Here is a 57,671-nt window from a genome sequence, read left to right on the forward strand (position 1 = left end):
TGAATAGTGAATTTTGCTTTGCAAGTCAATTTTGCTACGCAAGTGAATTTCAGAGTCATTAAAAATTGACCATTGACTCGCAGAAATTGACGATTGACATTTAAAGGGTGAATAGTGAATTTTGCTTTGCAAGTCAATTTTGCTACGCAAGTGAATTTCAGAGTCATTAAAAATTGACCATTGACCCGCAGGAATTGACCATTGACATTATATATTTTAAAATGAATATACTATTTAAAAAAGATACTTGGCAGGAGATTTATTATTCCCTCAGGAATAATAAGCTTCGGACATTCCTTACCATGATCGGTGTGGGATGGGGTATGTTTTTGTATGTGAGCCTTCTCGGAGCGGCAAAAGGGATGGAAAACGGTTTTGATAAGTTGTTTTCCGGTTTTGCGACCAATTCAATTTTTCTTTGGGCCCAGAATACATCCATTCCCTATGAAGGTTTCCCTAAAGGGCGCCAGGTGCACCTCCATCTTTCGGATATCGATATGCTGAAGAGAAAAATTTCCGATATCGATTATATTTCGCCTCAGAATTCCAGGGGAAGTTTCACCGGAACACCGGGAGAATCGATGTCTAAAAATGGTAAAAGCGGAACCTATTCTTTAACCGGAGACTATCCAGTAGGCAATAAAATATCCGAAAAAAAGCTCATTTATGGTCGCTATATCAATGATGCGGACGTATCCGGAAATAAAAATGTAGCCGTAATCGGAGAAGAGGTTTACAAAAACTTTTTTGATTCTAAAAAGAACGAAAATCCTCTGGGGAAATCAATCAATATCAAAGGGATTTTCTTTAATGTAGTAGGGGTTTTCAGAGTGAAAAAAGGAGGCGGATTTGAAAATGACCAGACGGTTTTTATTCCTCTTTCTACTTATACCAAAATGTATAATGCCGCAGATCAGATCGATATGTTTGCCATTGTCAGCAAACCGAATGTCAATGTCAATGCTGTGGAAGAAAGGGTAAAGCTCGAGCTGAAAACTAAAAATAAAGTGTCTCCTGAAGATACCAATGCTTTCGGAAGTTTTAACCTTGGAAAAGAGTTTAAAAAACTTACCGGGTTTCTGACAGGGATGCAGCTTCTTACCATTATCGTGGGAACGCTTACCATCCTGGCAGGGGTGATTGCCATTTCCAATATCCTTCTGATTACCGTAAAAGAAAGAACAAAGGAAATCGGGATCAGAAGAGCTCTCGGAGCCAAACCATCTGAAGTAAGAAACCAGATCCTTCTTGAAAGTGTAGTCATTACCCTGTCGTCGGGGCTTCTGGGTTTTATGTTCGGTATTTTTGTTCTGATGATTTTAAATATAGCCACCCAAGGGCAGGACAGCTTCCCGTTTTATAATCCTACGGTGAATTACGGAAACGTATTTGCCGCGATGGGCGTAATGGTGTTTTTAGGATTGATTATCGGAATGATTCCTGCACAGAGAGCCGTTAAAATAAGACCTATTGAAGCGTTAAGAACGGAATAAATCTATAAAATGAAGGATGGTATTGCAGTCAATATGAAGATGATTTATTCAAAATAATTTAAATAATAAAAATAAACTATTATACATATGAAAAAGAAATTCACTTGGAAAAAAGCCATTTATATCGTCTTAGGGCTTTTATTTGTAGTGGCATTGTTCTCGGGGATCGGGTATCTCGTAAAATCCAATTCGAAAGAGAGCGAGACTTTCCTTACGCGTAAGCCTACCAAACAGAATATGGATGACAAGGTGATGGCAACAGGAAAAATCATTCCCAAGGAGGAAATTGAAATTAAACCCAATATAGCGGGAATTATCGATAAAATTCTGGTTGATGAAGGGGATAAGGTGCAGGCCGGACAGCTGATCGCAACGGTAAGAATCGTTCCGAATCTTGCTGAAGTAAATAATGCGCAGCAGAATGTGAATAATCAGCAGCTTCAGATCAGTAATGCCAAACTGAATGTTGATAATATGCGCAAGCAATTTGAAATGCAGGAGCGGCTTTACAAACAGGGCGTTGCTTCAAAGCAGGAATATTTAAATGCCCAGCAGCAGTTATACACAACCCAGCAGGCATTACGAAATGCCCAGCAGCAGCTGGTGACAGCCCAAAAGTCTTTGCTGATCGCTAAAACAGGAGCTACGCCGGAATTACAAGGTTTGGCTACGACTCAAATCCGGTCAAAAGCTTCAGGGACGGTTCTTGAAGTTCCTGTGAAAGTAGGAAGCCAGGTGATTGAGGCCAACTCTTTCAATGCGGGAACGACCATCTGTTCGATCGCCGATCTTAATTCATTGATTTTCCAGGGTGAGATCGATGAGGCTCAGGCCGGTAAGCTGAAACAGGGAATGGATATGAATATCGTGATCGGAGCCCTTCAGAACAAAACGTTTCCGGGAAGGCTGACGATGATTGCTCCAAAAGGGAAAGACAACAACGGAACCATTAAATTCCCGGTAGAAGGGGATGTCTTCAACCCAAATAATGAATATATCAGAGCCGGATTTTCGGCCAACGGTGAGATTGTATTAAGTTCTAAGAAAAATGCGCTTTTGCTTGATGAATCTCTGATCCAGTACGAAAAGAAAAACGGAAAAGATGTTCCTTTTGTTGAAGTAAAACAAAAAGACGGAAAATTCAAAAAAGCTTATGTTTCGCTGGGTGCAAGTGACGGGATCAATGTTGAGATTCTTTCAGGCATCGATCAAAATGCGGATGTAAAAGTCTGGAATCCTTCTGATAAAGACAAAGAAGAACTTAAAGAAAAATCAAAAAAATAGTAAACTGACACTATAAATTTTTTAGATGTGATAATCCCGGAATTTTTTTCGGGATTTTTCAGTTTATATAAGAAGCCAGATTAAGTGGATTGTTATAAATTTAAATAAAATGTAATAGAATTAAACTTTTGAATGTCTTGTTATAATATCGGAACGACCATGAAAAAAAGCGGAATTATCCTTTTCTTATTTATTTTGGCCAAATTTGTTTTTCAGTATTTAGCAATCGATCCTGTGTACGAACTTCACCGTGATGAATATCTGCATCTTGATCAGGCTAATCATCTGGCATGGGGCTATTTATCGGTTCCGCCGCTTACTTCGTGGATCGCATTGATCATCAAAATGCTGGGAAACGGTATTTTTTGGGTTAAATTTTTTCCTGCTTTATCCGGTGCATTGACGATTGCTGTGGTCTGGAAAATGGTTGAAGAGCTGGGAGGAAACTTATATGCCCGGATTCTGGCTTCTACCGGAATTCTCCTTTCCATTCTATTACGTCTCAATACGCTTTTTCAGCCCAATTCACATGAAGTGTTGCTTTGGACGTTAGTAAATTATGCTTTAATTAAATATTTGAATTCTGAAAGAGTAAAATGGCTGTATGCAGGCGCTGTATTTTTTGGAATTGGCTTCTTAAATAAATATAATATTGTGTTTTCGGTATTGGGAATTATTCCTGCCCTGCTTCTGACGGGCCAAAGGAAAATTTATCTCCAGAAACACCTGTATTTTGCGGCATTGGTGTCTTTGGTGATTATTCTGCCAAATTTGGTTTGGCAATATCATCATCATTTTCCGGTGATCCATCATATGAAAGAGCTTTCCGAAAGACAGCTGGTCAACGTCAGCCGGCTCGGGTTTTTAAAGTCACAGCTTCTGTTTTTCTTAGGTTCCGTCCTGGTCATTATTTCTGGGTTTTATGCATTGCTTGCTTACAAACGATTTGAAAAATTCAGGTTCTTCCTGTGGGCTTATGTTTTTACGATGAGTTTATTCTTATTTTTTAAGGCTAAAGATTATTATGCGATTGGTATTTATCCCACCTATATTGCTTTCGGCGCCGTATTTATTTCAGATTTTCTTAGTGAAACGAAGGCCGGAAAAGTGCTGAAGATTGTTCTTGTGGCCATAGCGGTGTTGTCTTTTATCCCGTTGTACACGGTGGCTTTGCCAAACAAAAGTCCACGCTATGTTTTGTCCCATCAGCATAAGTACCGCAATTGGGGAATGCTGCGGTGGGAAGACGGCAAAGATCATTCGCTGCCGCAGGATTTTTCGGATATGCTGGGTTGGAAAGAGCTTGCTACCAAAACAGATCGGCTGTACGCCGAGCTTTCTAAAACCGGTCGTACCCTTGTGCTTTGTGACAACTACGGGCAGGCAGGCGCGATCAATTATTATTCGGTAAAAGGTGTAAAGGCAGTTTCTTTTAATGCAGATTACATCAATTGGTTTGATCTCAGTAGAAAATATACCCACCTGATCAGGATAAAAGACTCTCCGGAAGATGAGCTGGACGAAACGTCTCCTTTCTTCAGGTATTCAAAAATCTCAGATTCTGTCATCAGTCCTTTTGCCAGAGAGAAAGGAACTGTTATTTTCCGTTTTGAAGGAGCTAAAATCGATATCAGAAAAAGAATCCAGAAAGAGATCGATGAGATTAAAGCCGGAAATTAAAGAAGTTAACTGTCGGCTAGGCATAAATTTTAAAATATTAATGCAACTTTATTGCATTAACGAAGATCTTTTTTAACTTTGCCGGATGAACGGTTCATTACTTGTATTCAATTCAGGCAAACAATGATTTTATGGAAAACAATAACTTCGATGTCATCATCATAGGAGGAAGCTACGCAGGACTATCGGCAGGAATGTCTCTTGGAAGGTCTTTAAGAAATGTTTTAATCATAGACAGCGGAAACCCCTGCAACCGGCAGACTCCTCATTCGCACAATTTTCTTACCCAGGACGGTAAAACACCTAAAGAAATTTCAGATCTCGCTAAAGATCAGGTACGGAACTATAAAACCGTACATTTTTATAACGGATCGGTCACCAAAGTCTCGAAGCAGCCGGAAGCTTTTATGGTGCAGATAGAAGGCGGTGAAATATATCATGCAAAAAAAATAATACTTGCTTCAGGTGTAAAGGATATGATGCCGGATATTAAAGGATTTTCCGAGTGCTGGGGGATTTCTGTAATTCACTGTCCGTACTGCCACGGATATGAAGTGAAGGGTAAAACGACGGGGATTCTCTCCAATGGAGATCTCGCTTTTGAATTTTCAAAGCTGGTTTTTAATTTATCAAAAAATCTTACACTGTTGACCAATGGAGAATCTACGCTAAATGTTGAGCAGACTGAAAAATTCAAACGAAACAAAATCGAAATCTCTGAGCAGGAAATACAGGAAATTATTCATGAAAACGGGCATATCCTAAAAGTTGTTTTTAAAGACGGGCAGGAAAAATACCTGGATGCTTTGTATGCTAAAATACCCTTTGAGCAGAATATCAATACGGAAGATCTGCAGCTTGAGCTTACGGAACATGGTTTTATTAAAATCGATCACTTTCATAAGACAAGTACAGAAGGTGTGTTTGCCTGCGGAGATAATACTACAATGATGAGATCCGTTGCCAATGCAGTGGCACAGGGTAATTTTACCGGTGCTTTGGTCAATAAAGAGCTTTCGGATGAAGGATTCTGATTTCTTTTATAGATATATTTTTCGTTTCAATTTTTGGAGGATCTTCATATTTAATGTTAATGAGAAAAACGAAAGAGTATTTCTTTAATTTTTATTAAATAGCAAGTGTGTGAATGTTTTAGCATTTTTAACCACAAAAAATCACATCAGTTGATACCCTGATCTCGATGAAAATTTCGTACTTTTGGGGTGAAAAATTTCAAAAACTAAAAGTAAAATGGATATTATTTTCGACCTGATTGAAAAAGAAAGACAGAGACAAACCCACGGGATTGAGATGATTGCATCAGAAAATTTTGTTTCGGAGAATGTGATGAAAGCGGTGGGAAGCGTGCTTACCAACAAATATGCAGAAGGATATCCCGGAAAAAGATATTATGGAGGATGCGAAGTCGTAGATGAGGTTGAAACTTTGGCTATTGAAAGAGCAAAGCAGCTTTTCGGTATTGATTATGTAAACGTTCAGCCGCATTCAGGCTCTCAGGCCAATGCAGCCATTTATCTTGCCGTTTTGAAGCCGGGTGATAAAATCATGGGAATGGACCTTTCAATGGGAGGACACCTTACGCATGGTTCCGCGGTTAATTTTTCAGGAATTCAGTATGATGTTGTTTCTTACGGCGTTCAGCAGGAGACCGGTCTTATCGATTATGACCAGATGAGAGAGGTCGCTTTGAGAGAAAAGCCTAAAATGATGATTGCCGGTTTCTCAGCCTATTCAAGAGATCTGGATTATGCAAAATTCAGAGAAGTCGCCGATGAGATCGGTGCTACGCTTTGGGCAGATATTGCTCACCCTGCCGGTTTGGTAGCTAAAGGATTATTGAATTCTCCGTTTGAACATTGTCACGTAGTAACTACCACGACCCACAAAACATTAAGAGGCCCAAGAGGAGGAATGATCATGATGGGGAAAGATTTTGAAAATACTTATGGCCACAAAACCCCTAAGGGAGAAATCAAAATGATGAGCCAGGTTCTGGACGGAGCTGTTTTCCCGGGTATTCAGGGTGGTCCACTGGAACATGTGATCGCAGGAAAAGCAGTAGCTTTCGGAGAAGCTCTGGATTCCAAATTTGAAACCTATGCAAAACAGGTAAGATCGAATGCCCAGGCATTGTCAAAAGCCATGATCGACAGGGGATTTGATATTGTAAGTGGCGGAACAGATAATCACCTGATGCTTGTAGACCTTAGAAATAAAGGCGTAAACGGTAAAGAAACTGAAAAGGCGTTGGTGCTTGCTGATATTACCTGCAATAAAAATATGGTTCCGTTTGATGATAAATCGCCATTTACCACATCCGGGATCAGATTGGGTACTGCGGCTATCACCACCAGAGGTTTGAAGGAAAACGATATGGATACCATTGCAGGATTTATTTCTGAAGTGGTGGATAACATTAAAGATGACCAGGCAATTGCTTCGGTACGAAAAAGAGTCAATGAATTAATGGAAGGGAAAGCCTTATTTAATTACTAAAATCTTATAAAAATAAAATATAAAGAATGGGCACTGCTCATTCTTTTTTATATCCTATGGAAAAGAAATCTTTCACCTTTGACGAGATCAGGCAGAAACTGGTAAACTACTGTGTGTACCAGGATCGTTGTCACTCGGAGGTGGAACAGAAAATGAAGGAGTTTCTGTTGATCGATGAAGCGAAAGAAGAAATCATGCTTTATCTTTTGCGTGAGAACTATTTAAATGAAGAAAGATTTACGCGCAGCTATATCCGGGGGAAATTTTATATTAAACATTGGGGGAAAACAAAAATTAAAATTTATCTCAAACAAAAGCAGGTTCCTGAAAAACTGATCAACATATGCTTCGATGAAATCGACGACGCTGATTATGATAAAACCATCCGGAAAATTTATGATGATTATTATGTGAAGCAAAAAGGGCTAAAGGAATATCAACGTAAATCAAAAACGATAAAATATTTAATGAGCAGAGGTTTCGAGTACGAAAAAATAAATGATATTGTGGAATAACAGTTTACCCGGAAGAAAATAAAATTTGAGTTTGCCACACTGATAAAAAAAAACTGATTTGATTCACAGTGCATTTAACGATTTGTTGAAAAGTCAGAGCATTTCCGGTGGGCATGTGGTATATTTTTTGCCATGTCTGGTTTCAGTTAGCCGGGTTTGATTTATCTCCAGGCGGGGAAATCAATCCTAATATTATCTCTTAATTAAATTTATTTTTAAATATTTATAATAGATGAAATTTTATTTTAAATTTGCATCAGCACTTTCGAATAAGAAGGTGGATTTATACTTTTTTACACACATGAATACCATTACAGACAATGTACAACTCTTTTAGAAAGAAACTGTTCGGAGGAGATAATGTTGTCAATCTCTCGGATGTAAGATATCTGCCAAGGTGGATAATTCTTGTTATAGATATTATCATATTGGTTGTATCTCTGTTTTTATCTACCTACATTATAGAAAAAATTACACAGGCTGAGTTTATTTACAATAAAGACAGGCTCATTGTATTTGCAGGCATTCTGCTTTCAAATATCATGTTTATGTATATTTTTAAAACATATGCGGGTATTATAAGGCATTCTACCTTTATTGATCTGTTCAAACTGCTGATATCGTGCTTTTGTACGTTATTTACCGTAGGGTCAGTAAATATTATCTGCTTGTGGGTTACAGGGATTAAATTTATTATCAATCCGTTTCTGATCCTCTATTTTATTATCTCTTTTATGGGACTTTTCCTTTTCAGGCTTTACGTAAAAGAATTTTTTCATATAGTGAGGGAATACAGGAGAAGTACGCTTAAAAAGAGAATCCTTGTATTGGGAATAGATGAACAATCAATTGCTATTGCGAGAGCTATTCTTGATAATCCCAATCTTCCTTACCATGTAGTGGGATTTCTTACGCAGCGTACAGATTCCCGAAAAGCTTATCTTTTGGGCAAGCCTATTTTTGGCAAAGAAAAAATAGAACAGAGTACAAAAGAGGAACTTCTTATTGATGGGGTTATCATTATAAAAGAAATGATGTCTAAAGACGAAATGAACTCATGGGTCAATTTGTTTTTGGAAAAGGACCTTAATATATTGAAGGCACCATCGGTACAAAAGCTTAGGGACAGTGATTTTGGAGGATCTATCCGTAATCTTCAGATCGAGGATCTTCTGAACAGGAAACCCATTAAGATTCAGAATGAGGAAATTAATAGAAGACATTATAATAAAAACATACTGGTAACCGGAGGTGCAGGATCAATCGGGAGCGAAATTGTACGACAGGTCGCACAGTTCAATCCTTCTCTGATTGTTGTACTGGATCAGGCGGAGACTCCATTATATGACATAGAACTCGAAATGAAGGAAAAATTCCCTCATATTAGATTTAAATTTGTCCTGGCAGATGTTTCCAACAAACACAGGATAGAGCCTTTATTTCAAACCTATAATTTCTCTATGGTATATCACGCGGCGGCCTATAAACATGTTCCGTTGGTGGAAGAAAACCCGCATGAAGGCATCCTGGTGAATGTATTGGGGTCAAAGATTGTGGCAACCCTTTCCAGCAAATATAAAGTAAACAGGTTTGTGATGGTATCCACTGATAAGGCGGTAAACCCAACCAATGTAATGGGGGCATCAAAAAGAACAGCGGAGTTATTCGTGCAGTCATTACAAAATGTTGAGGGTAACATTACTAAATTTATTACCACAAGGTTTGGCAATGTATTAGGTTCTAATGGATCTGTAATTCCTCATTTCAAAAGACAGATCGAAGCAGGAGGTCCTGTTACGATTACTCACCCTGATATCGTACGATATTTCATGACCATTCCTGAAGCTTGCGAGCTCGTATTGCAGGCAGGAACGATGGGGCAGGGTGGAGAGATCTTTGTTTTCGATATGGGAGAGCCGGTGAAAATACTTGATCTAGCCAGAAGAATGATTAAATTATCAGGTTTTGAACCTAATATCGATATCAAAATTATTTATACGGGCTTAAGACCCGGAGAGAAGCTTTATGAAGAGCTTCTGAGCGATGACGCCAAAACTTTACCTACCCATAATGAAAAAATCATGGTTTCCAAAGATCCTACGATGGAATTCCTGGAAATCGAATTGCTTGTAAATTCTATTACTAAAGCTTCCCTTAGAAGAGACAAAGTGGAAGTAGTGAAACTTCTGAAGGTAATTGTTCCGGAATTCAGAAGCAATAATTCAATATATGAAGTATTGGATAAATAGAAAAAGATTTAAATGTATATATTTGTACAATTTTAAAAAACGATGAAAGGTAAAATATTGGTAATACTATCAGCATTTGTAATGGTTTCATGTAAAACTAATCCCAATGCTAAAAATGATCTTAATTATTTGCAGAATATTGAAAAAGTAGCTATTGAATCATCTTCCAGAAATTCTTCTAACACCCTTCAGAGTGGCGATCAGCTTGTGATTCTGATTACCGCTAAGGATATGGATGTGGTAAAACCATTCAACCAAAATTATTCTTCATCAGAACTTGTACAAACCAATGCGATGGCTGGAGGCAACACTCCTAACCAAGGGATGTCAACCATCTCAGGACCAACCTATATCGTTGATGCAAACGGTAATATTGATTTTCCTATTTTAGGAATTATAAGCACAAAAGATAAAACCTTAGTAGATTTGAAAGAAGAGCTAAGGAAGAGGATGGAAGCATATGTGATCAATCCTACTGTTAATATTCGGCTGGCCAATTTTAAAGTAACCGTTTTAGGGGAGGTAAACAGACAGGGAGATTATACCATTTCGAACGGACAGGGAACAATCTGGAATGCACTGGGTATGGCGGGAGATCTTACCATGTACGGCAAAAGAGATGATATTCTTGTTGTCAGAACTGAGAATGGGCAGGTTGTTCATGGAAAAGTAAATCTACAGGATGCCAATCTTATCAATTCACCTTATTACTATCTGAAACAGGGAGATGCAATTATTGTACCTTCTAATAATACGAAGGATTTACAGGCGAAACAAAATCCGAATACAGCACTTTATCTCACGGCTGCATCTATTACTGTTACGGCAATTGCAGTGATTGTAAGTCTCATTAAAAAATAGAAGTACATATCCGGCAGCAAAGCAAAAATATTAAGGACGGTTTTCATGAATGAAGACTTTCTGTGTTAATGAAAATAAAACTTGAAAAGAACCGGATCAAAAAAATAATCATTCAATAGAAACTAATACATAATTATTCACCTTAAATCTAAATTAAAGTACAGTGATAATGCATACTATTGTCGGCGAAATCGATTTAATATGGTATCTGTTACTTTTAAGATAATATAATATTTTTCAATGAGTAATTCAACACAAGACGAATCAGTTAAAGAAATAAATTTAAGCGAAACTATTAAGCCATATCTTAAAAATTGGGTTTGGTTTATCATTATTCCCATTATTTCTCTGGCACTTACGTATATTTACTTAAAATTTGTTACTCCTGTTTATAATGTAAAAGCTTCTGTTTTAATTAAAGATGCCAAAAACACTCCATCTGGTGGAGAATTTTCTGTTCTTCAGGATCTGTCCGGGTTTGGTGGTATGGGAACAAACAGTATTCAGAATGAGATTGAGATTTTCAAATCTAAAAAGCTTTTTCAGGATGTCGTTAAGACTCTTCACCTGCAAACATCGGTTTTTGCAAAACATGGTGTTGTAAACCAAGAGCTTTACGCAGATACTTCTCCTTTTGAGATCAAAGTAATTAATGAAAAACCATTTGCAAAACAGCCCAAACAACCTGTTCATCTGAAATTTTCACAAAATACGATTACTTTAAGTTCGGAAGAATTTTCAAAAGATATTTTGACTTCTTACGGAAGAACAATCAGTCTTCCTTACGCCAATATCATCATTATTAAAAATCCTCATTTCAACAGTTTAAAAGCTGGAAAAATTGAAGACTTCAGCTTTACATATTCCACTAAAGAAGGAGTAGTAAATACACTTCAAAAAATACTGAATGTAAGCTTACTGAATAAAGATGCGACTGTTATAGGTCTTTCCTTAAATTATCAAAATGTAGATAAGGCCAAAGATATTCTTAATTCTCTTGTGAAAATTTATAATAACGAGGCTATTAAAGACAAAAATTCCGAGTCTGAGATTACCCGTGATTTTATTGATGAAAGAATAAATATTATTGCCAACGATTTGGGCGAAGTTGAAAACAGAAAGGAACGTTTTAAAAGTTCAAATCATATTACCGACCTCAGCACAGAAGCGAAAATAGGACTTGAAAGTTCTGCAGAGGCACGTGGAAAACAGATCGAAGTAGATTCTCAGCTTGATCTTACCAATGCTTTAATCGGATTTATGGCTAAACAGGGCAACGGTCAGGTACTTCCTACAAATGTGGGATTGCAGAGTTCTGAGGCTACAAATATGATTACAGCATACAATCAACTGGTAATTGACCGCAATAGATTACTTGAAAACGCGACACCCCAGAACCCGCTGGTCATTGACCTCAATAACCAGATCTCTGCTATGCGTACCTCAGTGATTGAAAGTTTGAATAAAAGTCGAAGTGGGTTGCAATTTGCTAAAAATCAATATCTTGCGGAACAGGATAAAGTGTCTTCAAGAATTATGAAAATTCCTAGTCAGGAAAAATTGTTCAGAGATATTGAAAGACAGCAGCAGATCAAAGAGAGTCTTTACCTTCTATTGCTTCAGAAAAGAGAAGAGACAGCAATTTCTTTAGCCGTAACGGCAGATAAGGCAAGAATTGTAGATTATGCTTATGCTTCCGAAAAGCCTGTAGCTCCTAAGAAAACGATGCACATGCTTGGTGCAATGATTTTCGGATTGTTGTTACCTTTTGCTATTATTTACTTTAAAGAACTGCTGAATAATAAGATCAAGACAAAACATGATCTGGAAAATCTTGCAGCTGATAAGCCGATTATCGGTGAAATTCCAAGACTTTCAAAGGGCCAGCCGGAACTTATACAGATTAATGATCTTTCACCAATGGCCGAAGCCTTCAGAATATTGATCACAAATATGAATTTTATGCTTCCGAAAAAGCAGGCTAAAGTTGTATTTGTAACATCTACGATAAAAGGAGAAGGAAAGACTTTTGTATCAGTTAATCTGGCACTTACCATGGCGACACCAAACAAAAAGGTGGTCATTATTGGTTCTGATATCAGAAATCCTCAGCTGCAACGATATAACCCGGCAAGAAAGGGTCTTACGGGGCTTACTGAGTTCTTGTATGATAAGAATTTACAATTACAGGATATCATCCACGTATCAACATTTAATCCGTATTTAGATGTTATCTACTCAGGAAGCATACCTCCCAATCCTACCGAATTGCTTACGAATGGCCGCTATGCAGAACTTCTGGAACAGCTGAAAACCAAGTATGATTATATTATTCTTGATACTGCACCGTTAATGCTTGTAACGGACAGCTTCCTGATTGCCGAAATGGCAGATGCCACATTATATGTTACACGTTCTCAGTACACCGAAAAAGCTCTAATTGATTTTGCAAATAATAATGTAGAAAGCGGTAAACTCAAGAATGTAGGATTTGTACTGAATGATGTGGATAAAGATTATTTCGGATACGGCAACAAATACGGATACGGATATGGGGCAGAGGAGAAAAGTTTTTTTGATAAAATAAAAGACAAGTTCTCAAGATAATCACAGATGGATTTGTAAAAATAATTCTAAAATAATAGAATAGCTAAGTTTTAAGACAATACTCTGTACAAAACCAATTAGACCACCTTGAGCAACAAGATTAAAAGTATTATAGCCTTACCGCACATCAGGAGATTTATCAAAAGCGCCTCATGGTCTCTGGTTGGGACAGTTTCCGGAAAGCTGCTGATGCTGGTTGGCTTTGTCATCGTGGCCAGGATTATTGGCAAGGAAGAGTATGGGAAGATTGGCGTACTGCGTTCTACAATTACTATGTTTATGGTTTTTTCAAGTGCTGGAATGGGGCTTACGGCTGCACGTTATGTAGCATATTATAGAAATAGTGACCGGGAAAAAGCATATCAAATTCACAATGCTTCGAATCAAATTGCTCTTATTTTCGGACTGCTAATATCTGTAATTGTCTTTTTATTTAATCGTCAGATCTCACAACTTTCTTTCGGCACCTATGACCTGTCATTTTCATTGAAACTTGCTGTCATAGCGCTTTTGTTCACTACTATTTCAAGTGCTCAAAGCGGCACTCTTACAGGTTTTGAAGATTTTAAAAGACTGGGAATAAATAACTTTATTTACGGTATTATTCAGTTTGTGCTTTTATTAGTTGGTGCTCATTTCTGGAAGTCTGAAGGTGTTATAGTCGCACTTGGTATTTCAGCACTTTTTTTTGTTGTTCTTAATCAAATTTCGATAAATAAGAACTTTAAATCGACATTTAGAAACAAACGTTTTTTTACACCCGAAATAAGATTAATCTTCACTAAGTTTTCAATTCCGGCAATGTTATCAACCTTTGTGGCTATGCCTGTCATCTGGTTAGGAAAAGCATTGCTGGTGCGCACAAATGGTTTTGGAGAAATGGCTATATTTGATGTTTCGGAGCAATGGTATCTCATGGTTTTGTTTATTCCGAACTCTATAGGAAACATCATATTACCGATGCTTTCAAACGCTTTGTCTGAAGGCTCCGGAAAGCAGTATGGAAAGCTTTTAAAACTCAATTTATTGGTGAATTGTGCGGTGGTGACAGCTTTAGTCTTGGTTATCATGTGTTTGGCACCATTCATATTAAAATTATATGGACGTAGTTTTACCAGCTATCTTCCTTTAAGGATACTTTTGGTAGCAGCAATATTACAAACGGTAAACAGTGTTCTGGGACAGGCTATTGCAAGTAAAGCGAAAATGTGGCTGGGCTTTGGGGTTAATCTGTTCTGGGGATTAAGTTTTCTTACGATAAGTTATATTTTTGTAGAATATATGCATCTCGGTGCCTTAGGATTAAGTTATGCATTTTTACTAAGCTATCTATTGCATTCTATTATACAAGGTTTTATCACCTTTAAAGTTATAATTTAATATGAAAAAAATCCTTATCGTATTTGGAACGCGACCTGAAGCCATAAAAATGGCTCCGTTGGTTAATAAATCCCGACAATATCCTGATATTTTTGAAACTTTTGTGTGTGTTACAGGGCAGCACAGGGAAATGTTGGACCAAGTTCTGCGATTATTTGAAATAGTGCCGGATTTTGATCTGAAGATCATGAAGGAAGGACAAGATCTTTATGATATTACCTCAGTTGTGCTGACCAAAATGAGAAGTGTTCTATTGGATGTAAAACCAGATTTTGTACTTGTGCATGGAGATACAACGACTTCAATGGCTGTTGCTCTCGCCTCCTTCTATCAGAAGATACCCGTAGTGCATATAGAAGCAGGATTACGTACTTCGGATATTTATAGCCCGTGGCCGGAAGAGATCAACAGGCAGCTTACAGGGCGGATAGCAACCTACCACTGCGCTCCTACATTAAGAAGCCAAAAAAACCTTGTGAAAGAAAATGTCCCTGAAAAAAATATTATCATAACTGGAAATACGGTAATTGATGCTTTACAATGGGTCGTAAAGAGAATAGAAGATAATGAACAGCTGGCCGCCGAAATTACAGGCTTACTTTCAGATTTCGGGTATGATTATGCACGGCTCAATGGGGAGAGAAGATTGGTTTTGATAACTGGCCATCGGCGGGAAAATTTCGGAGAAGGCTTCATGAATATCTGCAAGGCTTTAAAAAATCTGGCAGTATCTTACCCATCGGTCGACTTTATATATCCGATGCATTTAAATCCCAATGTAAGAAATCCGATCAATCAAATTTTTGGTAATGCAAAACCGGAAAATATTTTCTTCATTGAACCATTGGATTATCTACCGTTTATTTTCCTGATGAAAAAAAGCTATATGGTATTAACCGACAGTGGTGGAATACAGGAAGAAGCTCCGGGTTTGGGTAAACCTGTTCTTGTCATGAGAGATAATACCGAGAGACCAGAAGCTGTTGAAGCTGGTACCGTACGTCTCGTAGGAACGCGATATGATACAATTGTTGAAGAGGTATCCAGCCTTTTGGATAACGAATCTCGGTACAGTGCAATGTCCAGAGCCAATAACCCGTATGGAGACGGCACATCAAGCGAGAAAATTATTGAATTTCTGATCCAAAAATTAAAAGATTAATAATGACGTTTGCTGGTTTTATTGCAATATTATTTTTGTTGGCGATTGTTATAAGAAAAGGATACAGATCAATTATTGATCCCTTGTTTTATATGATTGTAATATTCCTATTTTTTTTCGGACTAAAAAATGAAGTTGAGATCAGTGAAGAATCCGAATTATTGCTACTACTGTCATTTCTTATTTTTGTCGTTACGGCATATCTCACTGGAAAAATGCGCCATAAAAGAATCATTAACTTTATCAACAGGAAAAATGATATATTTCAAAAGTTTTCAATCAAACCTCTGGAACAGCGCCAGCAGCTGTATCTCTTTTTGATTGTCCTTTTGTATGTGGTACTTGACTTTTCTTTCAATACCTGGCTGTACGGATCGTTTGAAAAAGCTGTTACCAGATTTTATTACCGGATTCCGGAGAAAGAAGATATTCCTACCTTGTTTACGATTCTGTTGTTTACTTTATATTCATTATCCTCTTTAATCATTTTTATACTCAGTTACAATAACGCAAGGTTTAAATCGAATTCTCTATATCTTAATCTTAGCTTTTTTGCCCTGGCCCTGGCTGCATTTCCAAGAGGTACCCGCGGTGCCATTATTTCATTACTCATTATTATCATACTTGCAAATATTATTGTTGCACTCAAACAAGATACATTTAAGATTAAAAGACTTTTTAATATAAAACTACTGTTCCCGGCTGCTATTGTAATTTTGTCTTTCCTTGCTTTGTCATCCATCCGTAATAAAGAAATCGACAACCTGGAAATGTTACAGACGACGATTGCAGAAATGGATTTTTCTCAGTCCCAGAAAGAATACAATTCTACAGAAGGAGACCTTCTGCTGACGGATTATAATAAGTGTATAGAAACGTTCGGATCTACCACAGAGTTCTTACCGCTTGATTATACCATAAAAGCAGTGATCTTCAACCCAATACCACGAAGTCTATGGAAAGAGAAGCCCGTGGGATTTGGTGTCGCACTTACAGAAGTGAAATACGGCGGACAGAATTTTGATTATGAACACCTCGCACAATATTCATGGTCGAATGCAGCTGGAATAGCCGGTGAAGGATGGGCTAATCAAGGAATATTAGGGCTTATCCTATACTCTTTTCTCATGGGCCTTTACGTGGGAGTGCTTATGAAGATAGTATACACATTTTTATTATCAGACAATTATATTTCGCTTTTAATAGCACTGTTATGCTTTCTGGCCTCTCTTCTTACCGTCCGCGGTGATATTCTTTCAGGAATCACACAGGGTTTTTATCCGATAATTTTTTTCATGATTATATTATTCGCCATGCAGCCTTTTGTACAATACAAATACAAAATCAGATGATATTTTAATTCTAAATACATACATTTGCACACCAGAAAAAAAAATATTTTGAAACATAAATCATGATAGAGAAATTTAAATATGAAAAAAATTCTGATAATCCATAAAAACATCATTGAAAACGAACCGCCTACCCAGATGGTTATTCAGCATCTTGCTGATCTCGGATATGGTGTACGGGTAATCACTCTGGGGCTGAACGATTACTGGAAAGAGGACTTTGGAAAAAAGGGAATTGAGTATAAAGATCTGGGATTACGGGAGTTTGTGACTTCAAAGAAAAGGTCATTCTTTGCAAAGATAAAAACGTGGCTGCAATACAGAAAAGAGGTTTTGAAAGAATTATCTGGATTAAACGATGGTAACAGCGTAGTCTGGTTTGTAGATGCAGATAGTATTGCCCCGCTGCTTTTCAGCAAAGTTTTTAATAAGATAGATTATATATTGCATATACTTGAACTGTATGATCATTCATCATTTTACAGATTTGTCTTAAATAAATATATAAAAACAACAAAGCGGCTAATCGTTTGTGAAGAAAACAGGGCTGCGATTTTTAATGTCTGGTTTAAACCGGAAAAATATCCCGCCGTTCTGGCCAACAAACCATATAAGCTGTTAGATACTGCTCAGTCAGGTAATTTTTTAAACGAAAACTATCCTGAACTGTATAATATTTTGGTAAAGGATAGTTCGAAAGTCATACTATACCAGGGAGTCATCTCTCCAGACAGGGATCTTTCTTTTATTTTAAAGGCAATTAATGAAATGCCGGAGGATTTTATCCCTGTGCTTATGGGTAGAGATTATAATATGCTGGCTCGCTATAAGGAAATCTGTCCACGGCTGATACACATTTCATTTATTCCCGCACCGCAGCATTTATATATAACCGCATTGGCTAGGATTGGAATTCTCATGTATGATCCAATATCATTGAATCAGATATTTTGTGCGCCTAATAAGATATTTGAATATTCAGGCTACGGAATTCCTATGATTGGGAATAATATTCCGGGGCTTTCCTTTCCGTTTCAGAAATTTGGCTGTGGAAAGATTTTCAGCCCTGCAAAAGATACGGCTGAAATGAAGAAAATAATAGAAGAAATAGATAATAATTTTGAAAAATATTCTCACGGTGCAAAAGTATTGTTCAACAGTGTGGATAATAAAAAGATGATCAGAGAAATCCTTGAATGTCTCTAGTTTACCTATGCTCTTAACTTTAAATCGAGGAATATGAAACTGATAATCAATACAACAACACTAAGTGGGACTGGCGTGACACAGGTGGCGGTGTCATTCATCTACGAATGTATTGCTTTTACAGAAAATGAATACCATCTCTTTTTGAGTAAAACCGTTGCTCGGGAAATTAAAACTGAAGATTTTCCGGATAATTTTCATTTCTACTACTTTGACCACCACCCACTGTATGGCAGAAATGGTTTTTCAGTAAGAAAAAAACTGAGAGACCTTGAGCAGACGATACGTCCCGATCTTATTTTTTCAGTATTTGGACCGGCATGCTGGACGCCCGGATCGAAGCATATTTCAGGCTTTGCAAACTCCTATTATGTGTATCCTGAATCACCTTTTTTTAATAAAATTTCTCTCAAGGATTTTCTCAGGATAAACCTCATGAAGGCTGCCCATCGTTTTTTTCTGAAAAGAAACGGCAAATATTTTATATGTGAGACAGAAGACATGTCACAAAGACTGTCAGAGTTTTTAAAAGTCGGTCCGGCAAACATCTACACCGTTAGCAATACATATAACAGGTACTTTGAAACCTACGATGCTTCTGCCCGTAAGAGGTTATTGCCAGAACCTTCAGCAAACGAATACAGGTTTTTGTCCCTGGCTTCTTTTGATATCCATAAAAATCTTACTATTCTTAATGAATTGATTCCTATTCTAAATAGAAAGAAAATGGGAAAAGACATAAAGTTTATTTTAACGATAGATCAGGCTAAATATGAAAAACATTTCAGTACGGAAGCAAAGGCTAGAATTATTAATCTTGGCAGAATTGAAGTAAAAGACTGTCCACAGATTTACGCAGAATGTGATGCCCTTTTCTTGCCGACGTTGATCGAGTCTTTTTCTGCAAACTATCCGGAAGCCATGAAAATGGAAATTCCTGTTTTAACATCCGGTTACTCATTTGCAAAATCAATTTGCGAAGATGCAGCACTTTATTTTGATCCGCTGGATGCGGAAGATATTGCCGACAAGATGATGATGATCTTAAATATTGAAAATCTTTCTCAGGAGCTTGTGGAAAAAGGAAAGAAGAGGCTTATTACATTCGGAGATGCAAAAGTGAGAGCCAAAAGATATTTGGATATATTTAAATCTATTTAATTTTTTAAATTAGTTAAATGTTAATAACCGCAAGTATAGTGTGCTACAGGAATGACAGGAAGATCCTTCTGGAAGCAATCAAAAGTTTTCTGGATTCCGACACGGATTTTCCCATTTTTTTGTATCTGATTGATAATTCTCCCACCGATGATTTGAAATCAATCATCACAGATTCTCGTGTCGAGTATTTTTTTAATCCTGAAAATCCGGGATTTGGAGCAGCGCACAATATTGCGATAAGAAAAGCCATAGAAAGGAAAAGTGATTATCATCTCGTTTTAAATCCTGATGCATACTTTGGTCATGATATTATTAAAAAGATTGTAGACTTTCTGAAAAACCATTCTGAAATTGGGAATCTGATGCCAAAAGTACTTTATCCTGATGGCAGGATTCAGCATCTCTGCAAATTGCTTCCGACTCCATACGACTGGATTGGCAGGAGGTTCAACCCATTCAAAAAAATGGTAGACAAAAGAAACGAAGTTTTTGAAATGAGATTTACCGGGTATGACAAAATTATGGATGTGCCTTATCTTTCAGGCTGTTTTATGTTTCTGAAGATTGATGCTATTAGAAAAATAGGATTTTTTGATGAAAAAATTTTTATGTACGGAGAAGAAACAGATCTCTGTAGAAGACTGATTGCAGGTGGATACCGAACTGTATATTATCCTGAAGTACACATTTACCATCATTTTGAAAAAGGCTCTCACAAATCCTGGAGGCTTACAAAGATCGGTATGGAGTCAGCTATTTATTATTTTAATAAGTGGGGCTGGCTGTTTGATAATGAGCGAAAAAAAATTAATAAAAAAACACTTAAAGCATTACACAAATGACAGTAACTATTTTTGGCAGTTCCGGTTTTATAGGAAAAAATCTCACGGAATCTCTGAGGGACGAATTTAATGTTCAAGAAGTTTCCTTAAGGAATCCCTTATGGGAAACAGAGATTGATGAAACAGCGGATATCTTCATTAATCTTATTGGTAAAGCACATGATCACAAGGGTCTCGCTTCTGACGAAGACTATTATCTTGCGAACATTGAAATCGCCCAAAAGATATTCTCCGTATTCGAGAAGTCTTCCGCAAAAATGTTGATCTATATCAGCTCACTTGCTGCTATAGAAGAATATGAATCTTTGGTGCCTCTGGAGGAAAGTGCCCCGTGCCATCCTGTATCCATCTATGGAAAAACAAAAAGAATGGCGGAAGAATGGTTGCTAAGTCAGCATCTGCCTTCTCAAAAAAAGTTGGTTATTGTACGCCCGCCCATGGTACACGGACCAGGCGACCGCGGAAATCTGGATCTTTTGTATAAAATCATTTCAAAAGGAATACCTTATCCTTTGGCGGCATTCCAAAATCAAAGATCGTTTATCAGTATCAATAACTTTATTTTTTATATCCGGCAAATTATGCTCGGCAGTCAGGAATTAGAAACAGGAATTTATCATATTTCTGATGATGAGCCTGTAGGTACGCGGGAAATTATTGAAATTATAAGAAAGACGGAAAATATTAAAAGTATGGACTTGAATCTCCCTAAGATTGTGGTAAAAGCCATCGCAAGGATAGGAGACTTTATCCCAATTCCATTAAATAGCAAAAAATTAAAAAAACTTACCAACAATTTAATTGTATCTAATAAAAAAATAAATATCTTACTAAAAATTAATAATCTGCCTTTAACAGCAAAAGAGGGTTTAGAATTAACCATCAAAAGTTTTAGGAAATAATGGAGTATAGCATAGTAATTATTTTGCTGTTCATATTAATACTGGTCTATTTTAAAATCGCAGACAAGTATAATATCATTGATAAGCCCAATCACAGAAGCGCACATGCACAGATTACACTTCGTGGAGGAGGGGTAATTTTTCCTATGGCCTTTATTTTGTTCAGCCTCTTTCATATTAATGCCGTAATAGAGCATTATTGGTCATTTGGGTTAGGATTACTGTCCATCTGTACAATAAGTTTTATGGATGATCTGAAACCTCTTTCCAATAGAGTGAGGTTGTCGGTTCATTTTTTTTCCGTTGCTTTATTATTATATTTTGCGAATACTTTTACCGTATTTCCTTTCTGGGTGTGGCCTGTGTTTTTTATCCTGATTATAGGGTCGCTAAATGCTTATAATTTTATGGACGGAATAAACGGGATCACCGGTATCTACAGTCTTGTAACACTAGGTTTTTTAGCCTATGCAAACCACGATTTTTTTTCTTTCACAGATGAGGATTTTATCTTGTATCCAATGATTGCATGTTTAATATTTTTATTTTTTAATTTTAGAAAAAAAGCAAAATGTTTTGCCGGTGATGTAGGAAGTATGGGGATAGGTTTCTGGATACTTGCTCTTATTACACTTCTCATTATAAAAACAGGTGAATATAAATTCATTCTTCTTCTTTCGGTGTATGGTGTCGAAGTTGTGCTTACCATTATTGAAAGAATAATGATTAAAGAGAATATTTTTGAAGCACACCGGCGACATCTTTATCAGCTTTTTGCTAATGAGAAAAAAGTTTCACATCTAAAGATTAGTGTGGCTTATGGTCTAGTGCAACTGGTGATCAATATTTATCTTATTAACTCACACCTTCCATTCTGTATTGATGCTTTAATCATACTTTTTCCTCTTGGAACAATTTATTTATTATTAAAATTGAATATAAAAAAAAGTCATAAATTTCAACACAATATAAAATCATGAAAATAAAAGAAACTCCTTTAAAGGATTGCTACATTATCGAGCCGACAATCATTGAAGATGAAAGAGGGTATTTTTTTGAAAAATTTAATGAAAGGAAATTTGAAGAACTAACCGGTATGAACGGACACTTTGTTCAGGATAATATATCCAAGTCTTCCTATGGTGTTCTTCGCGGAGTACATCTTCAGAGAGGAGAGCATGGCCAGGCAAAGCTCGTATCCTGCATTGAGGGACGTGTTTGGGATGTTGCTGTTGATCTTAGGGAAGATTCTCCTACTTATGGAAAATGGTTCGGAATTGAGCTTACCGCAGAAAACAAATTACAACTTTATGTTCCTAGAGGATTCGGACATGGTTTTTCTGTTTTAAGTGAAACGGCAGTTTTTTCCTACAAATGCGATAATTTCTATCATAAAGAATCAGAAAGAGGTGTCATGTATAATGATCCACATTTAAATATCGACTGGAAAATTGATGAAAAAGATGCTGTACTATCTGAGAAAGATAAAAAGCTTGCAGGCTTTCTCGATAAATAGTATGACAACATTATAAAAAGATCACAAATAAAGTGATCTTTATTTTTTATCCACACTCTTCATTATTTTGTATCTTTGCAAACTCAAAATCAAAAAGATGCGTACAAAATCTGTAGGAAAGAAGAAAATTAATGTAGTAACGCTTGGGTGTTCCAAGAATGTTTATGATTCCGAAGTTTTGATGAGCCAGCTTAAAGCCAATGGTAAAGAAGTTGTTCATGAAGACAGGGGAGATATTGTAGTCATCAATACCTGCGGATTTATAGATAATGCGAAAGAAGAATCGATCAACACCATCCTTGATTATGTAGAAGCTAAAAACAGGGGTGAGGTAGAAAAGGTATTCGTTACCGGTTGCCTGTCTGAACGTTATAAGCCGGATCTGATCAGGGAAATTCCCGACGTAGACCAATATTTCGGTACTCGGGATCTTCCAATTTTATTAAAGCATCTTGGAGCAGATTATAAGCATGAGCTGGTGGGTGAACGTTTAACGACAACGCCTAAGCACTATGCTTATCTCAAAATTTCCGAAGGCTGCGACAGGCCTTGTTCTTTCTGTGCCATTCCGTTAATGAGAGGCGGGCACATTTCCACACCGATAGAGAAACTGGTTTCCGAAGCTCAGAAACTGGCCAAAAAAGGAACCAAAGAATTGATTCTTATCGCCCAGGATCTTACCTATTACGGATTGGATATTTATAAAAAACGTGCACTGGGAAATTTATTAAAGGAATTGGTGAAAGTTGAGGGTATTGAATGGATCCGTCTTCATTATGCTTTCCCAAGCGGTTTCCCGGAGGATGTACTGGATATCATTCGAGAAGAACCCAAAGTGTGCAACTATATCGATATTCCCCTTCAACACATCAATTCAGACTTATTGAAGTCGATGAAAAGAGGAACTACCCATGAAAAAACAAATGCGCTTCTGGCTAAATTCAGAGAGAAAGTTCCTGATATGGCGATACGGACAACACTTATTGTCGGCTACCCTGGTGAGACGGAAGAAATATTCCGGGAGCTGAAAGACTGGGTAAGAGAACAGAAATTCGACAGACTGGGCTGTTTTACCTATTCACATGAAGAAAATACCGGCGCTTATATATTGGAAGATACGATTCCTCAGGAAATAAAAGAAGCAAGGGTAGAGGAAATTATGGAGATTCAGTCCCAGATTTCCTGGGAAAAAAATCAGGAAAAAATCGGAAAAATATATAAATGCATATTCGACAGAAAAGAAGGTAATTATTTCATCGGCAGAACAGAGTTTGATTCACCTGATGTAGATAACACCGTTTTGGTTTCTGCCGAGAATACTTACATTTCTATCGGAGATTTCGCAGATGTTAAAATTACTTCTGCAGAAGAGTTTGATCTCTACGGAGAACTTATTTAGAGATACATATTTATATTATTTTATGATCAAACGGTTATAGCTTGTAAAAGAAAATAATATTAAATTTGCAATGCTCAGGTCTTAAAAATCTAGGATAATGACTATTAAAACCTTTATTATTATGTTTGAATAGCACAAGTAGGTTTTAGTATGAATTAATTAACTTAAATCAAAATACAGATGAAAAAAAAATTTTTAACGGTTGTTATTTTATCATTCTTTGTCACCAATAGCAAAGCTCAGCAGGGACGTGTAGGAATTAATACGACAAGCCCTGCCGCAACTTTGGACATACAGGCTAATACCTCGAATAATTCTTTACCCGATGCGATTCTGGTTCCCCGTATGACAAGGGCTCAACTGGAAGCAAAAAACGCAGCGTACGCAAACGGTACCGGTGCCACAGATCAGAATGGAGCTTTAGTATTTGTGAAAGATGTAACCAGCGGAACAGGAACCGGTAAAACAGCCAATGTAAAAGCAACCGGATTTTATTATTATGATGCTCCCAATGGAGTATGGGCAGCGGTCACTCCAAATCTTAAAGTGGCTGTCGGTACCAGTGAAACGGCTACCAATACGGTAGTAGGAAATTCTCAGGTGTACGCCATCAAAGGTTCTTTTAATGCCAGCGGCACCTCTTCAGCGGTGAGTATCCCTTCGCCCGCAGGCATGACGGCACTTTATTCCATTACCATTTATAAAGCGGGTTCGGGAATGGTTTACGACAAAAGCCTGTATTCTTATAATATCTCAGCAGGGTCTGGTAATAATGCTGTAACCGGCTCACCTGATATGTCTGTCATTTATCCGAATGGAGAATATTATTATGTTATGGAATATCTCAAATAAGAAATAATATTATAAGCATATTAAATTAGTGAAATCGCTATAGATGATAATGTTTAAATAATTGAATATTAGTAATTTAAATATTATATATTTAATATTTACCATAGAAACAAGTTAATTTTGTTAACTTTTTAACATTAAATTTAACACTTTTTAACAATATGATTTATATGATTGATTTACAAATATTTAAATAAAATATTAACATAAAATTTTACTTTTATTAACTTTTATTAACATTTAAAATAGGCTCGTTAAAAGAATCCTGATACATTTGCCCAGTCAAAACCAATAAAAGTTCAAAATGATGAAAAGATTCATTCTCGTAATCATAATGATGATTTCAACCCTGGGTATTTATTCATTCAAAATGAGTACCATAGATGCGAAAAAAACAAGTTATGCATCGTACTACCACGATAAATTTAACGGTAGAAAAACAGCAAGCGGAGAAATTTTTGATAATGCAAAGTTTACCGCAGCTAACAGAACGCTTCCTTTTGGAACAAACATTAAGGTAACCAACCTGAACAATGGTAAAGAGGTGATTGTGAAAATTAATGATAGAGGACCTTACCATTCGTCAAGAGCTTTGGACATGTCTAAAGCTGCGTTCGATGAAATCGGAGATACCGATCGTGGTACCATTCCGGTGGAATATGAAATTGTCGATTAATTTTATGATTTAAATTAACAAAAAGCCAACTGTAAAGTTGGCTTTTTCGTTTTTTATCTGATAAATGCTAAAGATTAATTTCTACAAGCGCCGGACAATGATCGGAGTGTACCGCTTCTTTCAGAATAACTGCTCTGCTGAGATTCTCTTTTAAAGTGTATGAGGTGAAAGTATAATCAAGTCTCCAGCCTTTGTTTTTTGCCCTGGAATTTTGTCTGTAGCTCCACCATGTATAGTGGTCAGGTTCATTATTAAAAAACCTGAAGCTATCTATCAGTTCACATTCGTTAATAAAATCGGTCATCCATTCTCTTTCCATCGGTAAGAAACCTGAGACATTTTTCAAACGGACCGGATCATGTATGTCAATCGCTTCATGGCAGATATTGAAGTCTCCGGAAATGATAAGATTCGGGATTTCTTTTTTCAGATTTTTGATATATGCTAAAAAGTCGTGGCAAAACTGCATTTTAAACTCCAGCCTTTCAATATTCGACGCAGAGGGTACATAGACCGATATCGCAGAAAAGCCGTCAAAATCGGCACGTATGATCCTTCCTTCATTATCATAGCTCTCGATGCCACAACCATATTCTACATGGTGAGGCTTTATTTTTGAGGCTATTCCGACGCCGCTGTATCCTTTTCGTACCGCCGAATGCCAATAGCTGTAGTACCCCAGCTTTTCAAGGCTTGCGATATCAATCTGGTCGTTTCCCGCCTTGCTTTCCTGAATACAGATCACATCCGGATCAGCTGATTTTAGCCAACCCAGGAAATCCTTCGTAAAAGCCGCCCTGATTCCGTTGACGTTGTATGTAATCAGTTTCATGCCACTATATTATTAAGAAATTCTCTTAAAAAAATAATTTCTTCTTTAAGAGATGTAATATGCTCTTTTTCTTGTTGCGTCATTATATCTTTTTGTACCAAATCATTAATATTGTGAATGGTATCATTTTTTTCTCCAAATAATAAAGAAATACTTATATCAAGGACTTCGGCAATTTTTTCTATCTTAGGAATATTAAGCCTCCTGTCGTCTTTTTCTAATCTTCCATAATTGCTTTGGGAAATATTTAATTCATAAGCCATCAATTCTTGTGTGATCCCTTTTTCTTCTCTCAGTTTTTTGATTCTAGATCCAATATTATTCACGGTATAGATATTTATATTCGTAAAAATACTTAAAATATTCACATTACATATTGTTTTTAATTTTTTATCACATATTTTTGAAATGTTAAACAAATAAAAATTATATTATGAAAATTAAAATTTTCTTGAGTGCATTTGCTTTGTCATTAGGAATGATTGCTTGTAGTGACAGGGCAGAAGGAGAAATTACAACAAATAATCATCAGGAAAAAAATGCTCCTTCCTTAAATAAGATCGACAAAGGAAGTATTTCTTTTACTTTCAGATTAGGAAGAGTTTCCAAAAACTGTGGAGGTTTTGGAGTTTGTGAACTGTCTGCTTTAGGAGTAACTATTGTACAAGGTCCTGTACACATTACGGTATCTCATGATCTCGATCCTGAAGCTCCTGATTTTTCTTTAAATGGTGCTTATAAGCTTAATTCTGCTGAAGAACTTAATGCTGCAAGAGAACTTAATGGAGACGGTGATACCACATTTTACATAGATCAGGATTTTTACTCTTCAGATGAAGATGGGGACAAGTATTTATTTCATAAGGGAGCGTACGAATTTGATCCGTCTATTGGAGAATTCGGTGGTTATGCAATTGATGTAACCCAACTATAGTATAATTATTAACTTTATATTCTGAGAATGTTTATTTTTTTTGGAAAACTAAGATTTTTTGTTCTTATATTTTTCCTTTGTTTTATGAAAAGTTTTTCTCAAACAGCCATTGAAAAATGCAAATTACCTCAATCACATTACGAAAAAATTTATTCCGTAACGTCTGAGGATGTGAAGTGTCTTGCAGAAAACTCTGATCAGCCTAATACACTTTTTTTTACTTTTGGGAGTTGGTGTGCGCCTTGCATCTACCATATACCCACTTTTTTTGTAATAAAGAAATTTTATAATGTCGATCTGTATGTTTTATTGGTTGATCCTGAAAATCATCATTTAACAAAGGAATCAAGAGATATGGTTTTAGAGGCTTATCCTGATGCAAAAATTCTTGTCATTAAAGATATCGAAGGTAGAGGAAAATCAAAAAAATACAAGGATTTTCTAACAAAGATAACTCCGGCAAAATTTGAGATGGTCGATGATATGTCAAAATATATTGTATTGAACCAAAAAGGAGAAATACAATTAGTCACCAACTATAAAGATTCAAAGAATGATCCCGATTGGAAAGATGATAAACCAATGGTGAAAAGGATTGTTTTGCCTTTACTGGAGAAAAAAGAAACTGAAACAAAATAATAAAGTAAACAAAAATTGAAAAAACTCCACAGTAATTTGTGGAGTTTTTTTATTATAGGCAAGAAAATTAATTATATTATTTCGGTTCCAGTACGCTTATCGGAATAATGCACTCTTCCAGTGAGATGCCGCCATGCTGATAGGTTTCTTTATAATAATTCACAAAATGATTGTAATTTTTAGGATAGGCCAGGAAAATATTGTTTTTCGCAAAAATATATTTAGAGCTTAAATTTCCTTTTGGAAGAAACAATTTTTCAGGATTGGTAATAGCCCAGACATCATTATCGTTATACGTTAAGCTTTTCCCGGTTTTATATCTGATGTTGGTAGACGTTTCCCGGTCACCCACCACTTTGCTCGGCTTTTTCACATAAACGGTTCCGTGATCGGTCGTAATAACAAGCTTAAAGCCGTTTTCAGCGGCAATCTTAATGATCTTCATGAGTGATGAATTCTCAAACCAGTTTAAAGTAAGCGATCTGAAAGTCTTATCATCACGGATCAGCTGATCTACAATATGATTGTCGGTTTTTGCATGAGAAAGAATGTCGATGAAGTTGTACACAATTACAAGCAGGTCATTGTTTTTGTGTTGATTAAAATCATCGTATATCTTTCGTTCAAAATCTGCATTCAGGACTTTAAGGTACTTCATAGATTTGGAACCAAGTCCGATTCTTTTCATCTGATCTTCCAGGAAATCACGTTCGTATTCATTTTTATTTCCTTCCTCGTTGTCATTGAACCATTTGTCCGGAAAACGTTTTTCAATCTCGGAAGGCATAAGGCCGGCGAAGAAAGAATTTCTCGCATACTGGGTGGCCGTAGGAAGAATGCTGTAATAATAATCTTCAGAAATTTTATTGTAATATTTTGTGAATAACGGTTCGATCACTTTCCACTGGTCGTAGCGAAGATTATCAACCATCAGAAGCAAAACTTTATCCTTTTCAACTTCAGGTTTTACCCTTTCTTTAAAAAGGGTGTGGCTCATCATGGGCTTGTCGGAGTCATGAAGCCAGTCTTCATAATTGTTTTCAATAAATTTGGCAAACTGAATATTGGCCTCTTCCTTCTGCGATTGTAAAAGATCGGCAAATTCGTTGTCCGTAACTTTATCAAACTTTATTTCCCAATTCAGGATTTTTTTATAATACTCTGCCCATTCCTGATAAGTTCTGAGGTAAGACAGCTCCATAGAAAGGTTTCTGAACTCCTGCTGATACTGAAGAATGGTCTTCTGTTCCACAAGATTATCCTCTTGCAGGTTTTTCTTTAATGAAAGCAGAATCTGATTGGGGTTTACAGGTTTTAAAATATAATCTGCAATCTGGGAGCCGATGGCTTCCTCCATGATGTGTTCTTCTTCACTTTTTGTCACCATTACGATCTTCAAGGAATTATCCTTATCCTTAATCATGGGAATGGCTTCAAGGCCCGATATTCCGGGCATATTTTCATCAATAAGTGTTAATGCGAATTTTTCAGAATCCATCAGTTCCAAAGCCTCGTTGACATTGTTTACGGGAGTTACCTGATATCCCTTTTTTTCAAGGAATACAATGTGAGGTTTTAGAAGGTCGATTTCATCATCTATCCATAATATCTTTTCCGACATAAAATTATTTTTTTACATGGTTATTGTATCAAATTGCCGACCAATTCAAATTAAAATCTGCCAAAATGAACACCTGTAAAGTTAAATATAAGTTAATGAAAAACGGCAATATTTAAGCATATTTATTCATGCTGAATCTTTACGGAATTTTTAGTAGTCATTTGACCGGGGCTCAATTTTAAAATCGCTAAATTTGTTTACTAATTCAGACGTTTCAATGCAGAATAAACTCAAAATCATCAACGATCCTGTTCACGGTTTTATAAAAATCCCACACGAAATTTTATTTGATATCATTGAGCATCCTTATTTCCAGAGATTAAGAAGAATCGGGCAGACGGGACTTTTGAACCTCATTTTTCCCGGTGCTACCCATACGCGTTTCCATCATGCCCTGGGAGCCATGCATCTGATGTTTACAGCGTTGGAAACACTGAAGCAGAAAGGGATAAGCATTTCGCCCGAAGAAGAGAAAGGAGCCATGCTCGCCATTTTAATGCATGATATTGGCCACGGTCCCTTTTCGCATGCGCTGGAGTGTATGCTGATGGATGACTGGCATCATGAAAATCTTTCCTTATTGCTGATGAATAGACTGAATGACGAGTTTAAAGGAGAGCTTTCCTGTGCTATTGAAATGTTCCGGGGAAAATATCATCGTAAATTTTTTAATCAGCTTATTTCTTCCCAGCTCGATGTAGACCGTCTCGATTATCTTAAACGCGACAGTTTTTTTACAGGAGTTTCGGAAGGAAGTATCAATACACAGCGTATTATCTCAATGATGAATGTCTGTGAAGAAGGAGAACTTGTTATTGATGCTAAAGGTGTTTATTCAATTGAAAATTTTTTAACGGCCAGGATGTTTATGTACTGGCAGGTGTATTATCATAAAACATCGGCTCTTGCAGAGTTTATTTTGGTGAAAATTCTTGAACGGGCAAAATATCTTGTTTCACATGGAGTGGATTTGCCTGCCGGTGAAAATCTCAGATATTTCCTGCACAGGGAAAAGGGTGCGGCTACCGATGAAGATGTGAAAAGATTTACCCAACTTGACGACAATGATATCATTCAGGCCATGAAATCTTGGCAGAATGCTGACGATAAAATATTGTCATACTGGTGCAAGTGTGTGATCCAGAGAAATCTCCCGAAGACCATTATTTCGTCTCATCCTTTTGATAAAGAATTTATTAAGAAAAAAGTAAAAAAGACCAACGATTTATTCGGAATCGATAATGGTGAAGAATTGGTACACGAAATCAAAAGAAAGCTCATTCCTTATAACACCAAAAAACAGCCGATTTACCTGCTCCCTAAAAACGGAAAAAAAATAAGACTAGAGGAGTCGGAAGATCAGCTTTTGTCAGGGCTTATGGTCAATAAAACCACGCGGTATATCCTTACTTTTCCACGGGATATTTAGGATGCCAATTCTTAAATATTATTAAAATTTAATTTCCCAAAACTAAAAAATGTTTGCGAATTACAGAATTTCTTATCTTTGCAGAATATGGAATTCACAGCTTCGCAAATTGCAAGTTTTATCGACGGAAAAATAATAGGTGACGAGAATGCACTTATTACTGGAGTTTCACCTATTGAAGGCGGGGAAACTGGACATCTTTCTTTTATAGCACAAGATCGATTTACGCATTATTTAGATACCTCAAAATGCTCCGTTATCATTGTTTCAGAAGATCTTTTGACCAGAGACTCTTACGATCCCACGATTATAGCCGTAAAGGATGCTTATCTTTCTTTTCAGGTATTAATGAACCTTTATCAGGAAATGCAGGGCAGAAAAGAAGGGGTTGAGAACGGATCTTCAATACATGATACTGCCGTCATCGGTGATAAAGTTTATATTGGTGCCTTTACTTACGTTTCAGAAAAAGCAAAAATAGGGGAGGGATCGCAGATTTATCCGCAGGTTTACATTGGAAAAGGTGTGAAGATCGGTAAAAACTGTAAAATAGACAGTGGAGCGAGGATTTACGACTACTGTATTATCGGAGACAACTGCGTGATTCATTCCAATACCGTAATCGGAGGTGACGGGTTCGGTTTTCAGCCCACTCAGGAAGGATTTAAAAAAATTCCTCAATTGGGTAATGTAATCATTGAAGATGACGTGGAAATAGGCTCAAACTGCAGTATAGACAGAGCCACCATCGGTTCTACCATTATCGGGAAAGGGACTAAGATTGATAACCTTATCCAGATTGCCCATAATGTGAAAATCGGTAAAAATAACGTTATTGCAGCACAGGCCGGAATTGCAGGCTCTACCACCATCGGCGACTGGAACCAGATTGGCGGCCAGGTAGGCATCGTTGGTCATATCAAAATAGGAAATCAGGTGAAAATCCAGGCCCAGAGCGGCGTGAATTCAAGCGTGAATGACAGGGAAACCCTGTACGGTTCACCGGCCATCAGCTACAATGATTACCTGAGAAACTACATTCATTTCAGAAACTTTACTGAAATCGTTAACAGAATAAACAATCTTGAGAATAACTCAAAAGATAAAACTAATGAGTGATATGCAAAAAACGCTTCAGCAAGAAGTAACACTTTCCGGAATCGGACTTCACACTGGTAAAGAAGTAAAACTTACCATGAAACCTGCAAAGGAAAATACGGGTTTTGTTTTCGTTAGAACAGATCTGGAAGGCCATCCTCAGGTAGAAGCAGATGTCAACTATGTAGTCGCAACAGAAAGAGGAACGACATTAGAGAAATTGGGAGTGAAAATTACCACTTGCGAGCATCTTTTAGCAGCCCTTGTAGGTTGTGATATCGATAATGCCATTCTGGAAATGGATGCTTCCGAACCTCCGATTTTGGATGGTTCTTCAAAATACTTTGTTGAGGCTATCGAAAGTGTTGGCGTGGTAGAGCAGAACATCGCAAGAGAATATCTGGTCGTAAAAGAAGTGCTTACGTACAGCGATCCCGCAACGGGATCCGAGATCACTATTATTCCTTCCGATACTTACGAAGTAACCACCATGGTAGATTTCGGGACTAAAGTTCTGGGAACCCAGAATGCTACCCTTAAAAATATTTCCGAATTTAAAGATGAAATCTCTTCGGCAAGAACATTCAGTTTCCTGCATGAGCTTGAAATGCTTTTAGACCACGGTCTTATCAAAGGTGGGGATATCTCAAACGCGATCGTTTACGTAGATAAAGATCTTACCCCGGAAACAACAGAAAAACTTAAGAAAGCTTTCGGTAAAGACAATGTTTCCATAAGATCAAACGGAATTCTTGATAATTTAAATTTAAACTACCCTAATGAAGCGGCGAGACACAAATTACTGGATGTAATAGGTGATCTGGCTTTGGCGGGAGTTAAAATAAAAGGCAAGGTAATTGCCAATAAACCGGGACATTACGTGAATACGCAGTTTGCCAAGAAGCTGAACCGTCAGTGGAAACTGCAGAAAAAGAAAAATGTTCCCGATTTTGATCTGACCAAAGAACCTGTTTTCGATATCAACGGAATTATGAGACTGATGCCTCACAGACCTCCGTTTTTATTAATTGATAAAATTCTTGAACTTTCCGATTCTCATGTGGTAGGATTGAAAAATGTTACCATGAACGAACCTTTCTTCGTAGGACATTTCCCGAAAGAACCCGTAATGCCGGGAGTATTACAGGTAGAAGCGCTGGCACAGACCGGAGGAATTCTTGTACTGGCCAGTGTTCCGGATCCTGAAAATTACTCTACCTATTTTATAAAAATCGATAAAGTAAAATTCAAAAGAAAAGTGGTTCCGGGAGATACGATCATTTTCAAGATTGAATTGATCGAGCCTATCAGAAGAGGGATTGTCCACATGCAGGGCTACGGCTATGTAGGAGATACTATTGCGGTGGAAGCAGAATTAATGGCCCAAGTTGCAAAAAATAAAGTTGATTAAATGATCCATCAATTAGCAGCCGTAGATAAGCGTGCGAAAATCAGCAAAAATGTAATCGTAGAACCTTTTACTACCATTGCAGGAGATGTGGAAATCGGAGAAGGAACCTGGATCGGGCCTAACGTTACCATTATGGATGGAGCTAGAATCGGTAAAAACTGCAGGATTTTTCCGGGAACGGTAATTTCGGCGATCCCTCAGGATTTAAAATTCGATGGTGAAGATACTCAGGTGATCATCGGTGACGAGACCACTATCAGAGAGTGCGTTACCGTAAACAGGGGCACGAAAGCCCTTGGATTTACAAAAATCGGAAAAAACTGCCTGATTATGGCAACTTCACATATTGCGCACGACTGTGTTATCGGAGATCATGTGATCATCGTAAACGGTTGCGGGATTGCAGGTCACGTGGAAATCGGAGATTATACAGTGATGGGTGGCCTTTCCGCTGTACATCAGTTTGGCAAAATAGGAAAACATGTGATGATTTCCGGAGGTACTTTGGTGAGAAAGGATATTCCGCCTTATGTGAAAGTGGCGAGAGAACCGATGTCTTATGCAGGAATCAATTCCGTGGGATTGAGAAGGAGAGGGTTTACCAACGAAAAAATATTTGAAATCCAGAAAATCTACAGAGCGATTTTCCAGATGAAAATGAATGTTTCTCAGGCTATTTCTCATATTGAAAAAGAAATGCTTCCTACTGCAGAAAGAGATGAGATCCTTCAGTTTATCCAGAATTCCCCGAGAGGAATCGTGAAAGGCTACGGAACCGGTAAAGACAGTAACTAACCATACCAAAATACCAATGAAAATTTTAATCTTACTTATTATGCTATCAGCGAATTCCTTGTTTGGGCAGCAAACGGAAGGATTAAAAACAGAGAAAACCACGAAGACTTCCATCATGGAAAGAAAAATCCCTGATAAGTCTAAGGACAGTCTCGCCAAAAGTAATTTTAATTCTATCCTGAAGCAAAAGGATAATTCAAATTCTATTTTTGGTACGGCCAATCAATACAACTCTGAAATTCAGATGAATGTAAACAAACTGCAGAATAATGTGAATACATTCAACAGCAATACATTCAACAGAACAGCTCCGCAGGGACGGGGAATACAAGTTTATAAAAGTAAATAATTATATATAAAATTAATGGCAACAAGTAACGATATCAGAAAAGGGCTTTGCATTGAGTACAGCAACGATATTTATAAAGTTATCGAATTCCTTCACGTAAAACCGGGAAAAGGTCCTGCTTTCGTTAGAACAAAACTAAAATCCGTGACCAACGGAAAAGTAATTGATAATACTTTCTCCGCAGGGCACAAAATCGACGAAGTAAAAGTAATCACCAGAAAATATCAGTATCTGTATGATGATGAAAACGGTTTTCACTTTATGAATAACGACGATTTCTCTCAGCTTTACCTTAATAAAGAAATGATTGAAAACTCAAACCTTATGAAAGCTGGTGAAGAAGTTACCATCATCCTTAAAGAAGCCGATGAAACGCCTCTTTCAGCAGAATTGCCACAGTCTGTTTATCTTGAAGTGGTGGAAGCTGATCCTGGAGTAAAAGGAAACACCGCTACCAATGCTCTCAAAAACGCGATCGTTGAAACCGGGGCAAGAGTAATGGTACCTTTATTCATAGAGCCGGGTGACAAAATTAAAGTAAGCACAGAAGATGGTTCTTACCTGGAAAGAGTTAAAGAATAATTTCTAATACAATCTATAAAAATTCGGTCTGCATCTGCACTCCGAATTTTTGTTTTATAAAAGCATCAGCAGGTTCAGGAAGGAAACGGTTTAAAAACTGAACGAAACAGTCTGATCAACATTAATTATTTAAGCATCATTAAAAATATGAAGTTTCATCAGCCACAAAAATTAAAAACCATTGCCGGAATTATCGGTGCAAGATTCGTTGGTCCTGAGGATTTTGAAGTGTTGGGTACCAATGAGATTCACATGGTAAAACCGGGCGATATTGTTTTTGTAAATCATCCTAAATATTACGATAAAGCATTACATTCTGCCGCTACCATCATCCTGATTGATAAGGAAGTGGATTGCCCCGAAGGTAAAGCACTTTTGGTTTCAGATGATCCGTTCAGGGATTTCAACAGGATCAATACCCATTTTACGAGGATCTACAACTTTACGGAAGAGCTTCACGATGTTGAAATAGGCGAAGGAACACAAGTTCATCATTCGACAGTAATCGGCAACAATGTCAAAATCGGAAAGAATACCCTCATTTTTCCGAATGTAGTCATTGGCGACCGCACGGTTATCGGCGATAATGTGGTTATTCAGTCAAATACCGTTTTGGGGGGCGACGCTTTTTATTACAGAAAATTAAATGGAAATTTTGATAGGCTAATCTCTGTTGGAAATGTGGTCATCGAAAACAATGTCGAAATCGGAAACGGCTGTACCATCGACAGAGGGGTTACCGATTCTACCGTCATTGGCGAAGGCTCGGTGTTGGACAATCAGATCCAGATCGGCCATGATACCGTGATCGGTAAAAAATGCCTGATTGCTTCACAGGTGGGAATTGCAGGCTGCTGCGTGATCGGTGATGAAGTGACCATTTGGGGGCAGGTGGGAATGGCTTCCGGCAATAAAGTGGCCAGCGGAACCGTCCTCCTGGGAAAAACCGGCGTGAACAGAGATCTTGAAAAAGGTACCTACATCGGAATGTTTGCAGAAGATTTTAAAACTTACCTCAAGAAAGAAGTCAAACTGAGAAATCTCAAATAAACAAATTGTTTAGATTTATCTTTAATCAAAGAAATTTAATTAAATTTGTGTGCATTAAAAAATTAGTAAATAAATTAAATAAATAATAAAATGTCAATTTTAGTAAACAAAGATTCTAAAGTAATTGTACAAGGATTTACGGGGAACGAAGGTACTTTCCACGCAAGCCAGATGATCGAATACGGAACCAATGTAGTAGGGGGAGTTACTCCGGGAAAAGGAGGAAGCGAGCACCTTGGGAAACCGGTATTCAATACAGTAGCTGACGCTGTGGCAAAAGCCGGAGCAAACGTAAGTATCATTTTCGTACCTCCTGCATTTGCGGCTGATGCTATCATGGAAGCTGCGGAAGCAGGCATTAAAGTGATCGTATGTATTACTGAAGGGATTCCTGTAGCAGATATGGTAAAAGTAAAATCTTACATTGCCGACAGAGACTGCAGATTAATCGGTCCGAACTGCCCTGGAATCATTACTTCTGAAGAAGCTAAAATTGGTATTATGCCAGGTTTCGTTTTCAAAAAAGGTAAAGTAGGTATCGTTTCCAAATCAGGAACTCTTACTTATGAAGCTGCTGATCAGGTAGTAAGAGCCGGTTTCGGTATCTCTACAGCGATCGGTATCGGTGGAGACCCAATTATTGGAACTACTACCAGAGAAGCTTTGGAATTATTCATCAATGATCCTGAAACTGAAGCTGTCGTGATGATCGGTGAGATCGGTGGAGGTCTTGAGGCAGAAGCTGCAAGATGGTACAAAGCCAGCGGTTCTACCAAGCCTGTTGTAGGTTTCATCGCAGGGCAGACGGCTCCTAAAGGAAGAACGATGGGTCACGCAGGTGCTATCGTTGGTGGTGCTGAAGACACAGCTCAGGCCAAGATGGAGATCATGCGCGAAAACGGTATCAATGTAGTAGATTCCCCTGCTGACATTGGTGTTACCGTGGCTAAGGTATTAGCATAATTTTTTTTTAAAACATATGATATGAAAAAATTTTTATTGGCCTCTGGCCTAATGTTTTCTGCGTGGTCTTTTGCACAGATAGACTTCAGCAGTACAAGATTCGGAGCAACTGCCGGTGCCAACCTTTCAGCGGTTAGAAATGCTCACAATCCCTCAGGAACAAGGTTTACGATGCAGTTTGGAGCTTTGGCTCTGGTACCCATCGGAAGTGAGAATCAGTTCTTTCTTCAGCCTGAAATTCAATATTTCGGAGCAGGAGAAACAGGTAAAGATCGCGATGCGAAAGGGTTGGATGGCTACAAAGCCGTATACGCAAATGATTATTTGAGTGTACCGGTGAGCCTGAAAGCTTATTTCTCTGAAGCAGAGTCGGAATTCTTTGGATTGGTAGGGCCGAGATTTAATTTCTTAATAAGCCAGAGAGTAAAAAATGCTCCTGCAGCCAGGCCTTATTATGATCCGGATGTGACGGTCTCGTCTTTACCTAATGTAAACGGAAAAGCCAACAAGTTTAACTTTGGATTTGGGTTAGGATTCGGATACAGCTACAAAAGGCAGGTGGAATTGGTCGGCAGATATGATTTTGGACTTTCCAATACGTATCCTGGCCTTGATCACGAGCCGGACGGATCTACAAAGAGTAAGTCTGAACAGGTTCTCAGTTTAAGTGTAAACTATATTTTCAGATAAGGAAATAGTTAGGATAATTGAAAAGAAATCCCGAAGCTCTGCTTCGGGATTTCTTATTTATAGATGAGGTTAAAATTTAATGGCAACTTATCCTTTAATCCATTTCCAGATCTCTTTAAGGGTTGCTTTATTTCCGTACATCAAAATTCCTACCCTGTATATTTTTCCTGCAACGAAAATCATAAAAACAGTAGTTGCCAGGAGCAGTGCAATAGATAAGGCGATCTGCCAGGCCGGGACCCCGAAAGGTATCCTTGCAATCATCGCTACAGGCGAGGTAAAAGGAATAATCGACAGCCAGAACCCAAGTGGGCCGTCAGGATTGTTCATCAGTGAAAAGCTTCCGTACATTCCCAGCATCAACGGGAGGATGGCAAACAGAGTGAATTGCTGCGTTTCGGTCTCGTTGTCCACTGCAGAACCAATAGCGGCATAAATGGAGCTGTAAAAGATATATCCCAAAAGAAAAAATACGATAAATACGAAGATAATCAGCGGAAAGTTAAGTTCAAGAAGACTGTGGGAAATCTGGGTGGCAATTTGAGCAACATCAAGCTTGCTGGCGAGTTCTTCGTTTCCTCCGGGAATATTTTTCTGAAGAGAAGAGAATCCGGTATTCAACACCAGAGCGCCTATGACGGACATCGTAATCCAGACAATAAACTGTGTCAGCGCCACCAGTGTTACGCCCAGGATTTTCCCCATCATCAGCTCAAATGGTTTTACTGAAGAAATAATGATCTCTACCACACGATTGTTTTTCTCTTCCAAAACACTGCGCATTACCCTTACACCATAAATGATGATAAACATAAACGTCACGTACATCAGAAGAATGCTCAGTCCGCTTTTAACACCAAAGCCAAGATCCGAATCTTCTTTATTGTTTTCAGAAACATTAATCGTTTTCAGGGTAAAGCCTTTGTCAAGGTTGATCAGCTGTGACTCAGCAATGCCCAACTGCTTGATCTTTTCTTTTTTAATAACATCCGTAATGTCTGAAACGATTTTCTGCTTTGTGTCGAAACCTATTTTATTGTTAATGACAAGTCTCGTGTTTTTTTGAAGATCATCAAAGTTTTTATTTTTGAGCTCAGGTAATATTAAAATGCCGTCCAGCGATTCATTGCCTTTCAGAGTATTGATTTTTGACTTCTCATCAGCCGCGGAAACAAAAATATAGCTCAGCTTATCGGAAGATTTTAGCTTGTCGGTAAACATTCCGCTTTTATCGACAACTTCAATAACGCTGTGCGATTCGTTGGCTTTAAACATCAGCCCGATGACAGATCCGAAAGCGATCAGAAGGATAGGCGCCAGAATGGTAAGTATAATAAAAGACTTCTTCTTAACCTGCGTAAGGAATTCTCTTTTTGTAATTAAAAAAATGTTGTTCATAACTAAAAGTTGCTGCTTACGGCATTAATAAAAACTTCATTCATACTCGGAATCTTCTCCTCAAATGAACGTACTTTTCCAACCTGTACAAGATCCAGAAGAATATGATTTTGATTGGATTCATTTTTTAAATCAAATGAAACAAGATTGTTTTCACTCATAACGTTGAAAATCTCATACTTCCTCTTAAAATTTTCAAGCTGAGTATCATCTGTTTCGGAAAGGGTAATCCCGAATATATTTTTCTTGAATTTTTCCCGGACATCAAAAACCCGACCGTCTATGATTTTTTTTGAATTGTCGATGAGCGCAACATAATCGCACATTTCCTCTACACTTTCCATACGGTGGGTTGATAAAATGATCGTTGTACCGTTGTTTTTCAGATCGATAATCTGGTCTTTAATAAGATTGGCATTTACCGGATCAAAACCTGAGAAAGGCTCATCAAGGATAAGTAAATTGGGCCTGTGAAGTACCGTTACCACAAACTGGATTTTCTGGGCCATCCCTTTTGAAAGTTCAGAGAGCTTTTTCTTCCACCACTGGTCGATGTGAAGTTTATCAAACCATTTTTTTGCTTCATTTAAAGCATCGTTTTTGCTCATTCCTTTAAGCTCGCCGAAGTAAAGAAGCTGGTCGCCAACCGTCATGTTTTTGTATAAACCTCTTTCTTCAGGCATGTAGCCGATATCTTTAATGTGGTCAGGATTCAGTTTTTGACCATTGATGGTAATTTCTCCGGAATCTGCCTGTGTGATCTGGTTGATGATTCGGATAAATGACGTTTTACCGGCTCCGTTCGGACCTAAAAGACCATAGACGCTGCCTTTCGGTACATGAATACTAAAGTCGTCCAGGGCAACTTTCTTACCGGCACTGTAGGTCTTTCTGATATGTTCAGCTTTTAGCATTAAATTGTTTTTACTGATTAGTATGAAAAAGTCCCGAAAGTTACGGAATTATTGAAAACAGAATTAATCTAAAAGAAAAAATCCTGATGTGATCATCAGGATTGAATTATTGTTTTACGATTTGTGTAACCTTCATGGTGTTGTCACTCAAAATATATCGGATCAGATATTTGCCGGGTTTCAGTTTTTCAATATTGATTTCCCCGGAGTTCATATTCACCGAATAATTGGCGACCTGCGTTCCTAAGATGGAATAGAAGATCACATTTTTAATTTTAAGATTTGAGTCCTTTGCCTTTACGATCAGAAAATCCTTGGCAGGATTCGGATAGGCTACAAGAACCCCGTCATCAGATTTCTGTGAAAATGCTGACAGCTCTTTTATCTGAGCTTTAACATTGTTGGAAAAACCAACAAAAGCGCCTAAAAAGATAAATAAAAGTAAAAGTTTTTTCATCAAATTACAATTTCTATAAATATATTAAAACAAAAATAAACAATTCTACAATCTCCCGCAATACTTTTTTATTTAAGTTGTAGTAAATTTGTATTAAATTTTATTCAAAAAGTATTCCAAAATGATACATTCAAGAAACAGAAGGCTGAGGGTAAATGAATCTGTAAGAAGCCTGGTAAGAGAATGCACGCTTACCACGAGTGATTTCGTAATGCCGATCTTTGTGATGGAGGGCGAAAATAAAGAAGAACCAATCGGGTCGATGCCCGGAATTTTCAGGAGAAGCATTGATCTCACGGTGAAAGAATGTAAGGAATTATTTTCTTTAGGGGTAAAAGCAGTAAACCTGTACATGAAAGTTTCAGATCATCTCAAAGATAACACGGGTAAAGAAGCCTGGAACAGAGACGGATTGATGCAGAATACCATAAGAGCGATAAAAGATGCTGTTCCGGAAATGGTGATCATGCCGGATGTCGCGCTGGACCCTTATTCGATCTACGGACATGACGGGATTATTGAAAATGGCAAGATCGTAAATGATGCCACCAATGATGCCCTGGCCAGAATGTCCGTTTCCCATGCTGAAGCAGGTGCAGACATCGTGGCGCCAAGCGATATGATGGACGGAAGAGTGCAGGTCATTCGTGAAGCGCTGGAAGAAAGCGGCTTTACGGATGTAGGAATTTTGAGCTATGCGGCAAAATATGCCAGTTCTTTCTATGGGCCTTTCAGAAGTGCTTTAGACAGCGCTCCCAAAGACAATATGGAAATTCCCAAAGACAAAAAGACTTATCAGATGGATTTTCATAATTCCCGGGAAGCACTTAACGAAGTTTTCAAGGATATCGAAGAAGGGGCAGATATCATCATGATAAAACCGGGACTTCCTTATCTGGATGTCGTTTCGAAAGTTCGTGAAACCATTGATCTGCCGATCGCCGTATACAATGTGAGCGGAGAATATGCCATGGTAAAAGCTGCCGCACAGAACGGATGGCTGGATAATGATAAAACGATCATCGAAAGCCTTACATGCTTTAAAAGAGCCGGCGCAGATATGATCTTCACTTATTTTGCCAAAGAAGCGGCCATGATTTTAAACAGATAATCTATAAACAATAAAAACACCTCACTTGGGGTGTTTTAAATTTTAGGTTTGTGTAAAGTAAAACGTTTACATTTTATATATTTGCTTCATGATTTTACGAGGAGAAAACTTAATCAAAGAATACGGTCCGAAAAAAGTTGTAAAAGGGGTGTCTGTACAGGTTCAGCAGGGGGAAATTGTGGGATTGCTCGGCCCGAACGGTGCAGGAAAAACCACTTCTTTTTATATGATTGTAGGATTGGTTAAGCCCACTTCAGGAAAAATTTTTCTTGACAAGCAGGAAATTACCACCGACGCCATGTACCGCAGGGCACAGAAAGGCATCGGGTACCTCGCCCAGGAAGCCTCTGTTTTCCGGAAACTTTCCGTAGAAGAAAATATTATGGGAGTTCTGCAGCTTACAAAACTTTCAAAACGTGAACAGCAAATTAAATGTGATGAACTCGTTGAAGAATTTTCACTGCAGCATGTTCGCAAGAACAGAGGAGATCTTCTGTCCGGAGGGGAACGTCGTAGAACCGAAATCGCACGCTGTCTTGCCACGGACCCGAGTTTTATCCTTCTGGATGAACCTTTTGCGGGAGTAGACCCTATTGCAGTGGAAGACATTCAGAAGATCGTGAGAAGCCTGGTTGATAAGAATATCGGAATTCTCATTACCGATCACAACGTACAGCAGACGCTGGCTATTACCAATAAAACGTATATCATGTTTGAAGGAAGAATCCTGAAAGAAGGTCTTCCCGAAGAGCTTGCCAACGATCCGCAGGTAAGAGAGGCTTATTTAGGAGAAAATTTTGTCTATCAAAGTATTCTGGATAAACCGAAAAAGAAAAGCTATGCTTATAATATCTGGGCCGGAAATTTTGATTCCAAAGCTCAGCTTCAGGAATTTGTTAATCAGCATTTCGCTCAGTTTGATGACCTCAGATTAATATACGGATTTGAAGATATGAGTTTTGCATCATTGGGAAATTCGGAAATTCAGCATATTTTCAATGAGGTAGTGGATAAAACGGCCAACAATGCGTTTGTATTTCAGAAAAAAGAAATCAATTCCCAATATCCGCTGGAACAGGCAGAAGCAGAATCCAAAGCCGCAAGTAAAGAAGAATTGCACTACCTTACGACCTACGTATTCGAAAATTAATTTACGGCAATTGCTTGCTGAAAAATAGAATAAAACGTACCTTTTCTTTGTAAAACGGTGCGTTTTTTCAATTAAAAGAATTTTGTATGGCAAAACCATTCAACAGAACCATTACCTTATTCGGCATATACAGACAGCTTGTTCCTTTTATCCGGCCCTATCGGCTGATGATTTACGGCACTCTGTTTCTCACATTCCTGGGAGCGCTCGCTGCTCAGGTGAATCCTCTGGTACTGAAATATACCGTGGATGAAGTTACCAAGCTGACCCATCTCCCACATCCTATGGCAGAAGGGATTCATGTGCTGGTCCTGATTTCCGTGATCCTGCTGGGAAAAGAACTTCTGAATATTTTTATCAATTTCGGACAGAAATTTTACGGTGAAAAAATAAGGATTAATGTCAGCTCGGTGCTGGCCCAGTCGGCCATTGACAAAATACTGACCTACAGGGTGGCTTATTTTAACGATGAAAATCATGAATCGGGAAAACTGCAAATCCGCATAGACCGGGGAATTGAGAGCCTTACAAGACTGGTTCAGAATTTTTTCATTGATATGCTGCCGCTTTTTTCCAACTCTATCATTGCTCTGATTATCATGTATATGCAGAATGTGTATGTAGGGCTGGTTTCAACGGTTATTGTACCTGTTTATTTTTACATCAGTGCTTTACAGGCTAAAAAATTAGGCGGAGTAAGAAGAACACTGAGGAATCAGCGGGAGCAAAAGACTTCGGGGTTGTTGAATCTGATCAATTCCATTATGGTCATTAAAAGTTTTGTCCGTGAAAAATTTGAAGGAAAAAAACAATACGACCTTCAGATGCAGCTGATGGAAAGCCAGCTGTTTACAAGAAAAACAAATTTTATTTATGATGGTTTAAAAACATTTATCGAACAGTTTGGGGTTGTTTTAATTATCCTTTTAACGGTTTATCTGGTGCTGGATCAGAAGATGACGATAGGAGCGATCATGCTCCATATTATGCTTTTCAATAATGTTTCTTCACCGATCCGTCAGCTTCACAGAATTTATGATGATATGAATGATGCGATGATTTATGCGGAAGGATATTTTGATATTTTAAATGCTGATGATGAAAAAGAACCGAGTGGTACATTTATCGAGCAGGATATAAAAGGGAATTTTGAATTGAAAAACATCAATTTTACCTATCCGAACGGAACACAGGCATTACATGACGTCTCCATGACCATCGAAAACGGCAAAACAACGGCTCTGGTTGGCTTAAGCGGTGCCGGAAAATCTACGGTGATCAATCTCTTATGTAAATTTTATCTTCCCAACTCAGGTGAAATCCTGCTGGATCAGGTGGGGCTTAATCATTATGACAACACATTTCTCAGGAATGACCTCGGTTTAGTGCTTCAGAAAAACCATATTTTCCAGGGAAGTATCGAGGACAACATCCGGTATGGAAATATGAATGCATCTTTTGAAGAAATTCAGGAAGCTGCAAAAAAGGCCTACCTGCATGAGCAGATTTTAGACCTTCCGGATCAGTATGCACACGATGCCACTCAGCTTTCCGGAGGTCAGCAGCAACGTATCGCCATTGCCCGGTTGTTCCTGAAAGATCCGCCGATTATTTTTCTGGATGAGCCTACAGCGAGCCTTGATGCCATTGCGACCGAACAGATCAAAAATTCCTTAGATGCGATAAAAGAAGGCCGGACTGTGATTATAATATCCCATTCTCTGTCTCAGATTTTAGATTCGGATAAAATATACGTCATGAAAAAAGGCAGGGTCGTGGAAAGCGGAACCCACGATGAACTCGTACAAATTGACGGAACATACAGGGAAATTTTCGACGCCTCCGCAAGAAGCCTGAATCTGGATAAACTCGTCAACAGTCTTAAAATGTAACAATTTATCAGTGTAACAATATAACAATATGGTACTCCAATAATCATCAATCATCATTTATCATTTATCATTCATAAAAATGAACGACCACTATCTCAAAAAACTCGACCGGGTAACCGCCATTCTTACGCAGCTGCAATCAAAGCCTGTGGTGCGGGCTCAGGATCTTGCCCAAAAATTCGAGGTCAGTGTCCGGACCATTTACCGGGATGTAAAGACCCTGGAAAATGCAGGAATTCCCATCGTCGGAGAGGCCGGAACTGGATATTCGCTGATGGAAGGCTATAAACTTCCGCCGGTGATGTTTACCAAAGAAGAAGTGTTGGGGTTTATCACCGCCGAAAAACTGATGCAGAAATTTTCACATCAAAGCCTGGGGAAACATTACAGGACTGCTATGGAAAAAGTGCGTTCTGTATTGAAATATTCAGATAAAAATTTAATCCGAAATATTGAAAGACAGATTGATATCTATAATTACTACCCAGAGACTGAAGATCATATCAAAGATGTTCTCCCGATTATTTTGGAAAGTATAGCAGAAAAAAGGCAGCTGACCATAGAATACAGAACCATAGAAGCTAATATTTCAATGAGAACCATTGAAGCGGTGGGCGTTTTTTTTGAATTCAATTACTGGTATATTATGGCTTTTTGTACGCTTCGGAATGACTTCAGACAATTCCGGGTCGACAGGATCTTACAGATTTTTAAAACCCAGAATCCTTTTCTTCAGGAATATGGACAGATCAATGACTATCGGAAAAACGGAAACGGTAATAAAACCATTGTCAGACTTCTGGTGGAGAAAAAAATCATCAATCATCTTTCCAACTCGAAAAAATATTACGGGCTGATTGACGAAAAAGAAACCGATCAGGGCATGGAGCTTACTTTTGAGACCGAATGGATCAAAGATGGATTTCCACGCTGGCTTATCACCTTTGCGGATTATGCAACCATTCTGGAACCTGAAAGCCTGAAAACACAGCTGAAGGAACTGGTGGCCGCAATCTCTCGGAAACACCAGTAAACCTCAACAGCTTTCTGATGAGGTTTATAGTTAAATTAAAATAAAGCTTTTAAATCATTGATTTTTCCTGCCTGAAGTTAATCAGAGTACGCAGTCTGAACAGGGGGATCAGGAAAATCAGAATCTCTCCCAAAAAAAAGGCGGTTGCATGCCTAATGCTCTCAGATACACATATCCTTGTCCGCGATGATGGATTTCATTGTCAATAAAATACAGAATATTCTGGTAAACAGGGAATTCATACTGTCCGAAAAGATTAAAAGTCTCCTGAAGACGCTCTTCTGAAATCTGCGCAAAATGATGATTGATCACTTCTGTTTCTTCATCCCACTTGGCAAGAAGTTCCTGCTTGGTTTTAGTGTTAAAGGCTTCTTCGTCATAAGCTTCCATTTTCTTCTCATTAATTCCTTTCAGACCGGGCCCGGCAATACTGATCAGTTCTACTGCCAGCTTAGCAAAAGGCCTCATTCCGCCGATGGAAAATTCGAAAAGTTCTTTTTCAGGAAAAGCTTCGATTACTCTTCGGGTAAGATTTCGGTGTCCCTGCCAATGTTCCAGTAATTGTTCGGAGGTCATGAATTTTTTCGTTTCGGTTGCTGTAGTTGTCATAATTTTAATTTTGTTTGTTATTGTTGGTACAAAGATAAATCGGAGTTATGACAACAGTTTGTCAGTAGGATTTTAATAAGAAAAATATTTAATTTTAAAATATCTTAGGGGCTTTGTCCGTTAAAATCTTACTCAAGCAATGTTAGGTAAATATTAATTTTGAGGTGGTCGGTCTTCGATAAGATCGATCATTTTACTGTATAGGACAGGAAAGAATTTACAAATCGTTGAATAAGGTGAATTAAGGAATCAAAAGTTAAAACGAGTTGCTTAAAGCCAATGTTTAAAAATGGTAAAGCCGATCTCTGAGACGGTTTCTACAATATTTTCCTTTGGAAGTCTCTTTGTTTCACGGATTGCTTCCTTTTTTTCGCTTATTTTCTTGCTTCTGAGATTTTTCCTCACTCTGAAAAAGCGGTAAAAACTGATGTACATCAAAAAAGCAGAGGAAATGAGTATCAATATAAGATGGACATATTATTCATCACGCTGAAATAGGATTTAAACAAATATAAAGATTTTAAGATAATTCTTTTATAATTTGAAATATTGCAAAATGGCTTCGGCAAATATTTGTAGGCCTTGGGATAAAAAAGTAATTTAGTACCTATGAAAATTTACACAAAAACTGGCGATAAAGGCCAAACGGCACTCTACGGCGGAACCAGGGTTTCTAAAGCAAGTGCAAGAGTCGACAGCTACGGAAATATAGATGAACTCAATTCATTTATCGGTATTGCCAAAAGTCATATCGAAAATGAAGAGGTTTCGGTACAATTAAAAAAAATTCAGTTTGATTTATTTACCGTTGGCTCCGAAGCAGCAACACCAGTGGATAAACTCATGCTGGCCAACGGAAAATCACGTCTTCCGCTGGTCATTTCCGATACGGAAATCGAAGAGCTGGAAACCTGGATGGATGCTTTTGACGAAAAACTTGAGCCGCTTCAGTATTTCATTCTTCCCGGCGGCGGAAAAGCAGCCACCTTCCTTCATGCAGCACGTACCATCTGCCGTCGTGCAGAACGGTCTTTGGTTTTCCTGAATGAATCGGAAGAGGTGAGGCCGGAACTGATTAAATATTTAAACAGGCTTTCAGATTATCTCTTCGTTTTGGCCAGATACATTTCAAAGATCAACCACGAACCGGAAGAATACTGGAATCCGAATGAAAGATAAAGCCCTACTTTTCATCAACGGAGACGCGCCAAAATCCTTTCCCAATCCTGAAAAATACAGCCTGGTTGCCTGTACGGACGGCGCTTTCCATTACCTGAAGAATTTAAATTTTCCTTTAGAACAGCTCGATTTTATTTCAGGTGATTTTGATTCGCACTCAGGTTCTGATGAAAATATTTACGAGGATAAATTTATTCATACCCCGGACCAGAACAAAACCGATTTTCACAAAGCGTTGGAAATCATGGTTGAAAAAGGGATTTCTGATGTCGATGTTTTAGGGGCGAGTGGTGGTGAGCAGGATCATTTTCTGGGAAATCTTACGGTGGCTTTCGGTTTTAAGGATGTATTGAATATAAAATTTTATGACATGTTTTCCGAATATTACTTTATTCCGAAAAGATGTATTCTGAAAGGCGTAAAAGATAAAATGATTTCATTATATCCTTTTCCTCTTGCTGAAAATGTAACCACCACAGGATTGAACTGGCCACTGACCAACGGAAGTTTAAGCATAACCTCAAATATCGGAACCCGGAATTTCGCCGTGGAAGACGATGTTTCCATTGAGTATGGAAAAGGAGATTTGCTGGTTTTTATCGGTAATAATTATTTGTAATTTCAATAGGAACGGGTTTCATCCTGTTTACATAAAATAAAACTCCATCGGCTTTAGCCAAAACCTAAAATACCCGCAATCGTCTTTAAAGATTTGTTGGTCTGATAAAATATGAAATTCTTAGTAAAAATACTCTTTTCATTCCTTGTGATCATCTGTGTTTTCTCTTGCAAAACGCAGCCCCTTTCCGCACCGGAATACGGTAAAATGACAACATTGCCGGAAATGGATATTGAAAAAGTCTACAATTTCCGGACGGTCGGAAATATTAAAAATAAGGACGGAAGAACCTTGAAGCAAGGGAAATTCTACAGAAGCGCCAATCTTTTCAAGCTAAAAAGGAGCTCGTTTAAAGAGATTAACAATCTAGGAATAAAAGAAATCATCGACCTTCGGAATTCAAAGGAAATCGCTCAAAAACCGGATCATCTTCCTGAAGGGATCATCTACAAAAATGAGTCTGCTTTTGAAGATGAAGGCGATCAGCTGGATCAGGCCAAAAAATTAGTTCTGAAAGGAAAAGTCAATGGTGCTGATGCCAACAAAAGAATGCTTGATTTTTATCGGGAATATGTCACGGAAAACCCTGAAGTCATCAGGGAAATTGTCACCGGGATTTTAGAATCCGATACTCCCGTGCTGTACCATTGCACCGCAGGAAAAGACCGCACCGGAATCATTACCGCACTCATCCTGACGGTTCTCAGGTTCGATAAGCAAACCATTTACAACGATTACCTTTTATCGAATAATTATCGGGAAAAGCTGGTAAACAGACGCCTCAGCCTTGTCCGGAATTTGCATTTCATCTACCCGAAGCTTGACATCGGCGTGCTCGAAAAACTAAGCTGGGTAGAAACGGCCTATCTCGATGCTGCCTTTAATGAAATCAATAAAAAATACTGTTCTGCGGATGCTTATATTCAACATGTTTTAAAAATATCTGATGATAAGCGGGAAGAATATATTCATAAGTTTACATATTGATAATCCGGTGTTGTTTCTGGCTCGAAAGGCGATCAAAATTTAAATAATTTTAACGTTAAAAAACCAAACTTTTTTAGCAATTTTGCATTCTTAATTCACTTGTTTAGAAATGAAAATAAAGTACTCGGAACTTATTGATCAGACGTTGTATTTTCCTACCGAGGAATTCAATGTTTCTGAGAACAATTTGTTGTTCCACGATATCCCGTTGATGGAAGTAGTGGAAAAATTCGGCACCCCGCTAAAGATCAGCTACCTGCCGAGAATTTCTCAAAATATCCAGAAGGCGAAAAGCTGGTTCAGGGAAGCTTTTGAGAAAACCGAATATAAGAAGAATTATACCTATTGCTACTGTACAAAATCAAGTCATTTTAAATTTGTGCTCGAAGAAGCCCTTAAAAATGATATTTCTATAGAAACTTCCTCCGCTTATGACATGGATATCGTAAAATCTCTTTACGAAAATGGAAAAGTTGACAAGAATATAGAAGTGATCTGCAATGGTTTCAAAACAGACGATTACCTTGCAAAGATCTCAGAGATGATCAACAGCGGTTTCGAAAATATTACGCCGATTCTGGATAATTACCGCGAACTGGATAAGCTTACCGAAAGTATCGATACGACTTTTGATATCGGGATCAGAATTGCCTCGGAAGAAGAACCGAAATTCGAATTTTATACCTCAAGACTGGGAATAGGATACAAAGATATTATTCCTTATTACAGTCAGAAAATTGCCGAACATCCGAATGCGAGGCTTAAAATGCTTCACTTCTTCATCAATACCGGGATCAAGGATACCGCTTATTACTGGAACGAATTATACAAGTGTCTCCGTGTGTATGCCCGTCTGAAAAAGATTGCTCCTGAAGTAGATTCTTTGAATATCGGTGGCGGTTTCCCGATCAAAACGTCTTTGAATTTCGATTACGATTACCAGTATATGGTTGAGGAAATCGTTTCCCAGATCAAAAAATTCTGCGAAGAAGAAGGAGTAGAGGAACCGAATATTTACACGGAATTCGGAAGTTTTACCGTTGGAGAAAGCGGGGCCAATATCTATAAAATCATTTCCCAGAAACGTCAGAACGACCGGGAAAAATGGAATATGATTGATTCATCTTTCATGACCACCCTTCCGGATACCTGGGCAATCTCAAGACACTTCATCATGCTTCCCCTGAACAGATGGGAAGATACTTACGAAAGGGTATTTCTGGGTGGATTAACATGTGATTCCGATGATTACTATAACTCCGAGCAGCATACCAATGCGATTTATCTGCCGGTTTTCAGTGATACCAAACCTTTGTATATCGGATTTTTCCATACCGGAGCGTATCAGGAAACGATCAGCGGATTCGGTGGGATCCATCACTGCCTGATGCCGCAGCCAAGACACGTCCTGATTCAGAAAGATGAAAACGGTGAACTGCAATATGAGATTTTCCGCGAAAAACAGGAACCGGAAGATGTACTGAAAATCTTAGGATATAAATAATACTTTTGTCTTTTACATCAATAGGAACGGGCTTTAGCCCGTTTAACCGATATTAATATAAAATCGGCTTTAGCCGAAACGTATAAAAAACGGGCTGTCCAAATTTTGGAAAGCCCGTTTTATTTTGTTGAAGGCTTCTTAAAACCTCATAGGTTTTCAAACCTATGAGGTTTATAATTTACGGGTTTTCAATTTAGTGCATGACGCGATAAAAGTTTACCCTTTTAAGTTGCCCTTTTATATTTAAAAATATTGTGAGATTTTCTCGATTTCCAGATCAGCATAGTCTGAAACGACAGTATCTGCCAAAGTATAATCCTGGTTTTTAGAATTTGGGCTTCTGTACGCCGCACAGAAAATTTTAGCCCGGTGTGCTGCCAGGATTCCGTTGGTGGAATCTTCAATGACCATACAGTTTTCCACAGGTTGTCCGGTCATTTCCGCGGCCAGCAAAAAAACTTCAGGATGAGGCTTTGATTCCTTTAAATCGGCCCCGCTTATTTTTCCGCTGAAATATTTTTCCAGTTCAAATTTTTCAAAAACCATATCAATCGTGGTCATGGTTGCTGAAGATGCCAGAATCAGTGTGATTCCGTTTTCGTAATAATGTTCAATCAGTTCTTTTACGCCGGGAATTAAATCAAATTCCTCATCATTATAGAAGTAGTCCTTGAAGTAATTTCTCTTGGTTTCGGCGATTTCTTCATAGGTTTGGGGCAAATGAAATTCATGGATCAGCGTTTCACAAACTCTTTTGGTAGAAGCTCCGGTGAAAGAGGTATACAGATCTTCTGAAACATCAATTCCCAGTTCATTAAATGTTTTAAAATAGGCTTTTCTGTGCAAGGGTTCCGTATCTACAATCACGCCATCCATATCGAACAGCACAGCTTTTAATGACATAAAATTTTGTTTTTGCAAAGGTAAGGATTTTGGAGGGAAGCGGGAAGTCGGAGAATCGGAGTTTAAACTGGAGGCGTAATTTTATTAGGTTAATTATTTGAATTTAAAATGATTTAGTTTTAAAACTTCAACATTAATTATTCTTCATTATGCAAACTTCCGGCACCTATCTTCCAGCTTCCATCCACTTCTCCAAACTTCTTTGTATCTTTGTCGAAATCATTTAATTCTAAACAAAACATGAAGACATACGCAGGAATTCCTGAAGAAAATGCATCACTGGAAAACGCAAAAGTAATGTTGGTCACTGTTCCTTATGACGGAACGTCAACATGGGGGAAAGGCGCAGACAAAGGCCCTGAATTATTCTTAGATGCTTCCGAAAACATGGAGCTTTATGATATTGAAACCCAGACAGAGCCGTATCTTGAAGGAGTTTATCTGGCTGGAGAAGTTTCTGAAAATGCGACTCCTGAAGCAATGACGGAAGCTGTTTACCAGAAAACCAAAGAACTTTTAGGCAATGAAGGTAAACTATTCACCCTTTTCGGCGGGGAGCATTCTGTTTCTATCGGTTCGATTCGTGCGGTAGGGGAAAAGTTCGAGAATCTGACCGTTCTTCAGCTGGATGCCCACACGGATCTGCGTCCTGAGTTCCACGGTTCTACTTCCAATCACGCCTGTGCAGTATTTGAAGCCAATCAGAAACACAATCTGGTACAGGTGGGAATACGCTCGATGGATGTGGAAGAAGCAGAATATTTACCGGAAGGAAGAGTCTTCTTTGCTCACGAAATCGCCAATAACGAAAACTGGGTAAACGACGTATTGGAAAAAGTTTCCGGAAACGTCTATATCACAATAGACCTTGATGCTTTCGACCCTTCGCTTTGTCCGTCAACAGGGACTCCTGAGCCGGGCGGCCTGCAATGGTATCCTACTCTGGAATTATTAAGAAAAGTATTTGAAAAGTGTAATGTGGTAGCCTTTGATATCGTAGAACTCATGGATTCTCCGATGGCAAAGCCAAGCGCATTCTTAGCCGCTAAATTATATTACAAGATGCTTGCTTACTATCATTTGTATAACAACAACTAAATTCCGCAGGAATCGGATTTTTTCTGCCCTGTATTCTTTGGAAATTTGTGAGGTAAAATGAATATTATGTCCACACAAAATCAGATTGATTACGAAAGAATTGCCAAAGCGATAGCCTATATCCGGAGCAATTTTAAACTTCAGCCGAGTTTGGATGAAGTGGCGGAAAGCATACATCTGAGTCCTTCTCATTTTCAGAAGATGTTCTCAGAATGGGCAGGAACCAGCCCGAAGAAATTTTTGCAGTTCCTCAGTCTTGAGCATGCCAAAAGCCTGTTGAAGGAAGAAAAGGCAAGTTTATTCGATGCAGCCTTTGAGACCGGACTTTCCAGCACAAGCAGATTGCATGATCTTTTTGTGAACATCGAAGGCATGTCCCCGGCAGAATATAAAAACGGAGGAAAAAGCCTGACTATCCATTACAGTTTTTCCGGAAGCCCTTTCGGAAAAATCATTACAGCGTCCACCGCAAAGGGAATCTGTTATATGGCTTTTGAAAACGATATTCATAAAGCATTGGGAGATTTAAAGCATAAATTTCCCAATGCTTCTTTTTTTGAAAGGATGGATGAATTTCAAAAAAATGCTTTATCTATTTTTAATAAAGACTGGACCCAACTTAATACCATAAAATTACATTTAAAAGGCACCGATTTTCAGTTGAAGGTCTGGGAAAGCCTGCTTACGATTCCTATGGGGAAGCTTTCGACCTACGGAAGTTTAGCAGAGAAAATAGGCCATCCTAAAGCCTCAAGAGCTGTGGGAACCGCGATCGGCAGCAATCCTGTGGCCTTTTTAATTCCCTGTCACCGCGTGATCCAGTCTTCAGGAAACATCGGCGGCTATATGTGGGGAACCGAAAGAAAACAACTGATCATCGGCTGGGAAAGCTCAAGAACCTATCCAGACTTTTAGATAGAAAGATCAAAATTTTGAATAAAGAGAATAATTTATTTTAAATTTTAAACTCATTATTTTATCGATAGGAACGGGCTTCAGCCCGTTTTAAGATATTTAAATCAAAATTGGCTTTAGCCGAAACTTATTTAGAAATCAGCACCATCTTGTCCATTCCAGTTTCTATGACAATGATGAGATTAAACGCCAAACATAAAATATTAAAATTAAGCACCGATGCTCAATCTCTTCGAAGACATATCAGATTACCCTTTAAACATTCTTCCCAACGACGGAACCGCTCATTATTACGGAAAAGTTTTCTCTAAAGAAAAGTCGGATTTTTATTTTGATTACCTGTTGAACCAGATTCCCTGGGAAAATGATGAAGCGGTGATTTTCGGGAAACTGATTTTAACCAAAAGAAAAGTAGCATGGTTTGGAGAAAAGCCGTTTCAGTATACCTATTCGAAAAGAACGAAACATGCCAAATTCTGGACCCCTGAATTGTTGGCCTTAAAACGGAAATGCGAGGAAATCACTGGTGAAACCTACAATTCATGCCTCCTGAATTTATACCACGACGGAAGCGAAGGAATGGCCTATCACAGTGATGCGGAAAAGGACCTGAAAAAACATGGTGCCATTGCCTCACTTACTTTCGGGGCGAAAAGAAAGTTTTTGTTTAAACATAAAACCACCGGGGAGAAAGTAGAAATATTCCTCGAAAACGGAAGCTTGCTGGTGATGAAAGGCACAACCCAGGATCATTGGCTGCATAGGCTTCCACCCACCACGAAAGTGAAAACCCCAAGGGTAAACCTGACGTTCAGAACCATTGAGGAATAGTTTGCTGAGCTGAGTCTTCGATTTCTGTACGAATCAAAGTACAAATCTTTGCATTCTTCTCTCTAATACTATGTCCAGATCCCTGCGGAAAATCGCAGATTCGACGCGGTCAATGACAAACAATAGGGAAAAATTTAAATATATGAATAGCGCGAAGTTTGTCATTCCGTAGGTATCTCAACCCGAATCTTTCCGTTATTTCTCTAAAACTATCTTTAAATCCCTGCGGGATGACAGGCAGAGTGGAAACTAATTGGTTAAAAAAAAATCTGCGCCATCTGTAAAATCAGCGGGAGATAAAAAAAGCTGCTCATACCGAACAGCTTTTAGAATTTATTTCAAAACCTCAACCTCAATCGAGCTGTCACCAAATACTTTTATAAAAGCCTTGGTGTAATCTTCTTTCGTGGCAAAATTAGGATTCTCCAGGAATTTTTGCGGGTTGACGGTGAATAGCGGAAACCAGGTTGAGGAAATCTGCACCTGTATCTTGTGGCCTTTCTTAAAGGTGTGAACCACATCCTGAAGCCTGAAATTCACTGCCGTTTTCTGGTTCGGGACCAGCGCTTCTGCTTTTTCCCTCGAATTCCTGAATCGGGCAGGCATGATTTCGCTTCTTACCATCTGGTGATAATTCCCGTAGATGACGCCTTCTTTCTTTTCGGCCGGCTTAAAATCTTCCGGATAAATATCGATCAGCTTTACGGCAAAATCAGCATCCGTAGACGTGGAAGCAATATTCAGTTTAGCCATGATTTCTCCGGCCAAGGTAAGGTCTTCCGTTAAAACATCGGTGGTAAACGTTAGCACATCCGGACGCCCTTCGGCAAATCTCTGGTCTTCCGACATATAATTTCTCGGGGTAAAACCATTGAAATCTTTAAGTTTATCAGAGCTCAGAACCGGATTGTCCGGATCGCTATAATACTCCGAAAAGCCTTCTGTTACAGAATTTTTCAGCGTTTTATCCGACAAATAAAAGTTTACCTTTTGTGCCTCTTTCGGAGGGTAGGTCGCAAACTCCCGCCATTGCTTGGCACCGGTATCGAACATCATCGCTTCCGGTAAGCCGGCGTCCTCTTTGGTATTGCCTTTTAAATAATGGTTGAAAAATTTAGTCTCAATATTCTTCTGGTAATAGGTCGCAATACTATCCCCGAAATAGATGTCGTTATGGAAATGTTTTCCCAGCTCATAAGCCCAGGCCCCGTGAGAAAAAGGTCCCATCACAATCGTATTTTTGGCTTTCGGACTTGTTTTCTCGATGGTTTTATAAATATTTAAAGGACCCGAAAGATCTTCCGCATCGAACCATCCGCCGACGGTCATGACGGCATGGTTCACGTTTTTAAGATGGGGCAGAAGACTTCTTTTCTGCCAGAAATCATCGTAATTGGGATGGTTCATGATTTCCGTCAGAAAGAAATTGTCTTTGTAATATTTTTCATATCCATCCTTCAAAGTTCCCATATCACGGTAGAACTTTAAGCCATCTTCAGAAGTGGGTTTAATCATAGTATCGTTGTACCAGGCTTTATTTTCCGGTTTTGTTTTCTGAACTCCGAAAACAGGAAAGGTTTTAAAATAGGCTAACATCACTTTTCCGTTGTGAAGGAAATCATCATTCCAGAAATCTGAGATGGGTGCCTGCGGAGAAGAGGCCACCAAAGCGGGATGTTGGGCTAAAATACCGACTGCCGTATAAAACCCGGGATATGAAGTGCCGTACTGGCCCACTTTTCCATTGTTTCCCTTAATGTTTTTCAGTAGGTATTCAATGGTGTCATACGTATCGGTACTTTCGTCGATATTTTTTTTAGTTTTCCGGTCGACCTGCGGGGTCATATTGGTAAAGGTGCCTTCGCTCATATACCTTCCGCGTACGTCCTGCAATACGAAAATGTATTTGTCCTCCATCAGGAATTTATTGGGGCCTAGCTTTTCCCGGTATTCATTTTCACCGTATGGCGCAATGCTGTAGCAGGTTCTCTGCATCAGGAAAGGATATTTGTTTTTACTGGAAATGTCTTTCGGAATATACACCGCTGTAAAAAGCTTCACCCCGTCGCGCATCGGAATATAAAATTCTTTCTTGGTGAAATGATCTTTCACGAAATTATCCTCATCATCGGGATTCTGTGCGTTTCCAAAGACGAACAGTAAAATAAACAAAATTGAAAAATGAATCTTCATATATAAAATTTGTGGCTAATTTAATGATAAATGATTTTATTTACTGTTGTACGGAACGAGATTTCTGAAAGAAGTGGTATCTGTAACCCAACCTGTCAGAAATGACGTTCAGGCATTTTGTTGAAACGATCAATCACTTCGATGAAGCGTTCAGGCATTCCGGATAGGCAATCAACCGGTCCGAAGAAGTAATCAACTCGTCCGAAGAAACAATCAACCGTTCAGAAGAAGCGATCAACCAGTTAGAAGAAGCAATCAACCAGTTAGAAGAGCCGATCAACCAGTCCGAAGAGGCAATCAACCAGTCCGAAGAAGCGATCAAGTACAATTTGTTACATTTCAGTGTTTTACAGCTTCGTTTGAAATGGTGCTAATGATGGATAGGTTTATTTACCAACCAAAAAAAAGCATCCCCGGGAAGAGGATGCCGCTGTGTAAAATAATTTTATTCTATTGGGTTTTCGTTTTTTTTCCTGCGAATTTATTAAGCTTCATCGTTAAAGAAAACATGACGTATCTTTTGAGGATGAGGTCGTCGCGGTCTTCAAAATAGGTGCTGGTGATCACCCTTCGTACGCTCTGGTTTTGGTTCAGCACATCATAAACCTTCACTTTAGCGGTCAGCTGCTTGTCGAAGAATGAATAGCCGACGCTGGTATTCCAGAAATAGAAATCTCTTTTAAAGCCCGGTGCAATATTGGTGCTGGTGTTGTATTCCACGTCATTTCCTAAGATCAGCCTGCTTTTGAAAATGTAATTGGTAAGTTCCAGCTTGAGGGACTGGTTGCTGGTATTCACATCGTCTATGCTGTAGTTTTTATATTTGGAAAA

General features: G+C 38.2%; 52 protein-coding genes and 1 pseudogene (1 of these 53 running past the window's edge). 43 read left to right on the forward strand and 10 right to left on the reverse strand.

The annotated features are described in order from the left end of the window. The first annotated feature begins 221 nt into the window (after positions 1–221). The 21 genes from AC0N32_RS08505 (at position 222) to AC0N32_RS08605 (ending at position 25,654) form a co-directional block, all read left to right on the forward strand. Complete coding sequence (locus tag AC0N32_RS08505) at positions 222–1,493, forward strand: ABC transporter permease (protein WP_476393429.1); 1,272 nt, start codon at positions 222–224, stop codon at positions 1,491–1,493. Positions 1,494–1,580: 87 nt separating this feature from the next. Then, positions 1,581–2,777 (forward strand): efflux RND transporter periplasmic adaptor subunit, encoded by a 1,197-nt coding sequence (locus tag AC0N32_RS08510; protein WP_476393430.1) that lies wholly within the window; start codon positions 1,581–1,583, stop codon positions 2,775–2,777. A 132-nt stretch (positions 2,778–2,909) separates the two neighbouring features. Next, positions 2,910–4,457 (forward strand): ArnT family glycosyltransferase, encoded by a 1,548-nt coding sequence (locus AC0N32_RS08515; RefSeq protein ID WP_476393431.1) that lies wholly within the window; start codon positions 2,910–2,912, stop codon positions 4,455–4,457. 131 nt (positions 4,458–4,588) lie between these two features. After that, on the forward strand, positions 4,589–5,491 hold the full coding sequence (locus tag AC0N32_RS08520) for an NAD(P)/FAD-dependent oxidoreductase (RefSeq protein WP_476393432.1): 903 nt from the start codon (positions 4,589–4,591) through the stop codon (positions 5,489–5,491). Positions 5,492–5,708: 217 nt separating this feature from the next. Beyond that, on the forward strand, positions 5,709–6,974 hold the full coding sequence (glyA, locus tag AC0N32_RS08525) for a serine hydroxymethyltransferase (protein WP_476393433.1): 1,266 nt from the start codon (positions 5,709–5,711) through the stop codon (positions 6,972–6,974). A 56-nt stretch (positions 6,975–7,030) separates the two neighbouring features. Further along, the gene (locus tag AC0N32_RS08530) at positions 7,031–7,489 is read left to right on the forward strand and encodes a regulatory protein RecX (protein ID WP_476393434.1); all 459 of its coding nucleotides are present in this window, start codon (positions 7,031–7,033) and stop codon (positions 7,487–7,489) included. A 320-nt stretch (positions 7,490–7,809) separates the two neighbouring features. Further along, positions 7,810–9,738 (forward strand): polysaccharide biosynthesis protein, encoded by a 1,929-nt coding sequence (locus AC0N32_RS08535; RefSeq protein ID WP_476393435.1) that lies wholly within the window; start codon positions 7,810–7,812, stop codon positions 9,736–9,738. Between the two features lie 42 nt (positions 9,739–9,780). Beyond that, the gene (locus AC0N32_RS08540; RefSeq protein WP_476393436.1) at positions 9,781–10,599 is read left to right on the forward strand and encodes a polysaccharide biosynthesis/export family protein; all 819 of its coding nucleotides are present in this window, start codon (positions 9,781–9,783) and stop codon (positions 10,597–10,599) included. Between the two features lie 240 nt (positions 10,600–10,839). Then, a complete protein-coding gene (locus AC0N32_RS08545) occupies positions 10,840–13,206 on the forward strand; it encodes a GumC family protein (RefSeq protein WP_476393437.1) in 2,367 nt (788 codons plus the stop codon). A gap of 87 nt (positions 13,207–13,293) precedes the next feature. Beyond that, entirely contained in the window at positions 13,294–14,586 is a 1,293-nt protein-coding gene (locus AC0N32_RS08550; RefSeq protein ID WP_476393438.1) for an oligosaccharide flippase family protein, read from the forward strand. A 1-nt stretch (position 14,587) separates the two neighbouring features. Further along, positions 14,588–15,748, forward strand: coding sequence for a non-hydrolyzing UDP-N-acetylglucosamine 2-epimerase (gene wecB / locus AC0N32_RS08555; protein WP_476393439.1), 1,161 nt, complete (start codon positions 14,588–14,590; stop codon positions 15,746–15,748). Positions 15,749–15,840: 92 nt separating this feature from the next. Next, complete coding sequence (locus AC0N32_RS08560) at positions 15,841–17,100, forward strand: oligosaccharide repeat unit polymerase (RefSeq protein ID WP_476393440.1); 1,260 nt, start codon at positions 15,841–15,843, stop codon at positions 17,098–17,100. An 81-nt stretch (positions 17,101–17,181) separates the two neighbouring features. Then, positions 17,182–18,306 (forward strand): glycosyltransferase family protein, encoded by a 1,125-nt coding sequence (locus tag AC0N32_RS08565; protein ID WP_476393441.1) that lies wholly within the window; start codon positions 17,182–17,184, stop codon positions 18,304–18,306. A gap of 33 nt (positions 18,307–18,339) precedes the next feature. After that, positions 18,340–19,467: a glycosyltransferase gene (locus AC0N32_RS08570; RefSeq protein ID WP_476393442.1), complete on the forward strand. Its 1,128-nt coding sequence runs from the start codon at positions 18,340–18,342 to the stop codon at positions 19,465–19,467. A 17-nt stretch (positions 19,468–19,484) separates the two neighbouring features. Next, positions 19,485–20,309 (forward strand): glycosyltransferase family 2 protein, encoded by an 825-nt coding sequence (locus tag AC0N32_RS08575; protein ID WP_476393443.1) that lies wholly within the window; start codon positions 19,485–19,487, stop codon positions 20,307–20,309. Beyond that, positions 20,306–21,211 (forward strand): NAD-dependent epimerase/dehydratase family protein, encoded by a 906-nt coding sequence (locus AC0N32_RS08580; RefSeq protein ID WP_476393444.1) that lies wholly within the window; start codon positions 20,306–20,308, stop codon positions 21,209–21,211. The genes AC0N32_RS08575 and AC0N32_RS08580 overlap by 4 nt, the downstream gene beginning before the upstream one ends. Further along, positions 21,211–22,191: an MraY family glycosyltransferase gene (locus AC0N32_RS08585; protein ID WP_476393445.1), complete on the forward strand. Its 981-nt coding sequence runs from the start codon at positions 21,211–21,213 to the stop codon at positions 22,189–22,191. Before AC0N32_RS08580 ends, AC0N32_RS08585 begins: the two co-directional genes overlap by 1 nt. Beyond that, complete coding sequence (rfbC, locus tag AC0N32_RS08590; RefSeq protein ID WP_476393446.1) at positions 22,188–22,727, forward strand: dTDP-4-dehydrorhamnose 3,5-epimerase; 540 nt, start codon at positions 22,188–22,190, stop codon at positions 22,725–22,727. Before AC0N32_RS08585 ends, rfbC begins: the two co-directional genes overlap by 4 nt. A gap of 97 nt (positions 22,728–22,824) precedes the next feature. Further along, positions 22,825–24,126 (forward strand): 30S ribosomal protein S12 methylthiotransferase RimO, encoded by a 1,302-nt coding sequence (rimO, locus tag AC0N32_RS08595; protein ID WP_476393447.1) that lies wholly within the window; start codon positions 22,825–22,827, stop codon positions 24,124–24,126. Between the two features lie 180 nt (positions 24,127–24,306). Continuing rightward, positions 24,307–24,978 carry a hypothetical protein gene (locus tag AC0N32_RS08600; RefSeq protein WP_476393448.1) on the forward strand — a complete coding sequence of 224 codons (672 nt, stop codon included), beginning with the start codon at positions 24,307–24,309 and terminating at the stop codon, positions 24,976–24,978. Positions 24,979–25,282: 304 nt separating this feature from the next. Next, positions 25,283–25,654, forward strand: coding sequence for a septal ring lytic transglycosylase RlpA family protein (locus AC0N32_RS08605; RefSeq protein WP_476393449.1), 372 nt, complete (start codon positions 25,283–25,285; stop codon positions 25,652–25,654). A 67-nt stretch (positions 25,655–25,721) separates the two neighbouring features. Here the strand turns inward: AC0N32_RS08605 and AC0N32_RS08610 are convergent, their stop codons facing one another. Both AC0N32_RS08610 and AC0N32_RS08615 read right to left on the reverse strand, forming a co-directional pair. Continuing rightward, positions 25,722–26,486 (reverse strand): exodeoxyribonuclease III, encoded by a 765-nt coding sequence (locus AC0N32_RS08610; protein ID WP_476393450.1) that lies wholly within the window; start codon positions 26,484–26,486, stop codon positions 25,722–25,724. After that, positions 26,483–26,812, reverse strand: a complete 330-nt coding sequence (locus AC0N32_RS08615; RefSeq protein ID WP_476393451.1) for a helix-turn-helix domain-containing protein — start codon at positions 26,810–26,812, stop codon at positions 26,483–26,485. Before AC0N32_RS08615 ends, AC0N32_RS08610 begins: the two co-directional genes overlap by 4 nt. 107 nt (positions 26,813–26,919) lie before the next feature. Here AC0N32_RS08615 and AC0N32_RS08620 point away from each other — a divergent pair, with 107 nt between their 5' ends. Together AC0N32_RS08620 and AC0N32_RS08625 are read left to right on the forward strand one after the other, a co-directional pair. Then, positions 26,920–27,420: a hypothetical protein gene (locus AC0N32_RS08620; protein WP_476393452.1), complete on the forward strand. Its 501-nt coding sequence runs from the start codon at positions 26,920–26,922 to the stop codon at positions 27,418–27,420. 84 nt (positions 27,421–27,504) lie between these two features. Continuing rightward, positions 27,505–28,059, forward strand: coding sequence for a hypothetical protein (locus tag AC0N32_RS08625; protein WP_476393453.1), 555 nt, complete (start codon positions 27,505–27,507; stop codon positions 28,057–28,059). Between the two features lie 76 nt (positions 28,060–28,135). Here the strand turns inward: AC0N32_RS08625 and porX are convergent, their stop codons facing one another. Continuing rightward, positions 28,136–29,680 (reverse strand): T9SS response regulator signal transducer PorX, encoded by a 1,545-nt coding sequence (porX, locus tag AC0N32_RS08630; RefSeq protein WP_476393454.1) that lies wholly within the window; start codon positions 29,678–29,680, stop codon positions 28,136–28,138. Between the two features lie 217 nt (positions 29,681–29,897). Here porX and AC0N32_RS08635 point away from each other — a divergent pair, with 217 nt between their 5' ends. The 9 genes from AC0N32_RS08635 (at position 29,898) to AC0N32_RS08675 (ending at position 38,047) form a co-directional block, all read left to right on the forward strand. Continuing rightward, on the forward strand, positions 29,898–31,109 hold the full coding sequence (locus AC0N32_RS08635) for an HD domain-containing protein (RefSeq protein WP_476393455.1): 1,212 nt from the start codon (positions 29,898–29,900) through the stop codon (positions 31,107–31,109). Positions 31,110–31,196: 87 nt separating this feature from the next. Then, the gene (gene lpxD / locus AC0N32_RS08640) at positions 31,197–32,228 is read left to right on the forward strand and encodes a UDP-3-O-(3-hydroxymyristoyl)glucosamine N-acyltransferase (RefSeq protein ID WP_476393456.1); all 1,032 of its coding nucleotides are present in this window, start codon (positions 31,197–31,199) and stop codon (positions 32,226–32,228) included. Further along, a complete protein-coding gene (locus AC0N32_RS08645) occupies positions 32,221–33,618 on the forward strand; it encodes a bifunctional UDP-3-O-[3-hydroxymyristoyl] N-acetylglucosamine deacetylase/3-hydroxyacyl-ACP dehydratase (protein ID WP_476393457.1) in 1,398 nt (465 codons plus the stop codon). Before lpxD ends, AC0N32_RS08645 begins: the two co-directional genes overlap by 8 nt. Continuing rightward, positions 33,619–34,413, forward strand: coding sequence for an acyl-ACP--UDP-N-acetylglucosamine O-acyltransferase (lpxA, locus tag AC0N32_RS08650; protein ID WP_089997987.1), 795 nt, complete (start codon positions 33,619–33,621; stop codon positions 34,411–34,413). 40 nt (positions 34,414–34,453) lie between these two features. Further along, positions 34,454–34,762: a hypothetical protein gene (locus tag AC0N32_RS08655; protein WP_476393458.1), complete on the forward strand. Its 309-nt coding sequence runs from the start codon at positions 34,454–34,456 to the stop codon at positions 34,760–34,762. Positions 34,763–34,777: 15 nt separating this feature from the next. Next, positions 34,778–35,344 carry an elongation factor P gene (efp, locus tag AC0N32_RS08660; protein WP_027379799.1) on the forward strand — a complete coding sequence of 189 codons (567 nt, stop codon included), beginning with the start codon at positions 34,778–34,780 and terminating at the stop codon, positions 35,342–35,344. Positions 35,345–35,491: 147 nt separating this feature from the next. Further along, positions 35,492–36,394, forward strand: coding sequence for a UDP-3-O-(3-hydroxymyristoyl)glucosamine N-acyltransferase (locus tag AC0N32_RS08665; protein ID WP_476393459.1), 903 nt, complete (start codon positions 35,492–35,494; stop codon positions 36,392–36,394). A gap of 90 nt (positions 36,395–36,484) precedes the next feature. Next, the gene (gene sucD / locus AC0N32_RS08670; RefSeq protein WP_029294782.1) at positions 36,485–37,357 is read left to right on the forward strand and encodes a succinate--CoA ligase subunit alpha; all 873 of its coding nucleotides are present in this window, start codon (positions 36,485–36,487) and stop codon (positions 37,355–37,357) included. Between the two features lie 21 nt (positions 37,358–37,378). Then, positions 37,379–38,047 carry an outer membrane beta-barrel protein gene (locus AC0N32_RS08675; RefSeq protein WP_476393460.1) on the forward strand — a complete coding sequence of 223 codons (669 nt, stop codon included), beginning with the start codon at positions 37,379–37,381 and terminating at the stop codon, positions 38,045–38,047. 87 nt (positions 38,048–38,134) lie between these two features. Here the strand turns inward: AC0N32_RS08675 and AC0N32_RS08680 are convergent, their stop codons facing one another. From AC0N32_RS08680 to AC0N32_RS08690, 3 genes are all read right to left on the reverse strand, one after another. After that, entirely contained in the window at positions 38,135–39,445 is a 1,311-nt protein-coding gene (locus AC0N32_RS08680; RefSeq protein ID WP_476393461.1) for an ABC transporter permease, read from the reverse strand. Positions 39,446–39,447: 2 nt separating this feature from the next. Beyond that, positions 39,448–40,359 carry an ABC transporter ATP-binding protein gene (locus AC0N32_RS08685; RefSeq protein ID WP_476393462.1) on the reverse strand — a complete coding sequence of 304 codons (912 nt, stop codon included), beginning with the start codon at positions 40,357–40,359 and terminating at the stop codon, positions 39,448–39,450. Positions 40,360–40,465: 106 nt separating this feature from the next. After that, a complete protein-coding gene (locus tag AC0N32_RS08690) occupies positions 40,466–40,816 on the reverse strand; it encodes a T9SS type A sorting domain-containing protein (RefSeq protein ID WP_476393463.1) in 351 nt (116 codons plus the stop codon). A 121-nt stretch (positions 40,817–40,937) separates the two neighbouring features. Between AC0N32_RS08690 and hemB the strand changes: the two genes are divergently transcribed. The 4 genes and pseudogenes from hemB (at position 40,938) to AC0N32_RS08710 (ending at position 46,002) form a co-directional block, all read left to right on the forward strand. After that, complete coding sequence (gene hemB, locus AC0N32_RS08695) at positions 40,938–41,927, forward strand: porphobilinogen synthase (RefSeq protein ID WP_476393464.1); 990 nt, start codon at positions 40,938–40,940, stop codon at positions 41,925–41,927. 88 nt (positions 41,928–42,015) lie between these two features. Beyond that, positions 42,016–42,741, forward strand: a pseudogene (gene lptB, locus AC0N32_RS08700) (LPS export ABC transporter ATP-binding protein); the annotation flags it as partial. A 503-nt stretch (positions 42,742–43,244) separates the two neighbouring features. Beyond that, on the forward strand, positions 43,245–44,969 hold the full coding sequence (locus AC0N32_RS08705) for an ABC transporter ATP-binding protein (RefSeq protein WP_476393785.1): 1,725 nt from the start codon (positions 43,245–43,247) through the stop codon (positions 44,967–44,969). A gap of 79 nt (positions 44,970–45,048) precedes the next feature. After that, positions 45,049–46,002, forward strand: coding sequence for a helix-turn-helix transcriptional regulator (locus AC0N32_RS08710; protein WP_476393465.1), 954 nt, complete (start codon positions 45,049–45,051; stop codon positions 46,000–46,002). Between the two features lie 117 nt (positions 46,003–46,119). Here AC0N32_RS08710 and AC0N32_RS08715 read toward each other — a convergent pair whose 3' ends face one another. Further along, entirely contained in the window at positions 46,120–46,611 is a 492-nt protein-coding gene (locus tag AC0N32_RS08715) for a DinB family protein (RefSeq protein WP_476393466.1), read from the reverse strand. A 609-nt stretch (positions 46,612–47,220) separates the two neighbouring features. Between AC0N32_RS08715 and AC0N32_RS08720 the strand changes: the two genes are divergently transcribed. The 4 genes from AC0N32_RS08720 to AC0N32_RS08735 all read left to right on the forward strand — a co-directional run bounded on the left by AC0N32_RS08720 (position 47,221) and on the right by AC0N32_RS08735 (position 50,900). Continuing rightward, a complete protein-coding gene (locus AC0N32_RS08720; RefSeq protein ID WP_476393467.1) occupies positions 47,221–47,790 on the forward strand; it encodes a cob(I)yrinic acid a,c-diamide adenosyltransferase in 570 nt (189 codons plus the stop codon). Next, positions 47,780–48,409, forward strand: a complete 630-nt coding sequence (locus AC0N32_RS08725; RefSeq protein ID WP_476393468.1) for a thiamine diphosphokinase — start codon at positions 47,780–47,782, stop codon at positions 48,407–48,409. The genes AC0N32_RS08720 and AC0N32_RS08725 overlap by 11 nt, the downstream gene beginning before the upstream one ends. A gap of 111 nt (positions 48,410–48,520) precedes the next feature. Next, positions 48,521–49,396 (forward strand): tyrosine-protein phosphatase, encoded by an 876-nt coding sequence (locus AC0N32_RS08730; RefSeq protein ID WP_476393469.1) that lies wholly within the window; start codon positions 48,521–48,523, stop codon positions 49,394–49,396. Between the two features lie 109 nt (positions 49,397–49,505). Next, positions 49,506–50,900, forward strand: coding sequence for a type III PLP-dependent enzyme domain-containing protein (locus AC0N32_RS08735; protein WP_476393470.1), 1,395 nt, complete (start codon positions 49,506–49,508; stop codon positions 50,898–50,900). Between the two features lie 243 nt (positions 50,901–51,143). Here AC0N32_RS08735 and AC0N32_RS08740 read toward each other — a convergent pair whose 3' ends face one another. Then, positions 51,144–51,803, reverse strand: a complete 660-nt coding sequence (locus AC0N32_RS08740) for an HAD family hydrolase (protein ID WP_476393471.1) — start codon at positions 51,801–51,803, stop codon at positions 51,144–51,146. 240 nt (positions 51,804–52,043) lie between these two features. On the opposite strand from AC0N32_RS08740, the gene speB reads away from it, so the two are divergent. The 3 genes from speB (at position 52,044) to AC0N32_RS08755 (ending at position 54,647) form a co-directional block, all read left to right on the forward strand. After that, positions 52,044–52,901, forward strand: a complete 858-nt coding sequence (speB, locus tag AC0N32_RS08745; protein WP_476393472.1) for an agmatinase — start codon at positions 52,044–52,046, stop codon at positions 52,899–52,901. Between the two features lie 66 nt (positions 52,902–52,967). After that, a complete protein-coding gene (locus AC0N32_RS08750) occupies positions 52,968–53,816 on the forward strand; it encodes a bifunctional helix-turn-helix domain-containing protein/methylated-DNA--[protein]-cysteine S-methyltransferase (protein WP_476393473.1) in 849 nt (282 codons plus the stop codon). Positions 53,817–54,035: 219 nt separating this feature from the next. Then, the gene (locus tag AC0N32_RS08755; RefSeq protein ID WP_476393474.1) at positions 54,036–54,647 is read left to right on the forward strand and encodes an alpha-ketoglutarate-dependent dioxygenase AlkB family protein; all 612 of its coding nucleotides are present in this window, start codon (positions 54,036–54,038) and stop codon (positions 54,645–54,647) included. Positions 54,648–54,980: 333 nt separating this feature from the next. Here AC0N32_RS08755 and AC0N32_RS08760 read toward each other — a convergent pair whose 3' ends face one another. Both AC0N32_RS08760 and AC0N32_RS08765 read right to left on the reverse strand, forming a co-directional pair. Beyond that, a complete protein-coding gene (locus AC0N32_RS08760) occupies positions 54,981–56,840 on the reverse strand; it encodes a CocE/NonD family hydrolase (RefSeq protein WP_476393475.1) in 1,860 nt (619 codons plus the stop codon). Between the two features lie 450 nt (positions 56,841–57,290). Further along, on the reverse strand, positions 57,291–57,671 hold the end of the coding sequence (locus tag AC0N32_RS08765; RefSeq protein WP_476393476.1) for an outer membrane beta-barrel protein. Its footprint extends 2,388 nt past the window's final position; the window shows 381 of its 2,769 coding nt (coding positions 2,389–2,769); its start codon lies off the right edge, out of view; its stop codon occupies positions 57,291–57,293.

Source organism: Chryseobacterium endophyticum (genome assembly GCF_056333165.1).

Excerpts from the sequence above, each read along its gene's own strand:
- AC0N32_RS08645 (WP_476393457.1), top strand. The coding sequence starts at position 32,221 with ATGAGTGATATGCAAAAAACGCTTCAGCAAGAAGTAACACTTTCCGGA.
- AC0N32_RS08580 (WP_476393444.1), top strand. The coding sequence starts at position 20,306 with ATGACAGTAACTATTTTTGGCAGTTCCGGTTTTATAGGAAAAAATCTC.
- AC0N32_RS08750 (WP_476393473.1), top strand. The coding sequence starts at position 52,968 with ATGTCCACACAAAATCAGATTGATTACGAAAGAATTGCCAAAGCGATA.
- AC0N32_RS08560 (WP_476393440.1), top strand. The coding sequence starts at position 15,841 with ATGATTGTAATATTCCTATTTTTTTTCGGACTAAAAAATGAAGTTGAG.
- AC0N32_RS08510 (WP_476393430.1), top strand. The coding sequence starts at position 1,581 with ATGAAAAAGAAATTCACTTGGAAAAAAGCCATTTATATCGTCTTAGGG.
- AC0N32_RS08600 (WP_476393448.1), top strand. The coding sequence starts at position 24,307 with ATGAAAAAAAAATTTTTAACGGTTGTTATTTTATCATTCTTTGTCACC.
- AC0N32_RS08585 (WP_476393445.1), top strand. The coding sequence starts at position 21,211 with ATGGAGTATAGCATAGTAATTATTTTGCTGTTCATATTAATACTGGTC.
- AC0N32_RS08655 (WP_476393458.1), top strand. The coding sequence starts at position 34,454 with ATGCTATCAGCGAATTCCTTGTTTGGGCAGCAAACGGAAGGATTAAAA.
- AC0N32_RS08730 (WP_476393469.1), top strand. The coding sequence starts at position 48,521 with ATGAAATTCTTAGTAAAAATACTCTTTTCATTCCTTGTGATCATCTGT.
- AC0N32_RS08675 (WP_476393460.1), top strand. The coding sequence starts at position 37,379 with ATGAAAAAATTTTTATTGGCCTCTGGCCTAATGTTTTCTGCGTGGTCT.
- AC0N32_RS08690 (WP_476393463.1), bottom strand. The coding sequence starts at position 40,816 with ATGAAAAAACTTTTACTTTTATTTATCTTTTTAGGCGCTTTTGTTGGT.
- efp (WP_027379799.1), top strand. The coding sequence starts at position 34,778 with ATGGCAACAAGTAACGATATCAGAAAAGGGCTTTGCATTGAGTACAGC.
- AC0N32_RS08715 (WP_476393466.1), bottom strand. The coding sequence starts at position 46,611 with ATGACAACTACAGCAACCGAAACGAAAAAATTCATGACCTCCGAACAA.
- AC0N32_RS08520 (WP_476393432.1), top strand. The coding sequence starts at position 4,589 with ATGGAAAACAATAACTTCGATGTCATCATCATAGGAGGAAGCTACGCA.
- AC0N32_RS08760 (WP_476393475.1), bottom strand. The coding sequence starts at position 56,840 with ATGAAGATTCATTTTTCAATTTTGTTTATTTTACTGTTCGTCTTTGGA.
- AC0N32_RS08540 (WP_476393436.1), top strand. The coding sequence starts at position 9,781 with ATGAAAGGTAAAATATTGGTAATACTATCAGCATTTGTAATGGTTTCA.
- AC0N32_RS08635 (WP_476393455.1), top strand. The coding sequence starts at position 29,898 with ATGCAGAATAAACTCAAAATCATCAACGATCCTGTTCACGGTTTTATA.
- AC0N32_RS08610 (WP_476393450.1), bottom strand. The coding sequence starts at position 26,486 with ATGAAACTGATTACATACAACGTCAACGGAATCAGGGCGGCTTTTACG.
- hemB (WP_476393464.1), top strand. The coding sequence starts at position 40,938 with ATGATACATTCAAGAAACAGAAGGCTGAGGGTAAATGAATCTGTAAGA.
- AC0N32_RS08725 (WP_476393468.1), top strand. The coding sequence starts at position 47,780 with ATGAAAGATAAAGCCCTACTTTTCATCAACGGAGACGCGCCAAAATCC.
- lpxD (WP_476393456.1), top strand. The coding sequence starts at position 31,197 with ATGGAATTCACAGCTTCGCAAATTGCAAGTTTTATCGACGGAAAAATA.
- AC0N32_RS08575 (WP_476393443.1), top strand. The coding sequence starts at position 19,485 with ATGTTAATAACCGCAAGTATAGTGTGCTACAGGAATGACAGGAAGATC.
- AC0N32_RS08570 (WP_476393442.1), top strand. The coding sequence starts at position 18,340 with ATGAAACTGATAATCAATACAACAACACTAAGTGGGACTGGCGTGACA.
- AC0N32_RS08705 (WP_476393785.1), top strand. The coding sequence starts at position 43,245 with ATGATTTACGGCACTCTGTTTCTCACATTCCTGGGAGCGCTCGCTGCT.
- AC0N32_RS08720 (WP_476393467.1), top strand. The coding sequence starts at position 47,221 with ATGAAAATTTACACAAAAACTGGCGATAAAGGCCAAACGGCACTCTAC.
- AC0N32_RS08680 (WP_476393461.1), bottom strand. The coding sequence starts at position 39,445 with ATGAACAACATTTTTTTAATTACAAAAAGAGAATTCCTTACGCAGGTT.
- glyA (WP_476393433.1), top strand. The coding sequence starts at position 5,709 with ATGGATATTATTTTCGACCTGATTGAAAAAGAAAGACAGAGACAAACC.
- wecB (WP_476393439.1), top strand. The coding sequence starts at position 14,588 with ATGAAAAAAATCCTTATCGTATTTGGAACGCGACCTGAAGCCATAAAA.
- AC0N32_RS08735 (WP_476393470.1), top strand. The coding sequence starts at position 49,506 with ATGAAAATAAAGTACTCGGAACTTATTGATCAGACGTTGTATTTTCCT.
- AC0N32_RS08535 (WP_476393435.1), top strand. The coding sequence starts at position 7,810 with ATGTACAACTCTTTTAGAAAGAAACTGTTCGGAGGAGATAATGTTGTC.
- AC0N32_RS08505 (WP_476393429.1), top strand. The coding sequence starts at position 222 with ATGAATATACTATTTAAAAAAGATACTTGGCAGGAGATTTATTATTCC.
- AC0N32_RS08685 (WP_476393462.1), bottom strand. The coding sequence starts at position 40,359 with ATGCTAAAAGCTGAACATATCAGAAAGACCTACAGTGCCGGTAAGAAA.
- AC0N32_RS08545 (WP_476393437.1), top strand. The coding sequence starts at position 10,840 with ATGAGTAATTCAACACAAGACGAATCAGTTAAAGAAATAAATTTAAGC.
- AC0N32_RS08530 (WP_476393434.1), top strand. The coding sequence starts at position 7,031 with ATGGAAAAGAAATCTTTCACCTTTGACGAGATCAGGCAGAAACTGGTA.
- speB (WP_476393472.1), top strand. The coding sequence starts at position 52,044 with ATGAAGACATACGCAGGAATTCCTGAAGAAAATGCATCACTGGAAAAC.
- porX (WP_476393454.1), bottom strand. The coding sequence starts at position 29,680 with ATGTCGGAAAAGATATTATGGATAGATGATGAAATCGACCTTCTAAAA.
- AC0N32_RS08515 (WP_476393431.1), top strand. The coding sequence starts at position 2,910 with ATGTCTTGTTATAATATCGGAACGACCATGAAAAAAAGCGGAATTATC.
- sucD (WP_029294782.1), top strand. The coding sequence starts at position 36,485 with ATGTCAATTTTAGTAAACAAAGATTCTAAAGTAATTGTACAAGGATTT.
- AC0N32_RS08565 (WP_476393441.1), top strand. The coding sequence starts at position 17,182 with ATGAAAAAAATTCTGATAATCCATAAAAACATCATTGAAAACGAACCG.
- AC0N32_RS08605 (WP_476393449.1), top strand. The coding sequence starts at position 25,283 with ATGATGAAAAGATTCATTCTCGTAATCATAATGATGATTTCAACCCTG.
- AC0N32_RS08625 (WP_476393453.1), top strand. The coding sequence starts at position 27,505 with ATGAAAAGTTTTTCTCAAACAGCCATTGAAAAATGCAAATTACCTCAA.
- AC0N32_RS08710 (WP_476393465.1), top strand. The coding sequence starts at position 45,049 with ATGAACGACCACTATCTCAAAAAACTCGACCGGGTAACCGCCATTCTT.
- AC0N32_RS08620 (WP_476393452.1), top strand. The coding sequence starts at position 26,920 with ATGAAAATTAAAATTTTCTTGAGTGCATTTGCTTTGTCATTAGGAATG.
- AC0N32_RS08740 (WP_476393471.1), bottom strand. The coding sequence starts at position 51,803 with ATGTCATTAAAAGCTGTGCTGTTCGATATGGATGGCGTGATTGTAGAT.
- AC0N32_RS08665 (WP_476393459.1), top strand. The coding sequence starts at position 35,492 with ATGAAGTTTCATCAGCCACAAAAATTAAAAACCATTGCCGGAATTATC.
- AC0N32_RS08755 (WP_476393474.1), top strand. The coding sequence starts at position 54,036 with ATGCTCAATCTCTTCGAAGACATATCAGATTACCCTTTAAACATTCTT.
- lpxA (WP_089997987.1), top strand. The coding sequence starts at position 33,619 with ATGATCCATCAATTAGCAGCCGTAGATAAGCGTGCGAAAATCAGCAAA.
- rimO (WP_476393447.1), top strand. The coding sequence starts at position 22,825 with ATGCGTACAAAATCTGTAGGAAAGAAGAAAATTAATGTAGTAACGCTT.
- rfbC (WP_476393446.1), top strand. The coding sequence starts at position 22,188 with ATGAAAATAAAAGAAACTCCTTTAAAGGATTGCTACATTATCGAGCCG.